At 42.7% G+C, this 57,671-nt stretch carries 57 protein-coding genes, 1 riboswitch and 1 other annotated feature (1 of these 59 only partly in view); of the genes, 33 read left to right on the plus strand and 24 right to left on the minus strand.

Features of this window, described 5'->3' with window-relative positions:
* On the minus strand, positions 1-154 hold the beginning of the coding sequence (locus ACSYSN_RS00620) for an alpha/beta hydrolase (protein WP_491712357.1). Its footprint begins 782 nt before the window's first position; the window shows 154 of its 936 coding nt (coding positions 1-154); its start codon is at positions 152-154; its stop codon lies beyond the left edge, outside the window.
* Positions 155-225: 71 nt separating this feature from the next.
* Between ACSYSN_RS00620 and ACSYSN_RS00625 the strand changes: the two genes are divergently transcribed.
* A complete protein-coding gene (locus ACSYSN_RS00625) occupies positions 226-1,011 on the plus strand; it encodes a ribonuclease H family protein (protein WP_491712358.1) in 786 nt (261 codons plus the stop codon).
* A 1-nt stretch (position 1,012) separates the two neighbouring features.
* On the opposite strand, the gene ACSYSN_RS00630 is transcribed toward ACSYSN_RS00625, so the two are convergent.
* On the minus strand, positions 1,013-1,978 hold the full coding sequence (locus ACSYSN_RS00630) for a DUF1002 domain-containing protein (RefSeq protein ID WP_491712359.1): 966 nt from the start codon (positions 1,976-1,978) through the stop codon (positions 1,013-1,015).
* A 145-nt stretch (positions 1,979-2,123) separates the two neighbouring features.
* On the opposite strand from ACSYSN_RS00630, the gene ACSYSN_RS00635 reads away from it, so the two are divergent.
* The 5 genes from ACSYSN_RS00635 (at position 2,124) to ACSYSN_RS00655 (ending at position 6,427) form a co-directional block, all read left to right on the plus strand.
* Positions 2,124-2,972, plus strand: a complete 849-nt coding sequence (locus ACSYSN_RS00635; protein ID WP_491712360.1) for a glycosyltransferase family A protein — start codon at positions 2,124-2,126, stop codon at positions 2,970-2,972.
* Positions 2,969-3,625: an alpha/beta fold hydrolase gene (locus ACSYSN_RS00640; protein ID WP_491712361.1), complete on the plus strand. Its 657-nt coding sequence runs from the start codon at positions 2,969-2,971 to the stop codon at positions 3,623-3,625. Before ACSYSN_RS00635 ends, ACSYSN_RS00640 begins: the two co-directional genes overlap by 4 nt.
* Before the next feature lie 158 nt (positions 3,626-3,783).
* Positions 3,784-4,764, plus strand: a complete 981-nt coding sequence (locus ACSYSN_RS00645; RefSeq protein WP_491712362.1) for a ribose-phosphate diphosphokinase — start codon at positions 3,784-3,786, stop codon at positions 4,762-4,764.
* A 137-nt stretch (positions 4,765-4,901) separates the two neighbouring features.
* Positions 4,902-5,585, plus strand: a complete 684-nt coding sequence (locus ACSYSN_RS00650; RefSeq protein WP_491712363.1) for a TetR/AcrR family transcriptional regulator — start codon at positions 4,902-4,904, stop codon at positions 5,583-5,585.
* A gap of 11 nt (positions 5,586-5,596) precedes the next feature.
* Entirely contained in the window at positions 5,597-6,427 is an 831-nt protein-coding gene (locus tag ACSYSN_RS00655) for a hypothetical protein (RefSeq protein WP_491712364.1), read from the plus strand.
* Positions 6,428-6,472: 45 nt separating this feature from the next.
* Here the strand turns inward: ACSYSN_RS00655 and ACSYSN_RS00660 are convergent, their stop codons facing one another.
* From ACSYSN_RS00660 to ACSYSN_RS00670, 3 genes are all read right to left on the minus strand, one after another.
* A complete protein-coding gene (locus tag ACSYSN_RS00660; protein ID WP_491712365.1) occupies positions 6,473-7,399 on the minus strand; it encodes a LysR family transcriptional regulator in 927 nt (308 codons plus the stop codon).
* A 130-nt stretch (positions 7,400-7,529) separates the two neighbouring features.
* On the minus strand, positions 7,530-8,018 hold the full coding sequence (locus ACSYSN_RS00665; protein WP_317637599.1) for a hypothetical protein: 489 nt from the start codon (positions 8,016-8,018) through the stop codon (positions 7,530-7,532).
* 21 nt (positions 8,019-8,039) lie between these two features.
* Complete coding sequence (locus ACSYSN_RS00670) at positions 8,040-9,926, minus strand: FAD-dependent oxidoreductase (RefSeq protein WP_491712366.1); 1,887 nt, start codon at positions 9,924-9,926, stop codon at positions 8,040-8,042.
* A gap of 340 nt (positions 9,927-10,266) precedes the next feature.
* Between ACSYSN_RS00670 and ACSYSN_RS00675 the strand changes: the two genes are divergently transcribed.
* From ACSYSN_RS00675 to ACSYSN_RS00695, 5 genes are all read left to right on the plus strand, one after another.
* Complete coding sequence (locus ACSYSN_RS00675; RefSeq protein ID WP_491712367.1) at positions 10,267-11,355, plus strand: D-alanine--D-alanine ligase family protein; 1,089 nt, start codon at positions 10,267-10,269, stop codon at positions 11,353-11,355.
* 24 nt (positions 11,356-11,379) lie between these two features.
* Positions 11,380-12,117 (plus strand): transcriptional regulator, encoded by a 738-nt coding sequence (locus ACSYSN_RS00680; protein WP_491712368.1) that lies wholly within the window; start codon positions 11,380-11,382, stop codon positions 12,115-12,117.
* A 109-nt stretch (positions 12,118-12,226) separates the two neighbouring features.
* Positions 12,227-13,336, plus strand: coding sequence for a YibE/F family protein (locus ACSYSN_RS00685; RefSeq protein WP_491712369.1), 1,110 nt, complete (start codon positions 12,227-12,229; stop codon positions 13,334-13,336).
* 1 nt (position 13,337) lies between these two features.
* The gene (locus tag ACSYSN_RS00690; protein WP_317637604.1) at positions 13,338-14,099 is read left to right on the plus strand and encodes a YibE/F family protein; all 762 of its coding nucleotides are present in this window, start codon (positions 13,338-13,340) and stop codon (positions 14,097-14,099) included.
* Complete coding sequence (locus ACSYSN_RS00695) at positions 14,096-14,911, plus strand: alpha/beta hydrolase (RefSeq protein ID WP_491712370.1); 816 nt, start codon at positions 14,096-14,098, stop codon at positions 14,909-14,911. Before ACSYSN_RS00690 ends, ACSYSN_RS00695 begins: the two co-directional genes overlap by 4 nt.
* Positions 14,912-15,056: 145 nt before the next feature.
* On the opposite strand, the gene ACSYSN_RS00700 is transcribed toward ACSYSN_RS00695, so the two are convergent.
* From ACSYSN_RS00700 to ACSYSN_RS00740, 9 genes are all read right to left on the minus strand, one after another.
* Positions 15,057-15,212 carry a hypothetical protein gene (locus tag ACSYSN_RS00700; RefSeq protein WP_317637606.1) on the minus strand — a complete coding sequence of 52 codons (156 nt, stop codon included), beginning with the start codon at positions 15,210-15,212 and terminating at the stop codon, positions 15,057-15,059.
* Positions 15,209-17,854, minus strand: coding sequence for a magnesium-translocating P-type ATPase (gene mgtA / locus ACSYSN_RS00705; RefSeq protein ID WP_491712371.1), 2,646 nt, complete (start codon positions 17,852-17,854; stop codon positions 15,209-15,211). The genes ACSYSN_RS00700 and mgtA overlap by 4 nt, the downstream gene beginning before the upstream one ends.
* Before the next feature lie 100 nt (positions 17,855-17,954).
* Positions 17,955-18,119: riboswitch (M-box (ykoK) riboswitch) on the minus strand.
* Positions 18,120-18,901: 782 nt separating this feature from the next.
* Positions 18,902-19,348 carry a hypothetical protein gene (locus tag ACSYSN_RS00710; RefSeq protein ID WP_491712372.1) on the minus strand — a complete coding sequence of 149 codons (447 nt, stop codon included), beginning with the start codon at positions 19,346-19,348 and terminating at the stop codon, positions 18,902-18,904.
* 13 nt (positions 19,349-19,361) lie between these two features.
* On the minus strand, positions 19,362-19,826 hold the full coding sequence (locus ACSYSN_RS00715) for a hypothetical protein (RefSeq protein WP_491712373.1): 465 nt from the start codon (positions 19,824-19,826) through the stop codon (positions 19,362-19,364).
* 394 nt (positions 19,827-20,220) lie between these two features.
* Entirely contained in the window at positions 20,221-21,036 is an 816-nt protein-coding gene (locus ACSYSN_RS00720; protein ID WP_491712374.1) for an amino acid ABC transporter substrate-binding protein, read from the minus strand.
* Positions 21,037-21,047: 11 nt separating this feature from the next.
* Positions 21,048-21,680, minus strand: a complete 633-nt coding sequence (locus ACSYSN_RS00725) for an amino acid ABC transporter ATP-binding protein (protein ID WP_491712375.1) — start codon at positions 21,678-21,680, stop codon at positions 21,048-21,050.
* An 11-nt stretch (positions 21,681-21,691) separates the two neighbouring features.
* Positions 21,692-22,333, minus strand: coding sequence for an amino acid ABC transporter permease (locus tag ACSYSN_RS00730; RefSeq protein ID WP_491712376.1), 642 nt, complete (start codon positions 22,331-22,333; stop codon positions 21,692-21,694).
* A 42-nt stretch (positions 22,334-22,375) separates the two neighbouring features.
* Positions 22,376-22,606 (minus strand) — a binding site (T-box leader).
* Positions 22,607-23,221: 615 nt separating this feature from the next.
* Positions 23,222-23,707, minus strand: coding sequence for a hypothetical protein (locus tag ACSYSN_RS00735; RefSeq protein ID WP_491712377.1), 486 nt, complete (start codon positions 23,705-23,707; stop codon positions 23,222-23,224).
* 10 nt (positions 23,708-23,717) lie between these two features.
* The gene (locus ACSYSN_RS00740; RefSeq protein ID WP_491712378.1) at positions 23,718-25,256 is read right to left on the minus strand and encodes an FAD-dependent oxidoreductase; all 1,539 of its coding nucleotides are present in this window, start codon (positions 25,254-25,256) and stop codon (positions 23,718-23,720) included.
* Positions 25,257-25,373: 117 nt separating this feature from the next.
* On the opposite strand from ACSYSN_RS00740, the gene ACSYSN_RS00745 reads away from it, so the two are divergent.
* A complete protein-coding gene (locus ACSYSN_RS00745) occupies positions 25,374-26,264 on the plus strand; it encodes a LysR family transcriptional regulator (RefSeq protein WP_491712379.1) in 891 nt (296 codons plus the stop codon).
* Between the two features lie 23 nt (positions 26,265-26,287).
* A complete protein-coding gene (locus ACSYSN_RS00750) occupies positions 26,288-26,824 on the plus strand; it encodes a hypothetical protein (RefSeq protein ID WP_491712380.1) in 537 nt (178 codons plus the stop codon).
* Between the two features lie 58 nt (positions 26,825-26,882).
* Here ACSYSN_RS00750 and ACSYSN_RS00755 read toward each other — a convergent pair whose 3' ends face one another.
* Positions 26,883-27,248, minus strand: a complete 366-nt coding sequence (locus ACSYSN_RS00755; RefSeq protein WP_491712381.1) for an aggregation-promoting factor C-terminal-like domain-containing protein — start codon at positions 27,246-27,248, stop codon at positions 26,883-26,885.
* Positions 27,249-27,405: 157 nt separating this feature from the next.
* On the opposite strand from ACSYSN_RS00755, the gene ACSYSN_RS00760 reads away from it, so the two are divergent.
* Positions 27,406-29,937 (plus strand): M1 family metallopeptidase, encoded by a 2,532-nt coding sequence (locus ACSYSN_RS00760; RefSeq protein WP_491712382.1) that lies wholly within the window; start codon positions 27,406-27,408, stop codon positions 29,935-29,937.
* A gap of 61 nt (positions 29,938-29,998) precedes the next feature.
* Here ACSYSN_RS00760 and ACSYSN_RS00765 read toward each other — a convergent pair whose 3' ends face one another.
* The gene (locus ACSYSN_RS00765) at positions 29,999-31,210 is read right to left on the minus strand and encodes a L,D-transpeptidase family protein (protein ID WP_491712383.1); all 1,212 of its coding nucleotides are present in this window, start codon (positions 31,208-31,210) and stop codon (positions 29,999-30,001) included.
* A 111-nt stretch (positions 31,211-31,321) separates the two neighbouring features.
* Here ACSYSN_RS00765 and ACSYSN_RS00770 point away from each other — a divergent pair, with 111 nt between their 5' ends.
* The 10 genes from ACSYSN_RS00770 (at position 31,322) to ACSYSN_RS00815 (ending at position 42,292) form a co-directional block, all read left to right on the plus strand.
* Positions 31,322-32,116, plus strand: a complete 795-nt coding sequence (locus ACSYSN_RS00770; RefSeq protein WP_491712384.1) for a DUF4931 domain-containing protein — start codon at positions 31,322-31,324, stop codon at positions 32,114-32,116.
* Positions 32,117-32,196: 80 nt separating this feature from the next.
* Positions 32,197-32,811, plus strand: a complete 615-nt coding sequence (locus tag ACSYSN_RS00775) for an ECF transporter S component (RefSeq protein WP_491712385.1) — start codon at positions 32,197-32,199, stop codon at positions 32,809-32,811.
* A gap of 177 nt (positions 32,812-32,988) precedes the next feature.
* Positions 32,989-33,738 carry an ABC transporter ATP-binding protein gene (locus ACSYSN_RS00780; RefSeq protein ID WP_491712872.1) on the plus strand — a complete coding sequence of 250 codons (750 nt, stop codon included), beginning with the start codon at positions 32,989-32,991 and terminating at the stop codon, positions 33,736-33,738.
* A 10-nt stretch (positions 33,739-33,748) separates the two neighbouring features.
* Positions 33,749-35,554, plus strand: coding sequence for an ABC transporter permease (locus ACSYSN_RS00785; RefSeq protein WP_491712386.1), 1,806 nt, complete (start codon positions 33,749-33,751; stop codon positions 35,552-35,554).
* Between the two features lie 38 nt (positions 35,555-35,592).
* The gene (locus ACSYSN_RS00790; protein WP_491712387.1) at positions 35,593-37,407 is read left to right on the plus strand and encodes an FtsX-like permease family protein; all 1,815 of its coding nucleotides are present in this window, start codon (positions 35,593-35,595) and stop codon (positions 37,405-37,407) included.
* Positions 37,408-37,724: 317 nt separating this feature from the next.
* Positions 37,725-38,921, plus strand: coding sequence for an ABC transporter substrate-binding protein (locus tag ACSYSN_RS00795; RefSeq protein WP_491712388.1), 1,197 nt, complete (start codon positions 37,725-37,727; stop codon positions 38,919-38,921).
* A 32-nt stretch (positions 38,922-38,953) separates the two neighbouring features.
* Complete coding sequence (locus ACSYSN_RS00800; protein WP_317637629.1) at positions 38,954-39,832, plus strand: branched-chain amino acid ABC transporter permease; 879 nt, start codon at positions 38,954-38,956, stop codon at positions 39,830-39,832.
* Between the two features lie 8 nt (positions 39,833-39,840).
* A complete protein-coding gene (locus ACSYSN_RS00805) occupies positions 39,841-40,794 on the plus strand; it encodes a branched-chain amino acid ABC transporter permease (RefSeq protein WP_491712389.1) in 954 nt (317 codons plus the stop codon).
* Positions 40,795-40,798: 4 nt separating this feature from the next.
* Positions 40,799-41,581 (plus strand): ABC transporter ATP-binding protein, encoded by a 783-nt coding sequence (locus ACSYSN_RS00810; RefSeq protein ID WP_491712390.1) that lies wholly within the window; start codon positions 40,799-40,801, stop codon positions 41,579-41,581.
* A complete protein-coding gene (locus ACSYSN_RS00815; RefSeq protein ID WP_491712391.1) occupies positions 41,582-42,292 on the plus strand; it encodes an ABC transporter ATP-binding protein in 711 nt (236 codons plus the stop codon). It begins immediately after the preceding gene.
* Positions 42,293-42,388: 96 nt separating this feature from the next.
* On the opposite strand, the gene ACSYSN_RS00820 is transcribed toward ACSYSN_RS00815, so the two are convergent.
* The 3 genes from ACSYSN_RS00820 to ACSYSN_RS00830 are packed head-to-tail and all read right to left on the minus strand — an operon-like array spanning position 42,389 to position 44,530.
* Complete coding sequence (locus ACSYSN_RS00820) at positions 42,389-43,240, minus strand: class I SAM-dependent methyltransferase (protein WP_491712392.1); 852 nt, start codon at positions 43,238-43,240, stop codon at positions 42,389-42,391.
* Positions 43,241-43,265: 25 nt separating this feature from the next.
* Complete coding sequence (locus ACSYSN_RS00825) at positions 43,266-43,910, minus strand: histidine phosphatase family protein (RefSeq protein ID WP_491712873.1); 645 nt, start codon at positions 43,908-43,910, stop codon at positions 43,266-43,268.
* A gap of 23 nt (positions 43,911-43,933) precedes the next feature.
* On the minus strand, positions 43,934-44,530 hold the full coding sequence (locus ACSYSN_RS00830; RefSeq protein ID WP_491712393.1) for a matrixin family metalloprotease: 597 nt from the start codon (positions 44,528-44,530) through the stop codon (positions 43,934-43,936).
* A 213-nt stretch (positions 44,531-44,743) separates the two neighbouring features.
* Here ACSYSN_RS00830 and helD point away from each other — a divergent pair, with 213 nt between their 5' ends.
* The 4 genes from helD (at position 44,744) to efp (ending at position 49,172) form a co-directional block, all read left to right on the plus strand.
* Positions 44,744-47,038, plus strand: coding sequence for an RNA polymerase recycling motor HelD (helD, locus tag ACSYSN_RS00835; RefSeq protein WP_491712394.1), 2,295 nt, complete (start codon positions 44,744-44,746; stop codon positions 47,036-47,038).
* Positions 47,039-47,046: 8 nt separating this feature from the next.
* On the plus strand, positions 47,047-47,520 hold the full coding sequence (locus tag ACSYSN_RS00840; protein ID WP_491712395.1) for a GNAT family N-acetyltransferase: 474 nt from the start codon (positions 47,047-47,049) through the stop codon (positions 47,518-47,520).
* A 43-nt stretch (positions 47,521-47,563) separates the two neighbouring features.
* Entirely contained in the window at positions 47,564-48,478 is a 915-nt protein-coding gene (gene coaA / locus ACSYSN_RS00845) for a type I pantothenate kinase (protein WP_491712396.1), read from the plus strand.
* A gap of 121 nt (positions 48,479-48,599) precedes the next feature.
* Positions 48,600-49,172: an elongation factor P gene (efp, locus tag ACSYSN_RS00850; RefSeq protein ID WP_491712397.1), complete on the plus strand. Its 573-nt coding sequence runs from the start codon at positions 48,600-48,602 to the stop codon at positions 49,170-49,172.
* A gap of 262 nt (positions 49,173-49,434) precedes the next feature.
* Here efp and ACSYSN_RS00855 read toward each other — a convergent pair whose 3' ends face one another.
* The 5 genes from ACSYSN_RS00855 to ACSYSN_RS00875 form a co-directional block, all read right to left on the minus strand.
* A complete protein-coding gene (locus tag ACSYSN_RS00855; RefSeq protein WP_491712398.1) occupies positions 49,435-50,712 on the minus strand; it encodes a glycosyltransferase family 2 protein in 1,278 nt (425 codons plus the stop codon).
* On the minus strand, positions 50,709-51,200 hold the full coding sequence (locus ACSYSN_RS00860) for a hypothetical protein (protein WP_491712399.1): 492 nt from the start codon (positions 51,198-51,200) through the stop codon (positions 50,709-50,711). The genes ACSYSN_RS00855 and ACSYSN_RS00860 overlap by 4 nt, the downstream gene beginning before the upstream one ends.
* Positions 51,201-51,619: 419 nt before the next feature.
* Positions 51,620-52,069 (minus strand): hypothetical protein, encoded by a 450-nt coding sequence (locus tag ACSYSN_RS00865; RefSeq protein WP_491712400.1) that lies wholly within the window; start codon positions 52,067-52,069, stop codon positions 51,620-51,622.
* Between the two features lie 16 nt (positions 52,070-52,085).
* Positions 52,086-52,643: a hypothetical protein gene (locus ACSYSN_RS00870; protein ID WP_491712401.1), complete on the minus strand. Its 558-nt coding sequence runs from the start codon at positions 52,641-52,643 to the stop codon at positions 52,086-52,088.
* A gap of 113 nt (positions 52,644-52,756) precedes the next feature.
* Positions 52,757-53,413, minus strand: coding sequence for a hypothetical protein (locus ACSYSN_RS00875; protein WP_317637658.1), 657 nt, complete (start codon positions 53,411-53,413; stop codon positions 52,757-52,759).
* 60 nt (positions 53,414-53,473) lie between these two features.
* Between ACSYSN_RS00875 and yaaA the strand changes: the two genes are divergently transcribed.
* From yaaA to ACSYSN_RS00900, 5 genes are all read left to right on the plus strand, one after another.
* On the plus strand, positions 53,474-54,241 hold the full coding sequence (gene yaaA, locus ACSYSN_RS00880; protein WP_491712402.1) for a peroxide stress protein YaaA: 768 nt from the start codon (positions 53,474-53,476) through the stop codon (positions 54,239-54,241).
* Between the two features lie 58 nt (positions 54,242-54,299).
* Complete coding sequence (locus ACSYSN_RS00885; protein WP_491712403.1) at positions 54,300-54,899, plus strand: histidine phosphatase family protein; 600 nt, start codon at positions 54,300-54,302, stop codon at positions 54,897-54,899.
* Positions 54,900-55,019: 120 nt separating this feature from the next.
* Complete coding sequence (locus ACSYSN_RS00890) at positions 55,020-55,562, plus strand: TetR/AcrR family transcriptional regulator (RefSeq protein ID WP_491712404.1); 543 nt, start codon at positions 55,020-55,022, stop codon at positions 55,560-55,562.
* A complete protein-coding gene (locus ACSYSN_RS00895) occupies positions 55,562-56,623 on the plus strand; it encodes an ABC transporter permease (RefSeq protein WP_491712405.1) in 1,062 nt (353 codons plus the stop codon). The genes ACSYSN_RS00890 and ACSYSN_RS00895 overlap by 1 nt, the downstream gene beginning before the upstream one ends.
* A 1-nt stretch (position 56,624) precedes the next feature.
* The gene (locus ACSYSN_RS00900; protein ID WP_491712406.1) at positions 56,625-57,299 is read left to right on the plus strand and encodes an ABC transporter ATP-binding protein; all 675 of its coding nucleotides are present in this window, start codon (positions 56,625-56,627) and stop codon (positions 57,297-57,299) included.
* The last annotated feature ends 372 nt before the right edge of the window (positions 57,300-57,671 follow it).

The raw sequence follows: 57,671 nt of genomic DNA on the forward strand, positions 1-57,671 counted from the left end.
TCTTCTTAGGATGGAAGCGAAGAAAAGCCCGAAGCGGAACAAAGGTAGCTAACGCAGCTAAAAAGAGCATGTTGAACTGGCTGGGTTCTTTTGATAAATTGTGTTTGCGGTTTTTTTCCGCTTCTTCCTTGTATTTTTTTGTATTGAAGAACATAATGGCCGCCTTAAAATTAAACTACTTGTATTTTAACATTGACGAGAACTTTTTAGGGAATAGAGGTACGGATGAAATTTTATGCAGTTAGAAAGGGCCGTAAACCAGGTGTTTATCGCACTTGGGCAGCGGCCAAAGAGCAAGTTGAGGGTTTTTCTGGAGCAGAGTATAAGTCATTTACCAAGGTAACCGATGCTACTGAATACCTGAATTGGAATCAGCGAAAAATCAACCAAGTTTTTCAAAAAGATGAAGAAGCATTAGCGCGAGCAATTGCCAAAATTCAGCAAACGAGCCGTACAGTTAACCAAGTTAGCCAAGGTCAGACAGGGCATTGCGAGCCAGCTGCTAAAAAAAGCAAACAAGGTGGTTATTTTGCTACGACTTATACCGATGGCGGCACCCGTAACACGGGGAATTACAAGGGCGGGCACGTCCGCACCACTGATAAAGCGGCCTGGGCCTATCTGATCGAATGGCAGGATCACGGGCAGCAGTCAGTCCATGATGCCAATGGTGAATTGGGTGCAACTAACAATAAGATGGAGTTGACTGCCCTAATTGAAGCACTAAAAAAATTACTGGAATTGGGTTTTAACCAAAAACCCTTACTGTTTGTGCTTGATTCGCAGTATGTGCTAAATCCGATTACTAAGGGTTGGCTTAAGGGTTGGAAAAAGCGGGGTTGGAAAAAAAACACTCCAGGTGAAATTGCAAACCTGGAGTGCTGGCAAAAATTAGATCAACTACTTGAGCAGTTTTCACAAAGTCGCTTTGAGTGGACCAAGGGCCACGCCAATAATCGTGGTAACGAGTATGTTGACCATGCCCTGAATGAGATTATGGATCAGATGTGAATCAACCGATACGAATGACTGCGGATCCACCAAAGAGGTGACTGAAAAAGTCGGTAATATTGTGCCAAGCTTGCTGGAACCAGTTACGGTTTTCCGTAGTATTGATTTTAGCAAAAATATCCTTGGCATGCTTTTCGATATTTTTAGAAAGCGTCGCGGCTTGGTCCTTAAAACGGTGGTCTTTCAAAGCGCCGGAATCACGGATTTCAATCATAAGGTTAACGATTTCTTGTTTTTGGTTAGTGGTAATCACATCACCGAGGTGATTGATGTTGATTTGGTTATTCACAATGGTTTGGATTTGACTATTGGAAATATTGTTGCCAATTTTACCCATATCTTGCTTGGCACCAGCCACTGCGTTATTCAATTGGGCGTCACTATATCCATCTTTGTCCTGGTTTTCCTTAGTGATTTTGCTCAAAGTACCCATTTCATCTTGAGCAGCATTTACCTGGTCTTGATTTAAGTGTTCGCCCGTTTTACCGTATGCTGCATAAACGCCGGCCAGAGCACCAGAACCATCAATCGGAACGGCACTGGTCACGTAGATATTGGCATCAGTAATGCCAGCAGTTAAGGCAGCATTTTTGTATTGGTTGGCAGTGATGGTGGTAATGTTGTTGCGGCCCTGGTAATTTAAAATTTGAACATTGATCCCGTTGTCAGCAGCGGTTTTTTGAATCATGGCACTGGACCAAACACCAGAAGTGGTGGTAAAGTTGGCGCCCGAAGGGTTGAGATATTTGACTAGATCCGCACCAGTGATAGTAGTAGTCTGGTAACTATCGCCATTCAGGGGTGCGGCTAGCGTCTTCACGGTGCCACTTTTTTGTTCTGCTGTTAGTGATGTGCCCAGGCAAACAATGGGCAGGTCGTCTGCCTTGCTGGTCTGCCCGGATAAAGTGAGCGTGGCTGCAAAGAGAAGGACTGTGAGTAGTACGATAATAAATTTGTTGTTTTTCATAAAAATGTTAAACTCCTTTACGATAATGCACAATTATACTAAAGATAGCTAGGATAAGTTCAGTAATAAAGTCTTTGGTTTTTGGTTTTATGTTATTTTTAAGAATTATGATGGTATAATATAGAATTAGCAGAGGAGAGATGAAATGATTCAACAACCTGAATTGACGGTTATCATGCCAGTTTATAACCTTGAAAAGTACTTGGGCCGAGCTTTGGACCACTTAGCTAAGCAAGATAATAGCAATTTTAAGTTATTAATTGTCAATGATGGCTCAACGGACAATACCAGAAAAGTAGCAGAAAGCTACCGTGATCAGTTCCGTTATTTCAAAATCATTAATAAAACAAATGGTGGTTTGTCTGATGCACGTAATATTGCGTTAGCAAATGTCGATACTCCATACTTTACTTTTCATGATGGTGATGATTGGGTTGCTCCCGGTTACACGGATTTCTTTGTGCGTGCCTTTCATGAACATCCAGACGCTGCCCTGGTTTCGTGTGGTTTTTGGATAGATTATGAGAATAATGCGAAATCAGTACATGTTGGGAAAAAGTTTGTAAGTGGAATGAAGCGCAAGGCGAGTGCGTATCGCTTAATTGTCAACTTTGTCGGCTCACTATTTAACAACCGGATTTGCCCTTCTCCTGTTAAAGGCTATACTTGGAATAAGGGTTATCGACTTTCAATTGTGCAGCAAAACCACCTATCTTTCATGAAAAATTTAGCTTTTATGGAAGATCAAATTTTCACTGTCCAATATTTGGCTGCAAGCAGCGGTTTTTATTGTGATAATCAGCCGCTGTATCACTATTGGCAGCGTAAGGACAGTATGGTCCATAACTATAGCCTAAAAATGATTCCAGATAATTTTAAAACCAATTACATCGTGGGTAAAGTTATCCTGAAAGATCTGTGGCAAGAGCGCAGAAAGAAGAAACCCATTTCAGAGCGAGAACTTGCTGAAGCCACTGAGAGGAACCAGCAATGATTGAAAAAGTTAATGGGAGCGAGCTGTATTATAGCAAACTAGGTAAGGGACAGCCACTGTTACTGTTGCATGGCCACCACTTGGATGGTGGCATGTTTGATAAGATTGTTGCGCCCTTGGCCCTGTATTACACAGTTTATGTGCTCGATATGCGAGGCCATGGACTTAGTCAGGGAGAGAGTGCCCAGCACTATCAGACCGAAGTTGCCGACCTGGCTGCTTTCGTTAAGCAGGTAGGGATTAGGGGCTGCTATTGTTTTGGTTTTGATGCTGGCGGCCTTGTTGCAATGATGCTAGCCAGTCAGGACCAGCAGATTTTCAAAAAGTTGATGGTTGCTGGTGTTTTTGTCAATGGAAATGGTATTCGACCGTACCACTACTTAACTGAAGGCTTTTTGCGCTTTCTGCAGATGAACCGTGATAGCCAGGTCGAATTAACCGAAAGTTTTATGTCAGTTGATAGTTTGAAGGCAATTGCAATTCCAACCTACTGTGTTGTCGGCGAAAAAGACTGGGTTAAGGTTGAGCATGTGCGCTGGTACAGCCAGATCATACCGCATGGCCAGCTGCTGATTATGCCCCGTCAAAAGCATGACAGCTATGTAGTCAATGGTTTTAAACTATTAGATTTAATGGAAGAATTTTTTAAATAAAAAAGTTTCAAAAACGCTGAACAAAAGCTAGATTAAAAATTATGATTTGACACAGGAATGGTTTTTCGGTTTTTAAGTGAATTTCCCACTTTTTTCAACATGGGAGGCTTTTTTTGTTTATAATAGACGAGAAAGAATTATTTTAATAAGAGGTAGCTATGAACAAAGAAGAAATTCTTCAATTGTTGCATCCAATGAAAGTGATTGGACTGGGCGGAAATCCCGCGTTAAACGAGAAAATCGCCACTATTTTGAAAAAACCACTAATTGAAACTGCGGTGCAACATTTTAGTGACGGTGAGATTCAAGTTAACATTGGTGAGAGCGTCAGGGGCTGTGACGCCTTTGTTATTCAATCAATTCAAGACCCAGTGAATGAAAACTTTATGGAACTAGAAATAGTACTGGATGCATTGCATCGGGCCTCAGCGCATCGGATTAATGTGGTGGTACCATATCTAGCCTATTCTCGTTCAGATACCAAAACCAGATCACGCGAGCCAATTACAGGTAAGTTGGTTGCTAACTTGTTGCAAATTACCGGCATGGACCACTTAATTGTACTCGACTTGCATGCTGCCCAAATACAGGGCTTTTACAATGTTCCAGTTGACCATTTGCATGCAATGCCGCTCTTAGCTCAATATTTTCTTGATAATGGAATTGCCACCAAAGAAGACGATAACATTGTCGTAGTTTCACCTGATCATTCTGGTGCCAAGCTAGCACGTAACTTTGGGCAGTTCTTTAATGCTCCGATTGCAATTGTGGATCAGCGTCATGCGCGTTATGATGCCGATGTTCATGACATGATTGGTAACGTCAAGGGCAAGAAATGTATCATTGTTGATGACTTAATTGATACAGGCTCACGCATTTCTTCTTCCACCAAGTCAGTTTTGGCTGCAGGCGCCGAAAAGGTTTACGTTGCGGCTACGCACGCCCTGTTATCACAAAATGCTACTGAGATTCTCAATGGTCTGCCCATTGAACAAATTGTGGTTACCGATACAATCAAGCATAACCGCTATCCTGATCGCATGGTCCGCATCTCAGTTGACTTACTTTTAGCGCGCGGCATTAACTATGTCTATAATGACCGTTCGATGCACTTACTGAGTGAAAGTGAACTAAAATAAGCAAATTACCAATAACCTATTAAAATTTAAAAGGATAAATGCTCCAATGAGTGAAATCTATTTGTTATTTTTCGTTGATTTATCCAGTGGCATTGGTATGATAAAATGGAATCGTATATAAAAACGGAGAAATAACTATGGCTCGACGGAAAAACTATAAAAGAAGACGAATTATCTTGGGTAACACGCTCTCGTTGATTAGAGAAAATGGGTTAGATAATGTCTCTTTCCAGATGATTGCGGAGAAATCGGGAATTTCAAAATCGTTGTTGCAATCATACTATCCATATAAAGCAAAATTAATTGATGATGTTGTGCGCAATATCCTCAACACTTTGGACGGAGAAGTTAAAAAGCTCAATTATCGTGATGGTGACAAAGTCTGCGCCCGGACTAAGGCTTTTATCTATACAATTGCGAAGCTCGGAATTTATGATCAGGGCTTGAAGCGGATCATCACCGAAGTTTTTAGCAGTAACGAAACTCTTGATATCTGGAGCGGGATGTTGAATGGTTGGATTAAGGAAAATCAGATTTTTGATAGCTCCTTCTTTGACCTCAATGATGTACAGCACGGTATTGCTTTTGTGGTTACTGGAGCAGGTCGCCTGTTTTATGATCGCAAAGAGTTTGATTTGAATGCGGAACAGCTGGCAGACTATGCTACTAGCTCTTTTATGTATAGTTTTCTGCATTCTGCCCCAAAGCAAATCGACCAAGCACTTAAAGACGGACATGAAATTATTTCTGTGATTGACATCAAAGATATTCATCATGCAATTGATACAATGTTTGATGAAGACAAGGAAATTGTCTGTTAGGAAGGAAGAATATGGTAAATGGCGTGCAGGATGGCTCACACAGAGTGAGTCAGGAGCAGAACAGCCAATACAAAACAACCCTAACTTTTCTTATTTACTTACTGGTTACTCTGCTGATGATAACGGCAACTTTTCTTAATCCGCCATTTATGAAGAGGCAACTTAGGACAAGTAATAACGAAGCTGTAGTTGTGAGACAAGTCAACAAGCATTTTAACACTTTGGCTAATACGATTGGTGCCAGTCAAAGTAGTAATGCTAACTTGCTGACTTCTAAGCAAACGCAGCCGATTGCCGATCATATTATTGACTATGCTTTGGGTTTTCCCTGGATAAAGGTTAATAACACTAAGCTGGCGAGTCAGATTTTGCATGATATTAACCTTTATATTGACCAGGGCTCGTCAAGTGACGCGCAATTAGTGCAGGAAAAATTGAAAAAGCAGGGAAGTAATGCCTTGTACGAGGTAGTTGATGCCTTTAGTTTAAATACTATGATGATTGGGGGTAATATTGCTTTTATCCTCCTGCTTGGCAACCTGACGATAATTGTGATGGTTGCCCTGAGCCTAAAATCGCTGCTGAGTGAAATGCGCATGATGATGAACGGTAAAAGATTGCTCCATAATATCACGGCGGCTGGGATGTGGGCTGGCTTTTGGGTGATTCTCATTGCGGGTCTGTTGGCCCTTTTTCCAGTTATCTTTAACATTACGGGCTTGGCGGTGCTAGGTTACGTATTGGAAATTGCCAGCAGCATTTTCTTAGACTTTGTCATTGTCGGTGTCATCTTATATATTGTAATGGCAATTCCATGGGAAATTAGCTCGCCAAATAATTAACTAAAAACCCCCTCTAGCATTAAGGCTAGGGGTTTTTAGTTCCCGCTAGGTGATTTTAGGTTGTAAATTTTTATGCTTGAAGATAGTGACCAAGTTCTGCAAGGCTGGTGAAGTCTCTGCGGAGTGCCTAGTTGCAATAAAGAAAATCAAGTTGAGGATACTACTGTCCAAAGGAAAAAGATTGATTGGAGTCTGGGCAATCCGCTTGATAATACTGGCTGAAGAAATAGTTAGCCCAATGCCATGGATGGCCAGATTAGTCGCTGTGATCACACTCTTGGATTCCATGACAATGTTGCCCTCAATTCTTAAGCGCTGAAAGAGACCATTAACCTGGTGTCTGACTGCCGAACCAGCTGCACTCAAGACCAGTGGTTCTTGTAACAAGTCTTTTAAATTGAGCTCGCCTGGATCAAGAATAAAGCGTCCCGCTTGATAATACGGGGAAGCGGGCGAGATTACGACGTAATAGCGTTCCCCGCCATTGATTACAACATCAAGACTGGAGTTAATGGCCTCTGGAGTTTGTCCAATGTAACAATCAATTTCCCCATTTAGTAACCTTTTTTCGCTTTCTCGCGGAAAATTCTCAACTAATTGGATGCTGACTTGCGGATTATTTTGCAGAAATTGGGGCAGGATTTCCGGTAGTAGGTAAGTACCCAAGCTTTCTAGGATACCGATGCGGATAACTTGTTGCTTCGGGTTAATGTATGAAGCAAGGCGACGATTTAGTTGTTGCTTGTCATAGGAGATGCTTTCGAGGTAGTGGTAATAGATTAAGCCGGCTGGAGTTAAGGTATAAGGCGGTTTACTACGCTCAATTATTTTGACGCCAAGATTGCGCTCAATCCGGCCAATTAGTTGGGTAAGATATGGTTGCGAGATAAAAAGCTCTTTAGCCGCTCTGGTAAAGCTGCTCTCTTTGAGCAAGATATCTAAGAAATGCTGCAATTCTTCTGGATTGTTCATAATAACTCCATTTCTAAGCTGATGTTATTGGTTCAAGGTTTAAATTTACTTTCTTAAATATACAAAAAAACTGATAATTCTGGCAAATATGATTGGCAAAAAATATCAGTTTTTAACTTCTAAAAGTGGTTTAGATTGACCGTGATGCTGGTTTACCTAAAATTACTGTAGCGGTTTTAGTACCAACCCAAACAGCAACAAAGGAAGCAAGATATGAAATAATAAAGAAAATTAGCCAATCATGTGTCCAACCGTTAATCCAGGTTTGCATCCGGATTGACTGGGGAATTTCAGCGTTATAGAAAATACTCTGGCCACTACAAATCAAGGTATTGAAAGTGTTCAAAATAGCGGAAGGGATGATAGCCTGGACCAGCTTAAAGCTCAAGGTTCCTGGTTTCAAGCCTAATAATTGGGCAAAGCGGTCACCCCAACTGTTATATGGAATGAAAAGACTAACAACGAAGACAATAAAGAAAATTTCTGCCCAGAGCTTGAATAAAACTGTCCAGGTCAAGCCAAGTTGGTCAACCAGGATAACAGCAATTGCCATGATGAAGCCCATCACTAGAGCTAAAATGGCGGTAATAATAGTGCCGAAGTGGCTTTTTAAAAACATGGTTTGTTCCTTTCTTAAAGCTTAATTTTGGGAAGCGGCGCTAGTTGCATCTAGGTCCTGGCTTTCTTCATAAGCGGTGTTAGCAGCAATCCGGCCGAAGGTGAAGATATCGGCAAGTGAGTTACCACCCAAACGGTTACCGGCATGAAGCCCGCCGGCATTTTCACCGGCTGAGTAGAGGCCGCTAATGATTTGTCCCGTTGGGTTCAAAACTCGGGCCTGGGGATCAATGGTCAGCCCGCCCATGGTGTGGTGGATGGCTGGCTTTCTTGGTGTGGCATAGAAAGGTGCAACTTCGCACTTAAGACCAAAGACGTTCTTGTGGAATTCGGGATCATTTTTTTGATCGACAGCGTGGTTGTAAGTTTTAATGGTTTTAACTAAAGTGTCTGGCTCCATACCTGCTTTTTGAGCTAGTTCTGTGAGTGTGTCTGCCTTGAGTAAGGAACCGGCCTTGACTTGGGCATCAATTGCTGCCTGACTAGTATTATAGGCAGTTTCCTTAATCTGATCGTCAGCAATCAGGTAGAATAAGCCCCCATTGTCAATCGCTGCCTTGGCCAAGATATCTCGTTCAGCAAACTCGTTGACGAAGCGTTGGCCCTTTTGGTTGACCATAATGAAGTTGGCTGGAGGTGTTTGTAGTCCGGTAAATAATTCCCCCGTCTGCGGATCAGAAACGGGCATTAACTGAATAAAGCCCATGCCGAACAAGTCAGCGCCAGCCTCAAGCCCTAGTTGAATACCATCGCCAGTGATTGCAGGGGAATTGGTGGTAGCAATGTCGTCAGCAATGCTGGTCCAGTACGTATTGAACTTTTGGACCATCTTGGTGTTAGCGCCAAAGCCGCCGGCCGTTAAAATCACTGCCTTGGCGTGGACAGTTAACTTACTACCGTCAGCGCGGGTGGCAATTACGCCGTAGACCTTGTCATGATCAATAATTAAGTGCTCAGCCCTAGTTTCCAGGTGTGGTTCGACGCCATGATTTTTCACCCAATCGCCCAAGATATGAATGTAGGCATAACCCATCGGTTCTACCGGTTTGTGCCCGCGCCGCCAGAGTCCGCCCACCGGCTCGGTAACCTCACTATTATCAAACTTAACGCCTAAATCCGTCAGCCACTTAACCGAGTTCAGGGCGTTGGTAACTAACTCATGGACCAAGTTATACTTACCGTGAATTTCATTACCTTTTAAGTCGGTACGCTTTCCGCCAAGATAGGTTTGGACTTCGTGCAAGAGGGTGGAATCAAATAAGTGGTCTGCCCCAGTTGACACATAATCCTTGATTTGTGCCTGCAACTGCTCAAAGTCTTCCTGGTATTCTGGGTCAATCTGCTCGAGCGGCAGTGCTGCTAGTTCCTCCAAAGTTTCTTTTTCACCAGGCAGAGCCGCGAACTTGCCCTGCCACTCTGGATCAGCTGCATTCAGAGGACCACCAGCCCGGCTTGTGTTGCCGCCAACTTGTGGGTATTTTTCAAGGATGACGACCTGTTCACCGTGCTGAATAGAGCGCACTGCTGCAGCCAGGCCCGCACCACCGGCACCAACAACAACCACATCAGTGGTTATCACTTCGTCTTGCTGTTGAGCAACGGCCGGTTTTGGCCGGTGCTTCCAAGCGGCAGCATCACCACCGGCTTGGGTAATTGCAGCGGCTACACCAGCGATTACGCCGTGGCTAGAAATGGTGGCACCGCTGACCGCATCAAGGTTGAGCGTTTGGTTGGCGACAATCTCTTGGGGGAGTCGGTGAAAAACCTCATCCGCCACGCCCTTAGTCTCGCTAGCTGAATCAACCGTGATTTTAGTAATTTGATTATCATTGATTTCCACCGTCATCGGCATGGCTTCAGATCCGTGTCCCATCGCCTTGACATTGTATTGACCATTTTTTAGTTCCATTTTTTTACTACCTCGCTAATGTTTGTTTTAAATCCTTTTGAAAATAGCATAGCGCTTACAGCTGGGACGAATCAAATAGTTTTTTTGCAATTTTTAAATAACGAAATTGCTATAACGAAATTTTTTATAACACTGTAGAGATTACTACTATCCTATATAGTTAGACTAAATTTAGCTTGTTTCTACATAACATAGCCATTAAGTTATTGGCGCTTTAAGGCTGGCTTGATGAGGTTTTAACCAGATCCGAAAATTATTTGCTAAAAATTAGTGAATTTGTAATTTTTCTGCTAGTAAATGCCGTATAATAAAAAAAGCTAAAACATATGAGGTAGAAACAATGACTAGGAAAACACAGGTTGGTCTTATTTTTGGTGGTAATTCATCTGAGTATGAAGTTTCAATTATGTCGGGCCACAACATTTATAGTGCGATCGATAAAAACAAGTTTGAAGTTCATCCGATTTGGATTACTAATTCAGGCTATATTGCTAACGAAGAGGATGCATTCAAGGTACTTGAAAATCCGCAGTACACGGTTAAAAATCCCCATCAGGCAGCTAATATCGCCAACTTGGTGGAGTTAGCCAACTTGGCTGAAATTGATGTTTTCTTTCCGATTGTTCACGGTAATCTAGGCGAAGATGGCAGTTTGCAAGGCCTTTTTCGCGTGCTGGACAAGGCCTTTGTCGGTGATGATGTATTGTCTGCCGCGGTGACGATGGATAAGGAATTCACTAAAATTCTGGCCCAACGAGTTGGTGTGCCCGTAGCGAATTGGATTGCGATTAAACGGTTTGAATATGAAGATCCAAGCAATGATCACGATGCGTATGCTAAAGTTAGTGCCAAATTAGGTAATGACCTCTTTGTTAAGCCTGCTAACCAAGGCTCGTCCGTTGGCGTACACCATGTGACTACTGCCAAGGAGTATGAAGCAGCTTTGGCTGATGCATTTAGATATGACGACAAGGTTTTGGTCGAAGAGACTATCCACGGCACTGAAGTTGAGACTGCGGTGTTGGGCAATGATCAACCGCAAGTTTCAGGGGTGGGTCAAATCATCAACGCTGAGGGTACTTTTTACAGTTATGAAAACAAGTACGATGAAAATTCAACTACAACTTTGCAGATTCCGGCTGCTATTCCGCCCGAGATCGCAGAGCAGGTTAGGACCAATGCCCTGAAAGTTTACCAGGTAACCGAGTGTAGTGGCTTTGCACGAATTGACTCGACGTTGCGTGCAAGCGACCAGAAGGTTATCTTGACCGAGGTCAATGCCCTGCCAGGATTTACTAATATCAGCATGTATCCTAAACTTTTTGAGCAAGTAGGTATTTCCTATACTGCTTTGATTACCAAACTGATTGAATTGGGATTAGAGCGATATGAGCATAAGCAGATCTTGTTGCACAAGATTGGTCAATAACAATGGGTGAGGGAGTATTGTTTTATGACTAGTGACAAGCATCATTTTGAAGAATTAACCGCGCCGGCGGCGACTGCCAAAGAGTTGCAGATTAGTGTTGCGACCTTGCGTAAGTATTCGCTCATCGTTGAGCGCGTTACCGGAAAAGCAGATTATTACGTCAGAACCAAGCAGAAAGCCCGGTTATACAGCAAGCAAGACTTGCAGGATTTAAAGGACTTTCATCAGTTGGCTCAAGAGCATGGTCTAACCTTGCAAGAGGCGGCCCAGCAAGTTTTTGCAGTTAGTGACCAGAATACAAAAACTGAAGCTGAAGACAAGGGTGTAAAACAGGAAGTAATGTCGACACCGCAAATGACCAAATTACTTAATGCCTTCCAACAAACAATTGAGCAGCAAAATACGGAACTGGCTAATTTGCACCAGCAGTTAGACCGGATTGAAAAGCAAAATCAAGAACTCCTTGAAAACCAGCAAACTGCCGTTGATTCAGAAAAGTTAGCTGCCCTGCCGGATATTTCGGGGATTGTGAGTGAAACCGACCTTGAGGCTGAAGTGCCAGTAGAGCGGCAGCTGACTGCAACCGAGAAGCGGGCTCAAGTTATGCAAGACGAACAAAAGCCTAGCGACCAAGTACACGAAGAAATTTTGTCCAAGGCCAAGGAAAATGCTGAAAAAAGTACTAATGACCACCGAACTTTAGCGGATATGCAGGTAGAACCAACAAAGCAGCATTGGTGGCATCGCTTTATTGATATGTAAATAAAGACGACTTTAATAAAAGTCGTCTTTTTGATGAAATTTAAGTAAATTTTTAAGGAAGTGGACCTACTTTTGGGGTACAGTAAACAGAAGAGATTGGACTGATGAAATGAACAAGATTAAGCAACGCCATTTGCTTGCGCTAGTTGTGGCCGTTATTGGACTGGTGTTAACAGCCGGGACTTACTTTGCCACTAATATTTATGTCAAAGATGATGTGGCGGTTATTACCGACAAGACAATCAAAGATACACTGGTGGAAAAAAGTACAGATGTCTATGGTAATAAGGATGAAACCAGAAAACAAGTCTTACACTTAAAGGTCTTATCAGGAGAACACCAAGGGCGGCACTTTACGACGCAAAACTTTTACTATCCGTCCCAGCTAGTAACGCAAAAATATCGAGCGGGTCAGCGGATTTTTGTTAATATCAAAAAAGGTGAACCTGCCATCCAAAACCCGAAACGAGACTGGGTATTGGTGCTGGCGCTGACCGTTACAGCGGCTTTATTAATTGCCGTTTCAGGCAAAAAAGCGATCGGTCTAATTGCTTCTATGACGCTGAGCTGGGTGCTCTTCTACCTGGTTATTATGCTGAACATTAAATTAAACGGTTCTTACATTGTCTTACTATTTGGCCTTGCCGATATGGTCTTCTCCTTCTTCAGTCTACTGCTGGTACAGGGCTTTAATCGCAAGATGTTGGCAACCTGGGCCGCGACCCTGCTGGGGGTGTCTGTTTCGTTTGTTTTGTGCTATGTGATTATGCGCCTGACGGGCGAGTCTGAAATTAAGTATGAGACAGGTGACTATGCTACCCAAGATCCGCGCGGGATCTTCTTAGCCCAAACGCTATTGGGCATACTGGGTGCGGTTATGGATGAGGCAACGGATATCGTTTCCAGTCTGTATGAGTTAGTCCAGACTAAGAAAGACCTGACTGTCAAACAATTAATTAATAGTGGGCGGACCATGGGCCAAGAGATCATGGGACCGCTAATCAATGTTCTAGTGCTGATTTTTATGTCAGAAGCTTTGCCGCAGACAATTATTTATTTGCGCGATAATAACAGTCTTAAATCGGCCTTTGGTTTTACGTTGTCATTAGGGGTTACCCAGAGTGTTATTTCTGCCATTGGGATTGTTTTGACCGTGGTTTTTGCGACGGGTTGCAGTCTCTGGTTTTTGGAAAATAAACCAGTAAAGGTGGGTGAATAAAATGAGCACGTTAACAGCCTTATTAATTGTCCTAGCCGTCTTGATGGCTGTGGTTGGTGGTGAAACTGGAATTCGCAGTTTTTTCAGTGTCTTGATTAACACCTTACTACTAATTTTATTGGCCGTTTTTATTTCTTGGGGAATCAGTATTCCCATTCTCATTCTAATTTTTATTCCGCTAAAGCTGGTGACGATAATCTTCTTAGGTACGCATGACTATCTAGTTGCCAAAAATTCCTTTTTTTCGGCATTGTGGATTTGTTTGACGGTCAGTGTACTGATTCTGGGCTTTGAGTGGTTGGCTCAAGCGGCCGGTTTGGGACCGGAGGCCGGTGAAATGCTGGTGGGCTTATCACAGATGCCAGGCCTTAGTTATCCCTTGATTGCAGTTGCAGTGGCAATTTTTTCAATGCTCGGTGCGGTTGCCGAGGCAGCCGTTGCAATGAGTTCGGGTTTGCTTGAAATCAAGAAGCACAAGCCAGAGATTTCGACTGCAGAATTACGGGCAAGTGGAGTTAAGATTGGCGATGACGTTTTGGGCACGGCCATGAATACGATTTTGTTTGGGATGTTTGGCAGCTTCTTATCGCTGTTTTTATGGTATATCCGCTTAAACTATACCTTGGGTGAAGTTTTGAACGAAAAAATGTTTGTTAATGAAGCGCTAATTATCTTGTATTCACTCATTGGTGTATTATTAACAGTACCATTATCAACTGCCTTGATTACAAGAGCAATGGCAAAAAATAAGGTGAAAAAATGAAAGTAACAGATTTAACATTAACTAACTTTAATGGACGTAAGTTCAAGGTTCATACCTACACTTTGGCGACAATTGGTGACTTGGTTACCCCCCAGCATCCACTGGCAATTGTGATTCCAGGTGGCAGCTTCGATCACCTCTCCAAGCGAGAGGGCGAACCCGTTGCACTTGCCTTTAACAATTATGGTTTCAATAGTGTGGTAATGGAATACAACTTGGTGCAGGAAGGAGACATTTACCCTGATGCGGGGCTTGATGTCTTGACGACGATCAAGTATTTCCGCGACCACGCCGCAGAATACCAGATTGATCCAGAAAAGATTGTGACCATTGGCTTCTCAGCTGGCGGCCATGTTGCAAGCTTTGCCAATAGCATGGCTAATGCCGCTGCTTATCAACAGCAGTTTGACTTTAAGCAAGTAGATGTGTTGCCCAATAAGACCATTTTAGGTTATCCCTTGATTAACTTGGCTAAGTTGGGCTTTGACGTTCCGGAAGGAGAAGTGGATCTGGTACCGGAGGATGAATTTATTAAAAACAGCTCGTTAGGGGTCACAAGTGACACACCGGCGACCTTTATCTTTCATGCTTGGGATGATCCAATTGTTTTAGTCACTAATACGTTGGAATATGTCACTGCTCTCCATGACCAAAACGTACCGTGCGAGGTTCATCTCTTTAACCGGGGTGGCCATGGTTTTTCGCTTGGCCGCACGGATATGGTCGTTAAGGGACAGGAGTGGCAAGATAATCCGCATGCCGCCCACTGGTTTGACCTGGCCCAAGAATGGCTGGCCAGCGAGTGGCAGTGAGAAAGGTGCACTGATAAATAGTTGAAATCGCAAAAGATAACCGCTGTCCGGTTATCTTTTGTTGCGTGACTAGTGCTAGTTTGAAAATCAATTGGATAAAATAAAACCCACCAGGAAGAATTGTCATTGCCTAGTGGGTTTTTGGTTAATTCATGATGGTATCAACCAGCATAAACGCACCTGAAGTGGTAAATAAAATTGCTGGTGCAAGCTGTTGATGCAATAACCAGGCGATTCCCAAGCCTATCCATGTTAGTGCAAGTGCGGTTTGGACAGGGTAAGTAATAGTTTTTCTTTTCATAATAATGCTCCTGTTTTGTTAATGTACCAGCGTTTGACGATGGTGACTAGGATAATGTAAGCAAGGCAGGTAACTGTCAGTAGGCACCAGAAACTAGCGGGTAAGGGAGACAACTGCAAGAACTGGCCAATTACTGTGAACGGCAGAACAGAACCGAAGACCAAGGCAAGTGAGGTTACCAAGGTGACGAGGCCAGCAGCGCGGCTTTGGATAAAGGGGATTTTTTCCGTGCGCAAAACGTGCAAGACCAGTGTCTGCGTCCAGAGCGACTCGACAAACCAACCGCTATTAAAGAGCTTGATGAAGTTTTGCTGCATAGTTCCTGAGGTTGCTCCGTAGCCATGTCCAATCACGGCTGGACAGATGATAAAATACATTGCTAAATAGGTGGTAATGTCAAAGACGGAACTAGTTGGACCAATATATTTCATGAAACTGGCAATGCTTTTAGCCTCCCATTTGCGCGGAACTTTTAGGTATTCGGGATCCATGTTGTCCCACGGAATCGAGAGACAGGATAGATCATAGACCAAGTTGAGAAATAGTAATTGCATTGGCTGCATGGGTAGAAAGGGGAGAAATGCGCTTGCACATAAAACCGAGAATACGTTACCAAAGTTAGAAGAGCAGGTTGCCTTGATGTATTTCATAATATTGCCAAAGGTTTGTCGTCCGACCACAACGCCCCGTTCTAAGATCATTAAATCTTTTTGGAGTAAGACAATCGATGCCGATTGCTTAGCAATATCGACAGCAGTATCAACTGAAATACCGACATCGGCAGCTTTCATCGATGGTGCATCATTAATTCCATCACCTAAGAAGCCAACCACGTGACCATTATCTCGGAGGGTCTTAACGATCAGTGCCTTCTGCTCTGGAGAGACTTTGACAAAAACGTTGCTGCTTTCGACTGCCTGACCTAATTCATGTGGACTGAAACTTTGGATGTCCCGTCCGGTGATAATGTTGGTGACGTCGAAGCCAATGTTGCGGCACACGGCCTCTGTAACTGGGAGACTATCGCCAGTGATGATTTTAACTTTGGTTCCGTGTTTAGCTAACGCCTTAATGGCTTTGGCCGCGGTGTTTTTGGGTGGATCCAGAAAAGCTAGATATCCTAAGAATATCATATTAGTTTCATCGGTTGTGGATAATTCATCACCTGCACTTGGCTGAGGATTATTTTTGATGGCCAGACCTAAAACTCGTAACCCGTCCTGATTTAAATCGGCTACCTGCTGCAAAATATTTTTCTTCCAGTCCTTGGTCAGGATTTCTTCTTGGCCGTGTGACAATACGCGATTAGACACTGCGAGCATTTCCTCGATTGCTCCTTTGGTGACCATTTGTACCAATCCATCAGCTGTTTCTACGATTGTGCTCATTCGGCGCCGGGAAAAATCGAAAGGCAATTCATCAATTTTTTCGTATTGCCGATCGTCAATTTTTAGTTCGCTTGCAGCCGCTTTAATAACTGCCTGGTCCATTAAATTTTTCAGGCCAGTTTGAAACCGACTATTTAAATACGCATATTTTAGAACCTGGTCTTCTTCCTGATGATTGACGTTATAATGATACTCTAATATGATCTTGTCTTGGGTTAAGGTACCAGTTTTATCGGTACACAATACGTCCATGGCTCCAAAATTTTGGATTGAATTAACATTTTTTACAATGGTGCCACCCTTTGACATGCGCAAAGCTCCCCGCACTAAGTTGGTCGTTACAATTACCGGGAGCATTTCGGGGGTCAAGCCTACTGCGGTTGAAAGTCCAAATAACAATGCTTGCCCCCAATCGCCTTTGGTTAGACCATTCAGAACACAGACAATCGGGGCCATCACTGCCATGAAGCGAATGAGTAGCCATGACGTCTTGCTGATTCCCAGGTCAAAGTTAGTGGGGGTGGGTTTATTATTGGTGATGCTTTGGGTGACTTGTCCGAAACGGGTATTTTGTCCAACCGCGATCACTAGACCGGTTGCTGTCCCACTGACGACGTTACTCCCCATAAAGGCGAGTGTCGGATAATCGGTTATGTCTTCATAGCTGCCCTGCTGGTGTTTAGCACGTTTTTCAACGGGGTAACTTTCTCCCGTCAGCGCAGCCTGAGAAATGAACAGGTCCCGAGTTTTGATCAGCCGGATATCAGCCGGAATCATATCACCCGCCGATAGCTTGACTAAGTCACCAACAACTAAGTCTTCGAGCAGAATTTCCTGGAGCTCGCCATCACGATATACATCGGCTTTCACTTTGACCAATGATTGAAGCTTGTCAGCGGCATTGTTCGATTTAACTGACTGAATTAAGGACATAACCCCGCTGGTCAAAACCATGATTGAAATAATGATTGTCCCCGTTAGATCACGATCGGCTGGAGCACTCCAGAGATAATCGGTACAGAATGAGATTATCCCTAACACGGTTAATACAAGCGTAAACGGGGTGACAAAGGCTTGTAAAAATTGGACGGATAAGGGCGTTTTGCGCCGGTAAGCAAGTTTGTTGCTGCCGTACTTTTGACGGTGTTCGGCTAGGTCTTGTCGTCTGAGCCCGCCAGGCCCAGAAGCAAATACCTTTAATGCCAACTGCGGGGCTTGTTGGGCGACCCTGTTGTAATCTTCTGTCTTATACATAATAAAAAACCTCCTGACAATTAAGTCAAAGAGGTTCCTACAAAAAGCCGCAATTATAAATGCAGCAACAAAAATGCCGCGAATAAATCGCGGCTCCCTAAAATAAATTTTGTTATTTTAGCACTACCCGGCGTAAAGACGTCAGTCATTAGCTACTTGGGAAATAACCTTCGTTCGGTTATTTCTGTCCTATACATTGGCGTTTCGCAACGTTTCTGTACAGTAGCTTATGTCCGTGTAGGAGCCTCGTATATTAAATTAATCAACGTTGAGAATTTACCATGCCAATTAGTTAATGTCAAGGAATAATTAAAACCAATTTTTTTCTTGTACAAAAAGAGGTCTTAAGCCCACCTGATCATAGAATCTATTGAAAAATATTCTTTAGATCTATTTTTAGAAGTTTGCTTATGACCTCTCATTGTAGCTATACTCTTTTGAACCAGTATCGAGGAGTCAAAAATCAACTTGTCTAATTTAAACAAATTTGATGCTAATAATTTATGATTTTTTCTATTAGTGTATGGCGGTAGTCTGTTTAACGACTATACCTGTTTTTTAGTTTAGGTTAGTACAGGTAGCTGTCCTTATTTGTGATGATTAAAAACCTACTAACTCCACTTTTAGGGTTTAATATATATGCGTTGCCACTTGATTTATTGTTGGTACCGTGATCAAATGTACTATCTTGAAAGCGAATCTGATAACAATATTTAAACGGTGTTAAGAAACTGATATTCACATTATTTGACATAGCCGCGTTATTAGAAAAGGCGCCAATAATACTCAGTGGTTTTTTGCGCATATTATTTCCAAGCAAACTGCTTTGACAAATGTATCATAAGACTTATAAGCTCTAACATAACCATAGTAGAAAAACTGTCGTGGTTCATTTGGCTGACCATATATAGCTAATTTTTTGATTTTAAAAGTTTTACGAATATATAATTTAAAATACTGTTTTTTATTAGGAGCATTAATGAAATATCCCGAATTTCTCACATTTCCTAAAAAAACTAAAAACTAAATCCTGCACCATAGTTCATATCACGGACGGGTTTTGGGTTTTCCTATTATCATTGGTACATCCGAAGTTTTCTCAACAACGATTACCTGGTCTCTTAATTTGGGGTAATACAAATATGATTTTTTATTCGTAATTATCAAAATTCCGCCGCGGCCCTTTTGGGGCTTTAAGACATATGCGTCATCCCTTGCACGCTTATCGGTCTCATGTTTGAATTTGCCATTGTTAGCTATTGCTCTCTTGTAGGTACCTCGGTCGAATTCAGCGCCATTAAAATAAAATCGATAGTGGTTTTTAGGTAGCCCCAAAGAAATATTTACATTATTAGGGGGGTTGACCTTATTATCAAAGTCCCCTCTAGGAGTCGGAGTAGCCGGATTTTTGCTGGCATTAATCAAGAAAAAGAGCGTAATGACCAGCAAACAGCCAAGAACATAAGTACTGATTTTGTAAGGGTTTTTGCTCATCTTCTTGCTCCGCTTATTGTGCTATCGCATATGGATCTTCGCTATAAAAAGCTCTGGCATAACCATAATATAAAAATTGTTTGGGACCGGTTTGATGGCCATACGGATGACCATACCAAGCTACTTTTTGAACTTTATATGTTTTTTTAATATAGAGTTTAAAATATTGGGTTTTGTTAGGGGCCTTCACATATTTTCCGGAACTTCCATTATTGCCAAGGTTAACTGAAAAGCTCACTCCGGCAAATCCAGAACTGACACTAATACTGGGCCCCCCACTGTTCGACCAATGAAATCCCCCACCGGACCGAAATCTAGTTCCCTTGGCTGGCTGATTGCCGGCATAACCCTTAGCAACAGGATATTTTGTATCGACTACTTTATAAGTAAGATTAACATAAGATGGTGTTCTCGTTCCGATTTTGTTTGAATTTTCTGAAGTTATTGCTGCTAATTGCTGGTTAATCTGTTGGTTCAATTCTTTTTCTACAACTTCTTCTGGAACTTGATAATAATTACCTGAACCGAATAATTCATTATTAAAATAAGATTTTTCAATATAGTTAGTATTGAGAGTGTCTGATGCTTCAAATTTACTTGCAGATACTTGCTGCGATACACCACCTATAGTAATCAGCGATAACAGTAATGTTACTTTTGATTTATTTAAAAAACTTTTTCATAATAGTTTCTCCTTTATTTATTAAAAATATTTTAATATATTTATAATAATAAATCAAGGTTTTATTTATCTTATTAAATATTGTTTCTTTGTTTTGCTATTTGTAAGATTTATCATAAATGATTTTTTAGTTCTTATTTCAATCCACTTGGATTGAAACTAGCAAAAGATAAATCGATAATTTTTTGACTTAGTTTGGGCGCTCTGTGCCAAACCACTTATGTTTAATTTTGGCTAGTTTACCGGACTTTTTTAAGGTTTTAAGGCCAGCGTTAAGCTTGCGCGTTAATTCGCGGTCGGACTTTCTGATCCCAACGACAAAACTTTCATGCTTAAAGTTACCAGCTACCAGTTTGTACCTGGCAGGATTGCGGTCATGGGACAAATAATAGTCGGCGTACGTCCGATCGATTAGTAAACCGTCAATTCTACCCGCGTTCAAGTCCATAAAGGCTTCGTTAAAGCCATCATATAGAACGGGGGTCCGGTTTTGGATGAAGTCTTTCAAGAGCTGGGGTTGTTGTTCGAAGCGATCATAACCGGAAGACCCGTTTTGCACGCCTAGTCTTTTCCCCTTCATGTCGTTAAACCGGCGAATGCCCCTTTTTTTGAGGGCGACGATAACTTGGTCATTTTTCATGTAGCTGTTGCTAAAGTTGACTTTTTTAGCTCTTTCGGCCGTCTTGGAATAACCGTTCCAAATCAGGTCAATGGTCTGATTTTGCAACTCGTTTTCCTTCATGGACCAGTCAATCGGCTGAAAGTCGACCTTAACCCCGTATAAGTTAAAGACAGCTTTGGCCAGGTCAACATCAAAGCCCACAATCTGCCCAGCCTTATTCTGGAAACCTAGTGGTACAAAGGTATCATCAAGGCCGACAATGACGCGCTTGGTGGCCTTAATGCGCGGCCACTGGTCAGTGTCGGTTTTAGCCCGGCCACAAGCAGTTAGCAGGGGGAAAAGCAAAAATAGCAGTAGCGGTAGCCAAATTCTTTTCTTCTTCATGGTGCCCTCCCTTAAATTGCTTCCACTTTCAACATCTTATCGGCGATGTGCTTGGCAAAGTCAAAATCATGGGTCACCACGATTTGCGTAATGCCTTGTTCTTTCAGGGTCAAGATTACCTTTTCCACTTGTTCACGCAGCTCGGGATCAAGGGCACTGGTCGGCTCATCATAACCGATTACCATAGGCTTCATGGCTAGGGCCCTAGCCAAGGCAACCCGCTGCTTCTGTCCGCCCGACAGCTGGTAAGGAAACAGTTCTTCCTTGCCAGCTAGCCCCAATTCCGTCAGCAAATTTTGGGCTTGAACAATACTGGCTTTTTTAGATTGCTGTAAAACCAGACGCGGGGCCAGAGTGATGTTTTCGATAACGGACAGGTGGGGGAATAACTGAAAGTCTTGAAAGACGATGCCCACTACTTGATCGGCATTGGCCATTTGCGCGGGGTCGAAGGGCACACCGTCCATCGTTAATTCGCCGGCATCAATCGTTTCCAGTCCGGCCAGGCAGCGCAGCAAAGTTGTTTTTCCGGCACCGGAAGGACCAACAATGGCAAGGATTTCGCCATCCGTAATTTCTAGGTTTAAATTGGCAATAATTTTGCGACCATTAAAGCTTTTAACTAAGTTTTTGATTTTAAGCATGGATCGTCCTCCTACTTGTAATACTGATAGTGCTTTTCTAGTTTTCTTGCTAGAAAGGTCAAACAAGCGGTTAATAGCAAGTAGATGAAACCGACTAAAAAGAGGGGGATTAGGGTAACATCGCGGCTCATGGCAATTTGGCCGGCCCGCAATAAGTCGCCCAAGCCTAAAACGTAAATTAGCGAGGTATCCTTGACGAGGTTAATAACCTCATTGCCGATTGAGGGCAGCACGATCTTGATTACTTGGGGTAGAATAATTTTCGTAATGGTCTGCTTTTTGGTCAAGCGGAGTACTTTGGCCGCTTCATACTGACCCTCGGGAATCGACTGGATGCCCCCACGGAAAATTTCGGCAAAGTAGGCCGCATAGTTGAGAATAAAGGCAAATATGGCTGCATCATACCGTTCAAAGACAATGCCCATTAACGGTAGACCATAAAAGACAAAAATCAATTGGAGCAATAAAGGGGTCCCGCGCATTAACCAAATATAAAAATTGATTAGCCAGCGTAGAGGCTTAACCCTTGTCAGTAGGGCAAAAGAAAGCAATATCCCGAGCGGAACGGAGCCTAATAAGGTAAAGCAAAATATTTTCAGGGTCATTCCAACACCATTAAACAAGGCTGGAAAAATTTCTAGAGCATAGTTCATTTAATTTCTCCTTAAAACAAAAAAGTCCTTTAGCTCTAAGAGCTAAAGGACGAATAACCGTGGTTCCACCTTTGTTCGCTATTGCCTCGCGACAATAACCTCAAGAAGTCTAGCAACTTCTACAGCGCTAACGGGCCAGCCCGTCCCCTCTTACTAACTTTCAAAGGAGATACTTCCAGATGTGATTCACTTTATTCTTCTGCCTTTTTCCATCAACCAAAGGTTCTCTGTTCTAGAATAAAATAAAGCTACTCTTCTGTTCAAAGTAGTTAATTTTTATCTATGTTACCTGATTATCCAATATTTTAAAAGACCTGTTTTTTTCATGGAGATTAATTGCCAAAAAAGCAACTTTTTTCAGCTCATGTCTTGCAATTTTTTTATAAAGGTATATAATACGCATATTTACATCGAAAGAAGGGACATGGTTTTGAAGTTGACCAAGATAAAAATTTTAACAGCGGTAAACGGTTTATTAACTTTGAGTAGTCTAATCATGTTATTCTTTGGATTATGCAATCAAGTTAATGAGCCCCATCGTCTGCTTAATGAAAGCCAGACGTTTACATTGAACGGCAACAGCATGATGATTATGGGTGCGGTAGTTGCATTTACCGTATTTGGCTTAGCCTTTTTTGCTACTTGGCTGCGATGTGGACGCGTGAAGGCCCACTTGTCTCACCACTAGTATTAAGTTAAGAAACTGTGCTTTAGGATAAAGCACAGTTTTTTGGTGGACAAAGTAGAGTCTGGGATAAAAATCAAAGCTAATCAAAAAGACTGATAAATCACGGCAATAAACGGTGATTTGTCAGTCTTTTTAAATTATGGAATTTTTTAGTTTAAGTTAAGGAGCATTTTTTCCAGATTTTGCATGATCGTATTCAGTTAACGCTCAAGTGCTGGTGTCGGTACGAATTTTTTGGCAATCGTATTACCCAGCCAAACACCAATAAATGAAGCAAAATAAGAAGCGATGAAACAGGGCAACCAGGCCTTGGCGCAACTTTGCAGATAGACCGTCATTCTAGCGGTTTTCGGAATAGCATCATGGTAAAAAATGCTGGTGCCGGTACAAATTAAGGTATTACAGCTGTTTAAAACGATAGAAGGGATAAGTGCTTGAAGCAACTTAAAAAGTGAGCTGTCCGTTTGGACGGGGAACAAGTTAGCAAACCAATCGCCCCAAGCGTTATAGGGCACGAATAAACTGACCACAAAAACAATTAAGTTTATTTCAGCTGTAAGTTCAAATAAGTTGACCCAGTTAAAGGGGAGGGCATTTAAAACAATGATAAACATGGCCATCACGAGTCCCATGAAGAGGGCTAAGACAGAGGTTAGAACGGTCCCAAAGTGACTTTTATAAAACATCAGTTGGCTCCTAATTATTGAGGTATTGAACAGCATGTTCTGCTGCCATCCGCCCTGAATTCCAGGCAAAAGCACAGGTTACGCCCTCAACGTCCGAGTATGAATTATCATACATCCCAGTAGCATTGGCGCCAACAACGTAGACACCCGGAATAACTTGCTCATTTTCTCCAATCGCCCGACAATTTTCATCAATTTCGATGCCACCAATTGTTCCTAGAACAGCTGAGCGGACTTTAATGGCATAAAATGGTCCGTGGTTAACTCCAAATTGCAAGAGGGCCTTGTCCTTGTTGAATTCTGGGTCATACTGATTGGCGATTGCTTCGTTGTAACGTGCTACCGTACTTTCCAAGTTACTTACGGGTACGCCCATTTGTTGGGCTAATTCCGTTAAGTCATTGGCTTTCAGTACATAGCCATCGGTCATTGCCTGCTGCCAGTCGCGGTCTAGAGTTGATAGCGGACCAGTAGTGGCATCACAACTCCATTGCCGCATTAACTGGGTCGGTTCGTTAACGTCTTCAGGTTTTAAGCTATCGATGAAGTTCTTGGCAGCGCCATAGCGCGTGTATGAATTCAACATCGGAACTTTTTCTTGGTTAAATTTATCAAGAGTTGCCTGGTCCAAAATTTCAAAATACTTACCGTTTTGTTTGGCCGTCACATTTCCCCACAGCACACTGTCGTAGACGACCCGTTCGTCGGTAAATCGCTCACCGCGGCGGTTAACCCAGAGCAATGGCAAAGAATATAGTTGATTAATCGAATAATTTCCCTCTTCGCCGCCGGTAGCCTCAAAAGTAGGGTAAACACAGGCATTGTGGTTTTGGAAGTTATAAAAGCCGCGCATCTGGCCCCCAACCGCATGAACCATTTGAATACCATCACCGGTAGCCTTAGTTTCTCCGGCAACATACCAGTCACTAATATCCTGGTCGACGTATTTTTTGACCATTTCTGTGTTACCAATGAAGCCGCCATCAGCGACGATTACTACCGGTGTATTAGCTAGCAGGCTTTGACCATGATACTCATATTTAACCCCAGTTAGTTTTCCCGCAGTCATAACTAATTCTTGACCACTTGCCTTAGTTAAGACGTCACCGCCATGCGCTTGAAAATAGCTGACCAAGTTGTCAAAAGCGTTAAGCTTATCAATAAACATATGGTAAGTTCCAGGCTTGCCCCAATGGTAGTCCTGCACATCTCCGACTAATAAAGTCTTCAAACCATGATCTTGGAGCCAGTCGATCGTGTCCGCTGACTTGTCAATAAACTTACGGACTAGTCGGCCATTATTACGCCAATGAGCCCAGCTCATGAGGTGATGGAACATGTCATCACGCGTGGTATAATCGCCAGCATTAATCTGTTGTTGCGACTCAATAGCAAAAATACCTTCAGCTGCCCACTTAGAAGCGCCACCCCAGTCTTGTCCTTTTTCTAACGCTAAGACGGACTTTCCTTGCTCAACTAACTCTACACCGGCAGCTAGTCCGGCGCCGCCTAATCCAATAATTACTGCATCATAATTTTGCTTAGCCATCTTTCAATTCCTCCATAGCTAAATTAATTAAATTTATCACAAGCTTATAATATAGCGTTTACAAACTTCATAATAGGCATTATTCTTTTGGATAGAGGAAAAAAGATTTCGGGTGGTATGATGGATTCAAACCAATTACAAAACTTTATTGCGGTAGTTGATGCTGGCAGTTTTCAAAAGGCAGCGAAGTTGAAATTTTTAACGCAACGAGCCATCTCAATTAGCATGGCTCAACTGGAAGCTGAATTAGGTTTTAAGTTGTTTTTGCGCGGAAAAAACAAAATCGTGGTGACACAGGCGGGACAACAATTTTATGCCCATGTGCGTGACATGATGCAAAACTTAGGCTCAACGATTGAAATTTTAAAAACAAACCAGCAGGCGGAGTATCAGGAGCTAAATATCGGCTATTTTTCTCCTTTTGATGGGCTCTTGTTAGCTCAGCATCTCAACGCAACGCAACTAAAAGGAAAGGTAAAAATCAATGTTAGTGAGGAAAGTGTCGAAAATCTGATTTCAGATGTGGTGCTGGGTGTTTTGGATGGAGCTTACGTGATGGATTACCATAGCCAGAATTCTTACTTAAAACACCCGCTGCAAACGACGACGATTTTCAACAATCAAATTATGATTGGGATTAGTCGGCAAAATCCCTTGAGCCAGATGCCATTTTTAGATGTCGAAATTTTAAGCCAGTACCCGCTACTTTATTATGCACCTGAAGATTCGAATTATATTAAGAATGGTTTTGTCAGCCATCTCCATCTTGAACTTAAGCAACTGGATATTAGGCGCGTGCCCAGTATTGAGCATATGCAGCTTCTTGTAGCTGCCAACCAAGCAATTGCCCACTATGCGGGTGGGCTAATTGATTTGCCCTTAAACCAGCGGGTCGCTTATCTTCCGTTGGACGGTGTGGATACCAGTTACTCAATCCAGTTTATCTATCAAAAGCAAGGGCCCAAAGCCGACTTAATTAAGAAGTATCTGTCGGGTATTCAGCAGTAAAAATCAGATATCATGAGGTAACGATGATGAATAAACTTAAAAGCACTATGTACGACCCATTTTTGCCCACCTTGTTAATCTCGATGCATGGCGAATATGTTCAGCAAATCATGCAAGGGCAGAAGATTATTGAATACCGCAAGCGTTTTTTTAAAGACAGTTTCCAGGCCTTTGTCTATACTACCGGGAGCAGGGGCGGAATTCAGCTTTTCCTGAAATGTAGTCCCGCGATTAGCAGTGATGCTGCTACTCTGGCCAAGATTGGGCAAGTCATCCAGGGCGATGAATATACGGAAATCTATGATTACTTCAAAGAAAAAGATGAGGGTTGCATTATTCCGATTGTCGAAACTTGTGAAATCGCCAAAGTTTCACTGGCCCAGTTACGTAGTCTTGAGCCCGCGATTACGATGCCACAAAATTATCTTTTTTTGGAGCGGCCAGAAAAGAAAAAAATTTTTGACTTTTTAATTAATCAAAGTTGTCAAAATAAGCAAGTCCACGATTGGGCTGAGCGCTTTAAGCAAATTCAGCAGGTGGTTCAGCCAAGAAACAGATAAAAACACAGCTTAGTAAGTAACTAAGCTGTGTTTTATGAGCACAAAATTATTGGAGTTTTTAGTACCAGCGGTTGGCCAGCCAAAACTTCTTAGCATTAACCCATGAACCATAACGGCTGTATACGTAGTTGTCAGCCGTTTGTTCTTGATTTTTCGGAGATAAATCACCACGGAGGTAAGCAACATTTAATTGGTATTTGCCGTAACAAACACCGTTTTTAGCATTATATTTGCCGCCTGATTCGTGTTGAGCGATCCATCTTTTGGCAGCTTGTTCTTTCTTTGATAACTTTCTTGCGGCTTGAACGGTTTGAACGCTTGCATCACTATTACTAGTTTCGATAACTGCAACCAAGCTAAACGTAAGCGCCAGCGCTGCGATTAACTTTAAAATCAAACTTTTACTTTTCTTCAATTTGTTCATTCCTCATAATTAATTCAAATCTTATTATCGTCCATGATACACAGCCAATGTTTCATTGCTGTTACAGAAAGAACACGCATCGCTTACAATCGGCTTTTAATGTTATCTTGGGGTAACTTTGGTAGAATTAAGACAATAACTATTTAGGAGGCAGAATATGTCAGAAAAACATTTTTATGAAACTTTTCACCCTGAACACTATGACCTGTTCATTGACGTTAATCGTAAGCAAAAGACCATTACTGGTACTACAACCATTACTGGTGAGGCAATGGAAGACACCATTTTGGTTAACCAAAAGTACATGACCATTACGGCGGTGAAGTGCGGTGGCCAAAGTCTGCCCTTCACTGTTGATGACGAGCGTGAAGCCATTAAGATCAGTCTTGGTAAGACGGGTCAAGTAACAGTTGAAATCGCTTATACGGCTCCCTTGACTGATACGATGATGGGCATTTACCCGTCATATTACACCCTTGATGGAGTAAAAAAGCAGATTATCGGTACGCAGTTTGAAACTACTGCAGCCCGCCAGGCCTTTCCTTGTGTCGATGAGCCAGAAGCAAAGGCGACTTTTTCACTTGCCCTGAAATATGATGAGCAAGCCGGCGAGACTACGATTGCCAACATGCCTGAAGTTAAGGTCGAAAACGGTGTTCACTATTTTGCTGAAACAGTCAGAATGTCTAGCTACTTAATTGCCTTTGCCTTTGGTGACTTACAGTCCAAGCTAACTGAAACTAAGGATGGGGTAAAGGTTGGAGTTTTTGCCACTAAGGCCCACCAGGCCAAGGAATTAGACTTTGCTCTGGACATTGCCAAGCGCGCAATCGAATTTTATGAGGATTTCTATGAAACAAAATACCCTCTGCCTCATTCCTGGCAACTAGCTCTGCCAGACTTTTCTGCTGGTGCAATGGAAAACTGGGGCTTAATTACTTACCGTGAGGCTGCTATCTTACTCGATCCAGATAACGCGACGGTTGAGCAAAAAATCTATGTAGCAACAGTCATCGCCCATGAGCTGGCCCACCAGTGGTTCGGCGACCTGGTTACGATGAAATGGTGGGACGACCTGTGGCTCAATGAAAGCTTTGCCAACATGATGGAGTATGTTTCAGTCGATGCATTAGAGCCAGAATGGCATGTTTGGGATAATACCTACCAGATATCTGAAGTTCCGGCAGCCTTGCGGCGAGATGCAACAGATGGTGTCCAATCCGTTCACGTGGAAGTTGAACATCCAGCTGATATCGATTCACTTTTTGATAGTGCCATTGTTTACGCTAAGGGGTCGCGGATGCTGGTCATGGTGCGGGCCCTGATGGGTGATGACGCCTTGCGTCAGGGGCTCAAATACTATTTCAACCAGCACAGCTACGGTAATGCAACGGGTGACGACTTGTGGAATGCCTTATCTACCGCGACTGACCTCGACATTGGTAAAATCATGCACACTTGGCTGGATCAGCCGGGCTACCCAGTAGTTAGGGTCAAGGTTAATGACCAGGGACACCTGGTTCTGCACCAGCAACAATTCTTTACTGGCGCTGGCCAGGATATAGGGCGCAAGTGGGCAATTCCTCTGAACGCTAACTTTACCGCACCACAGATTATGGAGGATCCCGATCTTGATTTGGGTGACTACCAGGAACTGCGCGCAGCAGCAGGGCATGCGCTGCGCCTTAACGTGGGCAATAGTTCACACTTCATTGTTAATTATGATGAAACCCTGATGGCAGATATCATGGCTAGCCTTGACGTCCTCCAGCCAGTTGACCAATTGCAGCTACTTCAAGACCTGGGGCTGCTGGCTGAAGGCAAGCAGATTTCCTTTGCTGAACTGGTACCGCTTTTGCCTAAGTTTGCCGATTCTCGTTCAAACATTGTCATCAACGCGATGTTTAATGCAGCTGAAAAATTACGGATGTTCACTAAACCAGATTCAGCGGCAGCGAAGAATTTGCAGTCCTTTACCCACAAGCTGGCGCACCAGCAAATGGCTCGCCTTGGGTGGCAACCTAAAGCAGCAGACAATGCTGATGACCGATTAATCAGACCAATGGCCTTGTCAGCTGAACTGTACGCTGAAGACCAGGCAACGATTGAAGCAGGCCACCAACTTTTTATCGCCAATGAGCAAAATCTGGCAGCCATTGATGCGGCGATTCGGCCCTATGTGTTGATTAATGAGGTCAAGAACTATCATAAGTCAGGCTTGATTGATCATCTGCTAGAGGAATACCAAACGACTGTTGACCCATATTACAAGGGTGACTTGCTGGCTGCAATCCGGTCAGCTAAAGATGCCAATGATCTTAAGCAAGTCGTTGCCAACTTTAAAAATGCCGATATCATTAAGCCGCAAGACTTACGCAGTTGGTACTTCGGTGTCTTGGCTAATGCTAAAGGTGAGCAAGCCGCTTGGGATTGGTTACGGCGTGAATGGTCCTGGCTGGAGCAGACAATTGGTGGTGATATGGAATTTACTACCTACATCACGATCACGGCGCGGGCGTTCCATACGGCTAACCGACTCAAAGAATTCCAGGAATTCTTTGAGCCGAAGGTTGATCAACCTGGCTTAGGCCGTGAAATCAAGATGGATACCAAGGTGATTGCGACCAAGGTAGACTTGGTTGAAAACGAGCAGGATGCAGTTAATAAGGCAGTTCAAGCCGCAATCTGATGGAATTAAAGACAAAGAAAAAGCATTACCAAAGCAGGTAATGCTTTTTTCTATTATTAAGTTAGTCATAAATAATAACGGCCTCGTGCTTGCTGACATTTTGCCAAACCCGTTTAATTTCGTTTGGCTTGATGTTAATACAACCGTGCGAGCCACCACGTAAGTAGGCGGTCTTAGACCAGTCACCACGCCAAGCAGCATCATGTAATCCGCAGCCACTTAGCGTAAACGGCATCCAGTACTTAACCGGTGAGGCGTACTTGGAGCCATCGTTATTGAGGCCGCGTAAGACAGTGTGTTTTTTCTTATAGTGGATGTACCAGACACCTTGCGGAGTGCGGTTATCCTTGTTGCCGTCCTTAGTGCCAGTTACCACGTCAGTTAAGTGCACGGCTAGTTTACCATTTCTAACAATCCAAAGTTCTTGCCTTTTTAGGGAAACTACAATGTAATTATCGCCAATACCATGGTTACTCTTGCCGTAGCCTAGGCCGTAGGTGCTGTAACCTAGGCCATAAATGTAATTCTTCCCGTCAAGGCTCTTGGTCCCATTCAAAAAGGCTTGTTCAACGGCTCCTTGGGCTTTTTTAACATTGACCGCCCACCCGTAACTCTGATTCTTAACCGTGATTTGCTGTTGGTTCAACTTGTTTTTGACCGGGACGGCAAACTGATAGCTCTTGTGGAAGGTCGAGACGGTCTGGTCAATAGCACTTAATTTGGCAGTTAGGCTTTCAGAATTAATGAAAGTGTATTTGCCGTTTTTGTAGATGGCCTTGTCAATTAAGGTCCGTGCTTTTAAGGTGTAGGTCTTGCCTGCAATGTGATAGTCAACGGTGGCGCGGCTAACATTTTGCATCTTGTTGCGAGCAGTATCTAGTTCCGAATAGTTGTAAGTGTAGTCCTGTTTGTTGGGCATGGCGGTGTGTTGTTGGTTAAAATAGTTGGCCACGGTCTGGTGGTCAATAATATTAATACCAGGGTCGCGCTCAATTGTGACCTTACCCTTTTCCAGAACCACAATGTTATTGGCCCGCTGATTAATCTTCTTAGTTGCTTTAGCGACCGTCAGATTACCGACGTCTACCCCATAGATACTGACGTTAGGATTAAAATGGTTAGTAGCAAATTCTCTGGCTTGCTTTTGAGTAGCAGTGTGATGGTTGTATAAAACGACGCCAAAGACGACTGCCAAAATCAAGACGACAGCAATGATAATCAAGTATAGATTACTGCGATTATGATATTTCTTAAAGTTTTTTCTAGATTGCATAACTTACCTACCGTAAATGTAACTATAAAATAATTGCGGTTTAAGTTTATCATCTATCACGAAGCTAGTAAAATACAATGGTTAGGAAAAGTATTTTTAAGGAGACGGGTAATGGATGACGAACCGCTAATTTTCGATGTTAATATTGCTAAAGACAAGCCTAATTCCTATCATAAGACCAGGGAAGATTTGGGGTGCCCTTTTTGTCAAGTTGCTACTTTAACCGACATTTATGAGCGTCAAGGGGAAATGATCTGGCTACGTAATAAGTTTCCTACCTTACAAGCAACCGTCCAGACGGTGTTAATTGAGTCAAGTGACCACAACGGTGACATTACCACTTATACGGCCAGCCATAACCGTGAACTAATGCACTTTGCACTCAAGTGTTACAGGCAGATGGTCGCTAGTGAACAATTTAAGTCGGTGCTGTGGTACAAAAACTTCGGCCCTAATTCTAGTGGTTCGCTGACCCATCCCCACATGCAGCTCGTGGGCTTAAAAAAGCAGGATGGTTATCGCCATCTGCAGCCGGATAACTATAAAGGAATTAGTCTGTTTAATAATCACAGGGTAGAAGTAAACGTTGCGACCCATCCGGTGCATGGCTATGTGGAGTTGAACTTTAACTTGCTAGCAACATCTGGCGTTGATTGCTGGGCCGACTGGATTCAGAGCGGTGCCAAATACCTGCTTAATGTCCTGTCTAGTGGTCGCTGTGATTCTTATAACTTGTTTTTTTATCCATTAGAGCAGGGCGGTACCTGCGCCAAGTTGATTGCTCGTTTTCCTGCTTCGGCCTACTTTGTTGGTTATAAGTTGTCTCAGGTTGATGATGAAAAGAAGCTTAATGAAGAAGCAAAACGATTTAAGCATTTTTTTGCTAACGGCTCCAAGCTAGTTTGAACAAGTTTTGGGCTAGCAGGATAATTGCGGGCCCGTACATTTAGCACTATAATTAATCAAGTGATCTTAAGGAGGAAACCATGCAAAAAACCCAAACCCGCAACCTGGCGATTACGGCCCTCTTTGTTGCATTATTTTTATTACAGACTTTTGTTCCTAATATTGGCTACATCAGGATATTGCCAGCTTTGCCGGCTATCACCACCGTACCCTTGACAGTTACCGTCTATTCGTTATTAATGGGGCCTAAGGCGGGCACCCTATTTGGCTTGTTTTGGGGCTTAATGCGGTTGTTTCAAGCGTACACGCAACCGGGCGATATGGTTAGTTTAATGTTGTTTCAGAATGTTTTCATTGCGATTGTTCCTAGTGTTTTTGCTGGTTTGCTACCGGGGCTTATTGGACGTATCTTTGCCAAAAAATCAACCCAGGCCCGTGAAGTTAGCTATGTGTTAGCTGGTGCCGCTACTTCTTTAGCTAATACCATCTTCGTTATTCTGCTCACTAGCCTGTTTTTTATGGACAGGTCAACCCAACTACTTGGTTATATGGGTAACTTCAACCAGGGCACTCCGCTGATCCTGGCACTTGTAATTGCGCTAGGAATGAACGGCTTGATTGAAGCTGTTTTTACTGCAGTACTAACCCCGTTGATTGTCACTCCGTTAAAAAAGATGTTAAGGCGTTTGCAGTAAGTTTTACAGTAAAAGTATCAAGCTAACTAGCTGGTCTGTACTAATCATCAAAAGATAAGGCTCTTTTAAAAGAGCCTTATCTTTTTTTAATAAATAAATTGACAAATCCCAGTCATTGAATTAGTGTATTAGATATATAATACAAAACAATAGCAGAAAGGAATACTTATGACTGAGATGACAGAAATTTTACGGGTCGACCAAGCCACTAAAACCTACGGAAAACGCGGAGAAAAACAGTATCAGGCGCTCAAAGGTATTAACTTTGCAGTTGTAGCGGGTGAATTTGTAGCCATTATGGGCGCCTCAGGATCCGGTAAAACGACCTTACTAAATATTTTATCAACTTTGGATAAACCGACCACGGGTCATGTTTTTATCAATCATGAAGACAATAGTACACTAAATGCTAACCAGTTGGCTGACTTTCGGAGTAGGCAGATTGGTTTTATCTTTCAAGATTTTAACTTGTTAGAGAGCCTAACTAATCGCGAAAATATTGCCTTGCCGTTGACCTTGCAGGGCATGGCAAGTAACCGGATTGATCCACTAGTTGACAAGATTGCTACTAGATTAGGAATTGAAGCAATTTTGGCTAAGTATCCGGTTGAGGTATCAGGTGGCCAAAAGCAACGGGTGGCTGCGGCCAGGGCCCTAGTACATGAACCAGCCATCTTACTAGCAGATGAACCAACTGGGGCTTTAGACTCAAGGAGTGCGCGTGAGTTGCTTGATACGATGGCTGACTTAAATCAGCATGATGGCATTACAACCCTGATGGTAACGCACGACCCCTTTGCTGCCAGTTTTGCCAGTCGCATTTTGTTCATTAAGGATGGAAAAATTGGTACGCAATTGCTCAAAGACGGATTGCCGCGGCAGCAATTTTATCATCTGTTGATTGATCACCTCGGAACGGCGGAATAAGGAGCTAGCAATGGTTTGGAAACTAGCTATGACAGGGGTTAAAAGCCGCCTTAAAGATTACTTGGTTTTGTTTTCGGGCTTAGCTGTTGCGAGCATGACCTTTTATATGTTTCTGACAATCGCCATTAACCCAGCTTTTATTACTCAGGATGTTGAGGCACCGAGCAACTATTTGAACTTTATCTTTACTTTTGGCATTGTCTTGTTGGTGATAATTGCCTTGGTATATCTGATTTATGCAAATTCATTCTTGCTCAGCCTGCGGCAGCATGATTATGGTATGTTCATGATGCTAGGCGCTAAAAGCAGCCGAATAGGCTTTTTGATTTTTGGCGAGACGCTGATTATCGGTCTTGTTGCAACGGTAATCGGAATTGTTTTAGGTTTTGGCTTGACGGGCTTGGTTTCGCAGTTACTAATCAAGAAGTTGGAGTTACCCATTAGCCATTTTCAGGTGATTTTACCGCAGGCCGTGCTCTGGACAATCATCTTCTTTATTATCATGTTTAGCTTGGGAGCGCTGCGAAACGCGCGCAAGTTAATGCATACCGCGATGATTAAGCTGCTGCGTAAAGACCAAGAACCGGTTAAAATCAAGTCGTGCCCGCTGGCCCAGGCCGTTGAGGCCGTTCTTGGCCTTACTTTACTAGCAGCCGGCTACTTCATTCTGAGTCTACCCGGTGGTCAGATTTTCTTTATTATTCCAACGGCTCTAATTACGATTGTGGTTGGTTCTTACTTAACTTTTAAGGCCTTTTTCAGTGCATTGATCAATTTTTTGCTGCGGAAGAACAGTTTTTCTTATCACGGCTTGCGGATGTTTACACTAGGGCAGTTAAAGTTTCGCCTGCGTGAATATACCCGGATGTTGACGATGATCTCGCTACTTTTTGCGCTTGCCCTTGGTGCTATTACGGTTGGTCTGAACTTTGATACGCTCAAGGAACAGGCCAAGGTTAGCACCTACTATGACACAACTTTGGTCAGCAATTCGGCCCTAGTGCAAAAAGAAGTGGCTAAATTAACCCTGAAGAGTCAGCAAACTTATCATTACAAAGAGACTAGCCGCTTCCTTTACTTTGAGCAGACCGAATTTACCGGCAAGCCGATCAAAAACGCCCATTTTTACCTAAAAAACGGGCAACCTGGCTATCGCATTGAAAGCTTGCCCGTAGCCAAATTAGCTGTAGCAGGTACTAGGGCTAATAATGTTTTTTCAACAATGATTCCTAACGGTCTACAGAAAAAAATCCGCTTAGTTCCAGCAGCTAAGTGGCGGGAACTGAAGGGCCAGAATAAATTCATCTCCTTGCTGAAGGTGAAAGACTTTGCCCGTGATTACACTACTTTATTAAAAATTCAAAAAGCGCAATTGCAGGAAAATCGCCATTATTCCTACCTCTATGACAATAGTAAACCAAGTAACTATAGCTTTATTGTTCATTTCAGCGCTGGCTTTGAATTTATGGGCTTTTTCCTCGGGTTTGCCTTTTTGACGATGCTTGCTTCGACTTTGATGTTTAAGGTCTTAAGTGGGGCAGCAGCTGATCGTAGTCGTTACCAGATGCTCCACCAGCTGGGCGCCCGCAATCAGCTACTTGGCCGGTCAATTACCCAAGAATTGGGGACGCTGTTTCTTTTGCCCGGGCTCTTAGGCGTGGTTGATGTGCTCTTCGGACTCAAGCTGTTTAGGGTTTTCTTGCCGGATCCATACAACAATATCTGGATTCCCTTTACCGTCTTTTTCATTCTGTATCTTTTTTACTACCTCATAACAGTGAAACTCTATAAAAAAATCGTTTTGAACTACAGGTGAAATTATCCCCGTTATCAGTGCTTAATAAGGAGAAAACAATGATTTGGAAATTATCTCTAACCGGAATAAGAAAAAGACGTAAAGATTACATGGTGTTGTTTTCCGGTTTAGTTGTTGCCAGTATGATTTTTTACATGTTCTTGACAATTGCAACTAATCCAGCCTTTATTTCTCAGGATATTCGGGCGAAGACCAGTTTTTTAAACTATATCTTTATTTTTGGTCTGGTCTTGCTGATGATTATTTCATTTGTCTATCTGCTATATGCTAATTCCTTCTTACTGAGTATGCGTCAGCATGACTATGGGATGTTCATGATGTTAGGTGCAAAAAACAGTAGAATCGGTCTCTTGATTTTTGGTGAGACACTGTTGACGGACCTTTTGGCGGTCTTTGTTGGAATTGTGTTGGGTTTTGGACTGACTGCCGCCGTGGCCAAAATGCTGATTGATCAGCTAAGCTTGACCATTGGCCACTTTCAGGTAGTCTTGCCGACAGCTATTTTGGGTACTCTGGCCTTTTTTGTTGTAATTTTCTTTCTAGTTGCTCTGCACAACGTCTACAAGTTAACCCACAGCCAGGTAATTGACCTCTTACATGAAGACCAAGCTCCAGTTAAGTTCAACCGTCATCCAATATTGCACGGACTTGAGGCCATCCTTGGTATCGTCTTGCTGGGGGCGGGCTACTACTTTATGGGAATGAAACGTAATGAAATTTTTATTCTCATTCCGGCGGCCTTGGTTACGATTGTGACTGGTTCTTACTTTATCTTCAATGCTTTTTTCAGTGCGCTTACCAGTGCTTTGCTCAAACGCAGGAGCTTTTCTTATCGGGGCATCAGGATGTTTACGCTGGGTCAACTGAAGTTTCGCTTGCACGACTATACCCGTGTGCTAACGATGATCTCCTTGCTGTTTGCCCTGGCTTTAGGTGCTATCACGGTAGGACTTAACTTTAGTACTCTGAAAGATGAGGTGATAAAGAGTAGTTATTACGATACCACTCTTGTTAGTGATGCACCTGCCGTGAAAAAAGAAGTGGCCAAGCTGACCGTTAAAAGCAGAGATACATATTATTATAAGGAAAATAAGAAATACCTATACTTTAACCGGGCCGACTTTGTTAACCATCCAATCAAAAATAAGACCATGATTGATCAAGCAGATAATCGTAGTTTTCCCGCTTACCGGGTTCAGACGCTACCAACGGCTAAGCTGGCTGTTCCGGAGACTGAGGCCAATAATACCTTTAGTTTTATGGTTCCTAACGGTGTATCCAAGAAGATTCGCCTATTGTCAAAGGAAAAGTGGCAGCACCTTAAGGGTCAAAGTAAATTTATTTCCTTCCTCACGGTGCAGGACTTTAAACATGATTATGCAACGATAATGCAGATTCAAAAGTTACAGTTAAAGGAGCAAGCATCTTTAGCCAGCATATACTATACGTCCCTAAATAAAGTGAATGCTTATTCAGAAATGAATGCCTATAGCAGTGGTTTTGAATTCATGGGTTTCTTCTTGGGCCTGGCTTTTTTGACCATGCTCGCTTCTACTTTAATGTTTAAAGTGCTAAGTGGGGCAAGAAATGACCGCATTCGTTATCAGATGTTGTCCAAAATGGGGACGCGAGTTCAGGTGCTGCGGCGATCAATCAACTGGGAGATTGGTACGTTGTTTTTGCTACCAGCTCTTTTGGGCGTGATTGATGTGCTTTTCGGTCTTAAGCTATTTTATTACTTTTTGCCTTATCCTTACAGCAATATTTGGATACCATTTACGCTGTTTGCAGTCTTATACTTGTTCTACTACATATTAACGGTTAAGCTCTACGAAAAAATTGTGCTACAGTAAAAACTTTTTTAGAATAAGCTTGACAGATAAAAATGTTTTGCTTATAATTCTAAGCATTAGATTAAATTTTGAGGAGGAATTCTTAATGAAAAATGTAAATATGACAAAAAAATATATCAGAAAGATTTCTGCCCAAGATTTAATTACCTTGTTGTTGCGGCATAGGACTTAGCGAGCAAAACACTTTAGTGATTTGACCAGGTTAAGCCCTTGTTTGCATTCTTGATGATTGGGGCTTAAGTAACAGCTAATTTAAACCTCATTCATCGAGTTGAATGAGGTTTTTTGTAACCACGTTAGTTTGAAATAGGAGAAAGATGATGAATAAAATCATAAAGGGAGTAATGAGTACTGCTATTGCAGGAATGGCGGCCATGATGATGACTGGTTGTGGCGTTGCGAAGAATAGTAGTAACGGCACTCACCAAGATAGTAAGGTGATCAAGCTGGGGGTCAATATGGAGTTGTCCGGTGCAGTAGCGGGTTATGGAAATGCTGAGAAGCTGGGGATTCAACTGGCCGCTGACGAAATTAATAAGAATGGTGGAATTGATGTTAACGGCCACAAAAAGAAAGTTAAACTGATTATTCGAGATAATAAGAGCTCGCTTGCAACTTCTTCATCGGTTGCAGCGCAACTTACAACCAAAGACAAGGTTGCAGCGGTTGTGGGACCTGCGACTACTAATATGGGTACGGCTGAAATTCCTAATATTACTAAGGCAGCTGTTCCTTTCGTTAGTCCTTCTGCAACTGATCCTAAATTTACCTTACAGAAAAATGGTCAAGTTCATAAGTATGTTTTCCGAGCTTGCTTCCAAAACAACTTCCAGGGCAAGAGCGCGGCCAAGTTTGTTACCAATAAGTTAAAAGCTAAGCGAGTAGCCATTTATGCTGATAATTCAAGTGACTATGGGACCGGATTAGCTAAGGCCTTTAAAGATGTCTATCAAGGAAAGGTCGTTGACAGCCAGACATACGCAGCGGGAGACAAGGATTTCAACGCGGTTTTAACTTCATTTAAGGCCAAAAAGCTTGATGCTATTTACATTCCAGGCTATTACACTGAAGTTGGTTTAATTGTTAAGCAGGCTCGTCAAATGGGTATCAAAATTCCTATTGTTGGTGGTGATGGCTTAGCCGATCCGAAATTTGCTCAAATTGCTGGTAGTCAAAATGCCACTAATGTGTATTACACTACGCCATTTTCAAGACAGGTTGCAGCTAAAAATAAGCGTGCAACTGAGTTTATGAAAGCTTTCAAAGACCGCTACAATGAGGAAGCGCCGACTTTTTCAGCTTTAGCTTATGATGCGGTTTACATGGTTAAAGCTGCAATTGAAAGTGAAAAATCTGATGATTCCACGAAGATTAGGGCTGGTTTAGCGAAGATCAAGGATTTCGATGGAATTACTGGCCGGATCACGATCAATAAAACGCATGATCCGGAAAAACCAATTGCAGTCGAAAAAATGACTAATGGAAAAATAAGCAACGCATTTAGTGTGGAATAAACGTAATTGTTTAACGTAAAGGAGCAATCAATTTGCAAACAATTTTACAGCAAATCATTAATGCCCTCTCATTAGGTTCGATTTATGCTCTTTTAGCCCTTGGCTATAGCATGGTCTATGGAATCATCAAGTTAATTAACTTTGCTCACGGTGATATTTATATGCTTGGCGCATTTTTTGCCTATTTTGCAATTAACGCCTGGCACTTTAACTTTTTACTAGCCTTATTGTCAGCTATGGTAATTAGTGCCATCAGTGGCGTTGTAATTGAATATTTAGCCTATCGGCCGCTACGCAAGTCTCCTAGAATTGCAGTTTTGATTACTGCAATTGGGGTATCATTCTTGCTTGAGAATGGGATGTCCTACTTTGTTGGTTCTAATGCGCGTAGTTTTCCTCAAGTCATTGAACAGGTTAACTATGAATTTGCTGGAGTGCAGATATCTAATATTCAACTGCTTATTTTAGCTACTGCATTAACCTTGATGGTACTGTTACAAATGATTATTAAAAAAACTAAAATGGGTCGAGCAATGCGGGCTGTGTCAGTTGATCCAGAAGCAGCTGAACTGGTTGGCGTAAACGTTAATCATACGATTTCCTTTACTTTTGCATTAGGTTCGGCTTTGGCTGGTGCAGCTGGGGTCCTGATTGGGATGTATTATAACCAGATTGATCCGTTAATGGGTATGACGCCAGGAATTAAGGCTTTTGTAGCTGCAGTGTTGGGTGGAATTGGTTCCGTTCCGGGCGCAGCCTTAGGTGGTTTCTTAATTGGAACGCTGGAAACCTTTTTCCAATCAATCGGTTTGTCAGCATACAAGGATGCAGTAGTTTACCTGACTTTAATCGTCATTTTGCTCTTTTTACCGGCTGGCATTTTTGGCAAGAATACTAAAGAGAAGGTTTAGGTGGCAGAATGAAAAAGAACTGGAAATACAGACTGTGTTGGTTAGTCTTGCTAATAGCTGGTTTTTACTTGATAAATTCCTTGATAATGTTCGGCGTGATTGATGATTTTATTGAAAACATGTTAGTCACAATTGGTATTAATATTATTTTGGCGACGGGCTTAAACCTGATTATTGGTTTCAGTGGTCAATTTTCGCTCGGACATGCCGGTTTTATGGCCATTGGTGCATATACAACGGCAGTTATCACGCAACATATAACCAGCGAACTAGGCTTCATACTTTCCGTATTGGTTGGCATGGTTTTAGCAAGTGTGATTGCGGCAGTAATTGGGACTGCCACCTTTACCCGATTAAAAGGTGACTATTTAGCAATCGCTACCTTAGGTGCAGCAGAAATCATTCGTAATGTAATTAATAATTTAAAAATTACGGGTGGTTCTGCTGGAATGTTTAATATTCCGCAATTATGTTCATGGCCAACAGTTTATCTTTTGGTCTGCCTGACGACGATTGTTCTGACTAACTTTATCCGCTCGCTCGATGGTCGAGCAATTAAAGCCGTCAGAGAAGACGAGTTGGCAGCAGAAGCAATGGGCATTAACACGACTAAATGGAAATTAGCGGCCTTTGTCATAGGTGGCGCTACGGCTGCCATTGCTGGTAGCTTATCTGCTTCTTATGTGCAAACAATTTCACCTTCAAACTTTGGTATTATGGAATCTATTTCAATCTTGGTGATTGTGGTTCTAGGGGGCGTTGGCAGTATGACGGGAACAATACTGGCAGCAATCGTTCTAGGAGTTTTGGATACAATCTTGCAAAACTTTGGTGCCCTAAGAATGGTGATATACGCTATTGTTTTAATTGTCATGATGATTTTCAAGCCATCCGGATTATTAGGAAATTGGGAGTTTTCATTAAAAAACATCGGTCACTTTGGCAGGCAGGAAAGGGGCTAAATTCATGGAACACTTATTACAAGTTGAGCATGTTGTGCGTAAGTTTGGTGGCTTGACTGCCGTTAATGACGTATCGCTGCACTTAGATCAGCATGAACTTGTTGCCCTAATCGGTCCTAATGGTGCTGGGAAAACCACCTTATTTAACCTATTAACCGGCATGATACCGGTAACTAGTGGCAAAATTGACTTAACAACAAAGCAGTCGCGTTACGATTTAACGCGTAAGAGCCCAGTCCAGATTGCTGAATTAGGCCTATCCCGGACTTTTCAGAACATTCGCTTGTTCAAAAGCCTGACGGTAATGGATAATGTGCTTGCTGCAATGACCAACCAGTACAAGGAAAACTTCGTGACTACCATTATGCGCCTACCTGGATTTTATCGAACCGAAGAGGAAATGAGGGTAGCTGCTAAGCAACTCCTAGATTTGTTTGACTTAACGAATTATGCGACCACGCCGGCAGATAAGCTGCCTTATGGTACACAGCGGCGTTTGGAAATTGTGCGAGCCTTGGCCACCCATCCCCAAATCTTGTTTTTAGATGAACCGGCAGCGGGGATGAATCCAGAGGAAACAGCTGATCTGACCAATCTAATTAAGCATGTTCAGGAAGAATTCCAGATTACGGTTCTCTTAATTGAGCATGATATGTCCTTAGTAATGAATCTGGCTGAGCGGATATATGTGCTTGACCAAGGTCAGATTCTGACTGCGGGCCCACCGGAAGAAGTTAAGTCAAATCCAAAAGTGATTGAGGCCTACCTAGGCGAGGGGGAAAATTAGATGGCGATGCTCGAGGTACAAAATCTATCGGTTAGTTATGGGGTTATCCAGGCCGTTAAGGATGTTAGCTTTGACATCAATGAGGGCGAGATTGTTACGCTAATTGGAGCCAATGGTGCGGGTAAGTCAACTATTGTTAAGACTATTTCAGGCTTACTTAAACCCCAGAACGGTCAGATCACTTATCAGGGGCAGGATATCGTTCACCGAAAAGCCCCGCAGGTTGTGCAGACTGGTATTTCTCAAGTTGCTGAAGGACGTCATATTTTTGCTGGAATGACCGTTAAGGAAAACCTGCAACTAGGTGCTTTTTTGCAAAAAGATCACGATCAGACGGATAAGACTTACAAGGAGATCTTCGAACGCTTTCCGATTTTACAAAAACGACAAAATCAAGATGCGGCTACCCTGTCAGGTGGTGAGCAGCAGATGCTGGCTATTGGCCGCGCGTTGATGGCTAAACCTAAGCTGCTTCTACTCGATGAACCTTCGATGGGGCTATCACCGCTTTTTATCAAGGAAATCTTTACAATCATCAAGGAGTTAAATGAACGAGGCACAACTATTCTGTTGATTGAGCAGAATGCCAAGCAGGCGCTAGCAATTGCAGACCGGGGTTACGTCTTGGCGACGGGCAACGTGCAGTTAACCGGAACGGGTAAGGAGTTGCTGGCTAATCCAGAGGTACAACGAGTATACTTTGGTGGCTAAATAACAGTGCGATAAAGCATCAAAAAGGGGGCTAAGACCGCGTTTCTTGCGAGTCTAGCCCCCTTTTGTCCTAATAATAACTGCTGATCATTGAAGTTATAGCTTTTGGGCAACAACCGAAAAGGTCAGCGGAATTTGCGGCGAAGTGGCCGGTAATTCCCAGCCCTCATGATCTTTGCTGTAAATTAAAGATGGCAAGGCTTGCCAGTCAGTGATCCGGTGTTCTCCGACGTTTTTAATGGTCAGACCAGCTCCAATCAATGAATTAATAATTTCTTGAAAGTCATGGGCCCAGTTGTGGTTAACTTGATGGTTAATCTTGCCAGCTGAGTTTGAAGTATAAGAGGAATCTGACTCATATGTGTCTTCCGTGCCGTTGAAATAATCCTGTCTTATTTCTAAGCCGGCATTCTCCAGCGCAAATAGCAGCGGGTGGTTGTCGCGAATCATGAACACACCGCCAGGAGCCAGTAACTGCGCAATTGATTCTGCCCAAGACTTTAATTCAGGTAACCAAGTAATTGTTCCGGCGCTGGTCACAATTGCATTAAACTGGGCTAACTGTTCCGGCATAGCCTGTGCTGCTGAGCCGGCATCTCCTTCTACATAAGTGATGGGAATTTGGGCTACTGTTGCTAATTTGCGAGCAGCCGTTAGGGCAACCGGTGAAAAATCCAATCCGTAGACGTCACTAGCCCCAAGGCGGGCCCAACTGATGGTGTCATCACCAATGTGGCACTGCAGGTGCAAGAGATGTTGGCCAGTTAGTTTTTGGTCAGGTAAAAAGGGTCGAATGACGGCCAAGTCCCGCTTAACTGTTGCAGTGATTGCCTGTTTGTCGCTTGCAAAAGCGGCCAGATCACCATAGCCGCCGTTAGCATGGACTACTGCTCGATCATTCCAGTTATTAAGGTTGTCGGTTAGGTCGATTTTAGTATGATGGTTCATTTTTGCTCCTCAGTGAGTCAAGGAATCACAGTTTCAACTTGTTATAAGCAACGACTTTTTTCTCCTTGTCAGTCATGGTCATAATGGTTACGGAAGAATTCCTTGGTCCCTGACTAATGTCAAAGTTGCCATAACGTGCCGCTATGCTACGAATGGTAAAGCCGTGGGTAACTAGCAGAATGTTTTCAGCGCCATCAAGTTGATCGATTAAGTTGAAGCCTTGGTCGAGCCGGGTCCAATATTCTTCGGCGTTTTCGGCATCACGGAAGGGGTCGGCTGCTTTGATCCAGTCTTTCACTGTGTCAAGGGGCTCATTTTTAAATAAGTCATAATGATTTTGATAGCCATGAGGTCCTGCGATCATCCGCCAGGCCATGTCAGTATCCATGCCCTCGAAGTAACCGTAAAAGTGTTCGCGAAAAAGGGGCGAGGCGATATGTTGGAGTTCATCGTGGTTTGTATTATGGTTAATGATTAAAGCGCAAGTGTCGCTGGCACGTTTCAGGTCACTGGACAAGGCGATGTCAAAAGGAACTTCCCTTAGCATTTCACCGGCTTGGTCGGCCCCAGCAATCCCTTCCGCGGTGAGTGGGGTGTCACACCAGCCTTGCATCTTGTTGTAGCGGTTAATATAGGTTTGACCGTGGCGCACCAAATAAATTCTCTTCATCATGTCATTCCCTGAATTAATGCTTATTTTTTATGGTAAAGTTTTTTGACGTGTTTAATATCAATTGGCTGAATCGGATAAGTAGACCCCTTGTAGTACATTACAGAATGCCCCTTGGTGTGTTTTAGTCCGATAGCGTGTCCTAGTTCATGTTCTACTGTATTAACAACGCGGTCATAGCTATAATCGTATGGTGAGAAGTTTTGTAAAAAGTAAGTGTTTAATTCAACTTTAGCAAAGTATAGAATATGATTTCGAATATAATAATTAAACCAAGTATAGCCAGCGTATGTAGAATATGGACTATATGTTGGTGAAATAATAATATTAGCTTTCTTCTTGTTTTTAGTCTTTTTAAAGGTAAATGCGCCAGTATCGTTCCAAGTAGTGATAGCTTCATTAGTGGCAGAAATCAGGTCAGTGTTATGGTTTAAATCCAGATAAACTGTAGCTTTAGGCTTGGCCCATCGAATTTTTTTGCTCTTCTTTTTTGCCAAGACTACTTGTGATGGTTTGTTTACTAGTAATTCATTAGTTAGAGGTTCAATGCTGCCGCCTATGGCTATGGCTGCCATAACTGCGCAAACTAGTTTTAATGAAAAACGACGAAATATCTTCATAGTTTAAATAACTCCAGTATAAAATTATAAATAATTAAAGTTCGTTAAGGTATGAATAAAATAAATGATAATTTAACCTTAATACAATGAATTATAAACGAAAATGCATAAATTGTCATGAATTATTGAAATCTACAGTAATTGACCCGTGAATTATATATAAATCTGATTTCATGTTAAAATAGTAGGCAAGTTTTGAAATTAGGTGACTTTATGACAAAAGCGATGGACGATAAACAATTTGAACAAAAGCATCTCGACCAAATCTTAAAAATGATTAGGGCCAAGCTGGCCGAGCTATCCGCGTCAATTCAGTCTGCTGAAGGAGAAGCTAAGAACCTTAATTCACATTTTTTTGATGATGTAAAATTGGATTATGATGGTTATTCAACTTCGATGGAAACTGCCCTCTCCATTCACCAGCAGCAGCAACTGCTTGATGAGCGCGAGCACGCTTGGCAACATGCGGCTAGACAATTGAGTACGGTCAAAAAATTAGCCCAAAAACCTTATTTTGCCCGAGTTGACTTCCAAGAGGGTAGTGCGGAACCAGAGACCATATATATTGGCTTAGGTTCTTTTGCTGACCAGAATGACCATTTCTTAATTTATGACTGGCGCGCACCTATTTCGTCAATTTATTATGATGGCAAACTAGGGCAAGTCTCCTACATGTCGCCTGAAGGTGAAATTACCGTAGAGATGACTAAGAAGCGGCAATTTGTCATTGAAGACGGCAAGATTGTTAACCTGTTTGACACCAATGAGTCGATTGGTGATCAGATGCTGCTGGAGGTTTTAGGGGAAAAGTCCAGTACGCAGATGAAGTCAATTGTGACGACTATCCAGCGTGAACAAAATAAAATTATCAGAAATACTAGTGCTGACTTGCTCTTCGTTCAGGGGGCAGCCGGTTCAGGCAAGACATCGGCAATCTTGCAACGCATTGCCTACCTGCTTTACCGTTACCGGGGTAACCTAACTAGTAGCGATGTAATCATGTTTAGTCCCAATCAACTCTTTAATGACTACATTAAAAATGTGCTGCCTGAGATGGGTGAGCAAAACATGGTACAAATGACCTATTGGCAGTTTGTTGCACGCCGTTTGCCGGGGATGCAGGTCGAAAATCTGTTTGATCAGTTTGAAGATGATGGTGTCAATTCGGCTATTAGCCAGTTCAAGGATTCTACCAGTTTCTTCAAGTTGCTGGATCACTATACCAAGCGGCTAAACCAGCGCGGAGTGATTTTTAAGAACATTTATTTTCGCGACCATAAGCGGCCATTTTTCACTAAAGAAAAGATTAGTGAGCTGTATTATTCATTCAATGACAATTACAACTTAAGTAACCGAATTGACGCAACGCGGGAAGCGTTAATTAAAGCACTTAACCGCAAGATTAACGCTGAGACGAAGAAGAACTGGGTGATGGATACAATCCAAAGTTTGAGTCAGGAGCAACTAAATGAGTTGTATGACCGGCCTGACCAGGAATTTGATTCTGAAGAGAAAGAAGAAAAGTTTCTGAGCCGCAAGATTGTCGTTAAGGCACTAGACAAGGTCTTCCAACAAATTAGGCGTAATAACTTTGTTAATATGCGCGCGCAATATTTGCACTTCTTACGCACCGTGCCAAAGATGACAGCTCTCTCCAAGTGGCATATTAGTTCAACTGATTGGGCGGAGCACGTTGAGGAGGTCAAGCAGAGTTTCGTTGACCACGACATTCATATGAATGATGTTTCGGCCTACCTTTACCTGTATGACTTAATTACTGGCCGCCAAGTTGACTATGAGATGCGTTACGCCTTCATTGATGAGATTCAGGATTACACGCCGTTTCAGTTGTGCTACCTTAAGTATAACTTCCCTCGGGCAAAGTTTACGATGCTGGGCGATTTGAACCAGGCCATTTTTACCAAGGACGAGAGCCGCAACCTGCTCAAGCAGATCAGCGGGTTGTTTGACCCCGAAAAAACCGACGTGGTTCAGCTAACTAAGTCCTACCGGTCAACCAGGCAATTAACGGACTTCACTAAGCAGATTTTGCGGCAGGGTGAAAAGATTGAGTCCTTTGACCGTCAGGGACCCAAGCCGGTATTTTGGGGCCGTCAGACCAATACTGCAGCCATTGATGTCATCGACCAGTTGCTAAAAGAAAACCAGCAGGCTAACTTAACAACGGCAATTATCGCCAAGGATTTGGCCACCGCGAAGAAAGTTGCTCAGAAGTTAAAGGATCTAGGCACTAAAGTTACGTTAATTGCTACGGCTAATCAGCGGTTGGCCGTAGGTACGCTGGTTATTCCGTCTTACTTGGCTAAGGGATTGGAATTTGATGCCGTTATTATGTGGGAGGCTTCTGCAGCGAACTACCACCGCCTCGATGAAACCCAGCTCGTATATACGATTACCTCGCGTGCGATGTACAAGCTTGACCTCGTGTACACAGGAGCGCGAAGCCCGCTGCTTGAAGTTGATCAAGGAACCTTTGAAGAAAAGTAGGTATAATAATGCAAAAAGCTCCCACTAATTTTACTTTTAAAAAAATTTCTGAGATGTCCGGTCGTGAAGTCTTTTGTCTCGCCCGTCTGCGGGTTGACACCTTTGTGTGTGAGCAAAAAATCACGGACCCCGAGTTGGATGACCAGGACCTAGAGGCCATTCAAATTTTTGCACTGAATCGAGCTCAATCTAAGGCACTGGCAGTTTGTCGGGTGTTCCAAGAAGATGGTAAGTGGATGCTTGGTCGGGTCGCAGTTGCTCGTGCAGCCCGGGGACAGGGACTAGGAAGAAAGATGATGGAGCAAGTGCACGAGTATTTGAAGCAGCACGGCGTTGAACGGCTGTACTGTCATGCTCAATTACAGGCTAAACCATTTTATGATTTTCTAGGTTACAAAACGACGGGCGCTAACTTCTTCGAAGCTGGCGTCGAGCACGTCATGATGTATAAAGATTTAAAAGACTACAAAGCGCGTGAGTAGGTGATTTTAATAGTCACTGCTGAAAATATGAAGGACGAGGTTGATGAAGAATTACTTACAATTCAGTCGTGATGACTGGGCTCAACTTGCTACTAGTGACCAGGTCAAAATTTCGCCAGCGGAATTGGCCAAGCTTAAATCGCTGGGAGATGTCATCAATCTAACGGATGTACAGCAAATTTATGCTAGTTTAATTGCCTACATTGACTTGGCCTACCAGGAGAAGCGCGAGTTGCAGCAAAAGCAGCGCGTCTTTTTGCGGCAAAAAGTTGCAGGTGCGCCCTTCATCATCGGTATTTCTGGGTCGGTGGCCGTAGGCAAGTCAACCACTGCCCGCTTGCTGCAGGTGCTATTGAGCCGGACTGAGGCAGATTTGCAGGTGCATTTGATGACCACAGACGGCTTCCTTTATCCAAACCAGGAGTTAAAGCGGCGCGGTCTGTTTGATCGTAAGGGTTTTCCCGAGAGCTATAACATGGCCATGCTTAGTGATTTTTTAAAAGATGTGCTTAGTGGCAAGGAAGACATTGCCTACCCGTTATACTCGCAAGAGTTAAGTGACATTGTGCCGGGAAAATATGGTCATGTAAAGCGGCCCGATATTCTAATCATTGAAGGAATTAACACGCTGCAACTACCAACCAACGGGCAGATTGTTACCAGTGATTTTTTTGACTTTTCCATTTATATTGATGCGGCTGAAGACTTGATTGAAAAATGGTTTATGCAGCGCTTTGTACGGGTACTTGAACTAAATAAGCATAATCCCCAGAATTTCTATTATGAAATGGCCAATGGACCTCGCGGAGCTGCCCTGCAACTGGCTCAGGACACCTGGCAGATGGTCAACCTAGTCAACTTGCGTGAATACATTGCACCGACCAAGCAGCGTGCCAGTCTGATTTTGCACAAAACTAGGGGACATTTGATCGATCGGATCTACCTGAGACAATTTTAATTTGTTATAATTAGTGCTATGAAGACGATTTATTTACTATTAATCAAAAAATTCGCATTGCCGCCCGCGTGACTCTTTTTTGTTTTGGTTATTTTTAAGTAAAATTAAGGGAGAATAAACAATGGTACAGGCAATTAACTTAAAAAAGGGTATGGTTTTTAGTCAAGACGGCAAGATGATTCGAGTACTGAAGGCTAACCATCACAAGCCTGGCAAAGGCAACACTGTTATGCAGATGGACTTGCGTAATATTGAAAGCGGAGCGGTTGTGCATAAGACGATGCGACCAACGGAAAAGGTTGAATTAGTTGACATGACCAAGAAAAAAGCCCAGTTTTTATATAATGAAGGCGAAGTTTATACCTTCATGGATACAGAAACTTATGAACAATATGAAGTTACTAGTGAGCAACTCGGTGATGACCGCTTATATTTAATGCCTAATATTGACGTCCAGTTAGAATTTGCCAATGGTAGCAAACTACTTGGAGTTGAGCTGCCAGCTACGGTTACGATGAAGGTCGTCCATACTGAACCAAGTATTAAAGGCGCAACGGTTACCGGTTCGGGCAAGCCAGCTACAATGGAGACTGGCCTGGTGGTTCAGGTACCTGACTTTGTTAAAGACGGCGAAGAACTGATTATCAATACCAGCGAAGGTGCTTACAAGGCACGTGCCGAGAGCGGAAGATAAAACAAAATTTAAACACAAAAGAGCTACAATTTAAAATTGTAGCTTTTTTGTGTTGAGGCTGTTTAGATTAGGTTTTCAATGTGTACCTGATAATTAGTTTACTTTTTTGCCAGGTGGTGATTTAAATTGGAGCGCTGCCAGAACATGTCTCTTCTGGTATCAGCCTTTAATTTAGAAATGAGAGATTAACTAGTCATTACCAACTATAAAATGGCCCAGTGTTTGGGTTAGTTAGCTATTGGAGTTGAAGTCATCAAATATATCATACCCGATTTGGACTATTCCAAGTTCCTGATCCTTCATGTCGGATGGTATAAACAGCCGGTATAAAGCTAACTACAACGGTCAATGAATTAATTATCCACCACCAGATGATATAGAGGGGCGCAAATAGTAAATAACGGAGCTTGCTGGCTTGATTATCGACAATTAAGGCAACAGCTAATTGGATTACGGCTGAGATTATTCCAAAACTGAGAAATACAGTTGCTTGCGAAAGGATGTAGGGTAGATTTCCCGTACTAATGTTTAGAATAATTAAGACAATAGAGGCAATTATTGATATCCAGAAGAAAACCGCCCATAGAATACTGAAAGTTTGATCAAAAAACATGAGGGTTTGTCCGATATTAGCAAAGGGATGACACAGTACTTTCTTGAAGTTGGTCAGCCAAACTTCAATTCCTCCTTTAGCCCAACGCTTACGTTGAGCATAGAGGGCCCCTGCCGTTTCGGGAACCGAAGTGTAAAAGGCAATATCAGGAGCAAATTTTGCAAACCAACCATTCAACTGTTGGTCCCACGCTGCACTGATATCTTCGGTAGCCCGGTCTTGTCGAAATAATCCGACATCCATGACGGCGCTTTTACGGTACATCGTGTTAGCGCCGCTGTATGCGTAGACACCGCCGAACACTCCTTGTTCTACACGCTTAATGATTCCCACAATACTCGAGAATTCAACCGTTTGTGACTTGGTAATCAGTTTAGTCCGGTTTAAAACATTCATGTTGGCGGTAATTGCAGCAATATTGTCGGCACCTTTTTGAGTAAAGTAACGGAGATATTTTTGCAATGCGTCTGGTTCAGGGACAGTGTCCGCGTCATTACTTAAGATAAATTCTCCCCGTACAAAGGCTAAGGCCACATTAAGGGCGTGAGCTTTGCCTTTGTTACTTTTGATGCGAATGACACGCAAGTTTGGATACTTTTCTTGCAGCTTTTGCAGGATGAAGGGTGTGCGATCAGTTGAATAATCATCAACTACTAAAACTTCATAATTACTATAGGTTAATTCGGTTAGCATATAGGTAACAGTAGCTTCGATGCAAACTTCTTCATTATGTGCAGGAATGACAATTGAAACCAGGGGCTCGTCCTGGTGCGCAAATTCTGGATACTTCTGCTTGTTCCCCTTGTAAAGATACTTATAGCATACGGTACCGACTAACCAGGCGATTGAACCGAGAATAGGATAAGAAATTAATATCCAGAAAAGAATGTTAAGAATAATACTGCAGATTTGCCATAATTGGCTCATTGGTCGACCTCATTTAATTCAAATAAGTTTTGAATATAGTTATTGTCAAAATTTTGGTTACCTTCAACTTGATAAAAGTGTGCTGCTTGCCTCTGGGCCGTGTCGCCAAAATGTTGCTGGCAAGCTAATTCAACCACGTGTCCGCGCCGGCTACGCATCATTGACCGATTTGTTTCTTTTTGCGCAACTGCATGTTTGAAATGGAGGTTATTCCAAATGGTAACAATAATGAAAAAAAACGTGATAAAAACAAAAAATGTTCCAAAAAACAGCGCTAAAAATTTCACCAGCTTAAACTCGTCACTGAAATAGGCAATACCCAATTTATGGGCTAGTTGCTGGTTACATAAAGGTAAAAATACCCAAAAAACAGGAAAGAAAATGATCATCCAACTAACTAATGCAAGGATAGTTTGTCGTATTTTTAAGGCTTGATGGCCACTTTGAAAATATTTGTCTGAAGTCAATGGTGATACGCTATGCTTCATTATTATTCTTTCACTTCTCTCTTAAATTTAAGTATTAGCAACCCTTTTGGCTGCTAGTGTTTCCTAATCAGTCATCATTTAGGAAAAATTCGCAGTCAACGCTATTTGATTATTACTGAATCTTAAATAGCTTGAACATTATTGCAATTTTAAATGAAAACAGATAACTACCTAACTTAATGTACTCTGTTAAACCTTTATTCTATTAAAATTTTCTAACTATTGCAATGATAATTTAGGGCGATTGGGACTTAATAAAGATAGTGCCAGTAGAACTATCTGAAATGAGCTTAGGACTGCTGAAGTAGGTTAGCGCAATATTTGCTATTCCTTATTTTGGGACTGTGGTTTTTTAAGCTTGCTGGGAGCGATAGGCTCGCCAAAAGGCAGTGTGGGTAGTTTAAGCAAAAGCCAGGTGACTAGGGGATAAATGCCGGTTTTAAGCTGGCCCAAGACAGAAACCAGAGCAAGCAGGAACGGACAACTTTGGTGTAATAGAGAATACGGTTGGTTTGCACATCTTTGGCTGTTTTTACCTTGAAGTAGCGAATTTCTGCAGTAGACGAGAGCGACGAAGCTTCAGATATATTATTGCCAGGTTGATTTTTAGGCGGAGTAAAAAGACTAGTCATAGCTGCAGTCGTAGTTGGCCGCTTAGCCGAAGTACTTGCAGAAAATAATTTACGAGCATCGCTGGTAGTTTTGTGGTGAATTGCATGATGAATTTTGCGCTGGGGATGAGCCCAGCCCATTCCCCGTTTCTCATAATTTGGGATAAGTGCTTTTTTAATCGTTCTAGTAGTGCGTCCTTTGGTTTTGGACGCGATTGTTTTTTTGAGACTGGGCTTGCGTAAACCAACCTTAACCATGGTGTGTTCCTCCCGCCTAGTTTTCCCACTTGCAAGGGGTGTAGCCCTGTGCAAGTGCTTGTCCTAGTGTCATTTTGCTGATGTTTCCGTGAGCCCGACTTAAACCGCGACAAGATGGGGTATAATGGTACCTGCTACCAGAGGTCGGAGCAACATAAACTGTTCGACTATTCCGGTCATTAGCAGCTATCTGTTGCTTTTTTTGTTTTGGTTGCCTCTGCTGTTGTCTTTGGGATTTTTTTCGGACTTTTTGGTTAGCAACTAGATGTCTTTGCGTGGCGCGAATTTTGCTTTCTTGTGCTTTTTTCTGTGCTAGCTTCTTTTGAGCTGCTTTTTTTGGTGTTTTCTCTAGCAGCTGCTCTTGCTGGGCTTTTTTGGTTGGCTTTTTTTCGGTTAGGTCCTTAGTATGCGCTTTTTTGGCTTGCTCGCTGCGTGCTATCTTGCTAGAGCGCGGCGCCGCAGCTTGGGAACCCTCAGCGTTTGACGTAAATTGGCCCCGATTATTCACTGCGATAATGACGGTGGTAATTAACCAGAACCACCACTTTTTATAGAACGGTTTCTTATACTTCATCTTATTGCTCCTTCAGTTTTTTCTTATCTTATTGTAATTACAGGACATCGGAGTGTCAATGCCTTTATCCTGGTTTCAGTAGCAATAAAAAAGCGGGGACAAGCCCCGTTTTCTTAATATTTTGTTGCAATAAGATCATCTTCCTGGCGGTGCTCCTGGATACGCACAATCTGCCAGATTAGATTGTCAGGCGGCATGGCACCTAAGTTGATGGTTAAGCTGCCATCCTGATAGTCAAAGTCTAGTTCTGTCCGGTTGTCAACCAGTTCAATGCGATTAGGCGCTTGTGCCATACCGGTAACTATAACTTGGGCAGGCACTGGACGATTAACAAATAGATACTTTTGATAGTGCATATGTCGATTCTGTAAGACAAAACCATGGTTGGCAACAAGTGAGCTGGGCTCACTCTCATTAAAGGCATGACCAAAGCGATGCATCCAGCGGTTAACTTGGTCGAGCAGAGCCTGTGCGCTTTCAGACAAGGTCCCATCTTCACTAACGGATAAGTTAATAATTGTTTTTTGGCCGTCCTTGCGCTGGTGCACCATGTGGTCAATGACTTTGTCGGCAGTTAGTTCTTCTCCTTGGTCTTCATCTACGAGTGCAATGACGTACTTATTGCAAGCTTGTTTGAAGTCGGCTCGTCGGTCATTTGTTGCAACAGCTCGGGCCCCGATATTCCGGGCCGTTTTGACCAAAAGATCGACATCTACATCTTTTCCGGTTTTTAGTTTAAAATTTAGAATGACAGCAAAGTCAGGATTCATTAGTTCTCTCCTTAGTACGTTTAGTATTAAGTTTAACGCAAAAGGTGGAAATTACGAAAGATGAAAATTATTATCTCACCCGCAATGAAAATGAAGGTTGACCGCGAATCTTTTCCGGTTAGGACTAAGCCGCAATTTATCACGCAAGCAAGCGCATTGGCAAGTTTTCTTAAGCAGTGTAATTTGGCTGAACTGCAACAGATTTGGCAGTCCAGTGAACGCATGACTAAGGAAGGGCAAAAGCAAATTAGTGCGCTTAAGCTGGCCCAAACCACCGGGCTTACGCCCGCAATTATTTCTTATTCGGGTATTCAGTACCAGTATATGGCGCCAGATCTGTTAACCAGTCCGGCCCTTGATTATTTGCAGCAAAATGTCCGCATTCTGTCTGGCTTATACGGACTTTTGCGGCCCTTTGATGGCGTCTGGCCGTACCGGTTAGAAATGAAGAACAAGGTACAAGGATTTAGTCAGCCTAACCTGTACAAGTTTTGGGGCAGCAGCCTAGCCGACACTTTATTTAGTCAGGATGATGTGGTCATTAACCTGGCTTCTAAGGAATATTCACGGAATATCACGCCTTTTTTGACGGATGCTCGCCAAATGATTAAGATTGATTTTCAGGAAGAACACACCGGCAAATGGAAGACAGTTGGCGTCCACGCCAAGATGGCTCGCGGTGAAATGGTCCGCTTTATTGCGGCAAACCAACTAACCAGACCGCAACAGTTACGCGACTTTAATGACTTTGGTTTCGCATATAATGAGGAACATAGTACATCAGATACTTATGTCTTCCGAACGAAGTTTGACTTTAAGCGTCATTAATAAGCAATAAAGTAAAATGGTTATTAACAGTAAAAAAATTAGCTAAAGTGAGGTTAAGATGGAAATTGTGTTTGTTCGCCATGGCCAGACAGATTTGAATAAGACGGGTCGTATCCAGGGATCATTGTTTGACCATGACTTGGATGCAGAAGGGCGTGTCGAGGCAGAAAAGGCGGCAGCCAAGTTCGATCCGTCCAGTTTCGAAGTGGTTTTTTCTAGTCCGATGACTAGGGCACTGACGACGGCCCGGCTTTTTGTTAAGGGTCAAAAGGAGATCATTGAGGATCAGCGACTAATTGAGTTTAACTTCGGTGAATGGGACGGGGAGTTTTTGCCAGAACTGGGCAAGCAGTATCCCGATGCAGTTGACCCGTGGGGTAAGGCAGCAGCCAATTACGTTAAGTATGCGCCCAGTGGTGAGACCTTTGAGGATTTGCATGAGCGGTGTGGCAGTTTTCTAAATGAGCTGCAAGCAAAGTATCCCAAACAAAAAATCTTAGTGGTCTGTCATGGCACTTTGATCCGAATGATGTTCGCTCATTATTTTACCAATGGTAATATGGATTACTTTGACACGATTAATAATTGTGCTTTGGCCAAGCTTTCATATCTTGATGGCTGGCCGCGAATTAATTATTATAATCGGGTGTTAAGTTGATCCGATTGCAAGGCTCTACAGGAGCCTTTTTATTTTACACTGATATTTTAAGAATACTTTTTGTTTGACGATTTTTTCAAGCAGACGTATTCTTGTCTAGGTGACACGGTGTCACTTTTTATGAAAGAAGGTGTCAACAAAATGGTAAAAGCAACTTTTACTAACTTGCCCGCGACAAAGAAAGCGTTAGTCCAGTCGGCCTTACTTAGAGAATTTAGCAACTATCCTTTGCAAAAGGCGCAGGTTGCTCGGATCGTCAAGGACGCCGGCATTGCTCGCGGGGCTTTTTACAAGTACTTTGATGATTTGCCGGATAGTTACCAATACCTCTATCAGTGCGCTCTTAAGGAGATTCATGCTCATTTAAAAATCGGGCCAATTTTTGATCCAAAACTGTTCTACCAAAGTGTAGTGCAATTTATTGAGCACACACAATCCAGTAAGTATGCCGAGCTGATTAAGATGCATGTCCTCTACAATGAAAGTGTAGTTGCCAAGCCATTTTCTAATGACGCCTCGATTGAATTGAGTCCGCAAAATTGGAGCGCGATGGTGCTCAGTCATGCGACAATCCACATGGTGCTTGAAAATCCAAGGCAAAAAAAGGCAGTGTTGTCACGGTTTAAAGCAGGACTCGAATTGTTAGAAAAGGGAGCAAATTAGTGTTTTTAGCAATTAAAGAAATAAAACGAGAAAAACTGCGTTACGGATTAATCATCCTGATGATTTTTTTAATCAGTTACTTGATTTTCGTCTTGTCATCACTTGCGGTTGGCCTAGGCAGCGAAAACACCCAAGCAATCGAATCATGGCAAGCTAAGCAGGTGGTTTTAAACAAGAATGCTAATGTCAGCATGAGTCAATCAGTCCTTTCTAAAGACGATCTCAAAGCTGCCAAGCTTACTAAGGATGAGGCGCTAGTCGGCCAGACTCCAGTCGTGGTTAAGGATAAGCAGCGGCCCCAAATTTCAGCCCAATTTATTGGTATCAAGCGCAGTCAGTTTATTTATCAAGAGCAAGAAGTAATTGCCGGGCGAAAAGCCAAGGGTGGCAATGAAGTGGTAGTTGACCAGGCCTTTCAGACCAAGGGTTATCACTTGGGCGACAAACTTGAATTGAGTGGTTCGAAGCAAAAGTACCGGATTACCGGTTTTGTTAAGAATGCTAAGATCAATATTGCTCCAATTATTTACGGGACACTTACCAGGTGGAAGAAGTTGCGGCAGGGAATGCCAGATTTGCTGGCTTCAGCAATTATTTCGCGCCAGCCAGCGTACCACTACAATCACGAAAACAGCAAGACCTATCCCATTAAGCAATTTATTAACAAATTACCAGGTTATACTGCTCAAAACATGACTTTTCAACTGATGATTGGCTTTCTCTTCGTCATTTCATTAATTGTTATTGCGGTCTTTTTGTACATCTTGACCATGCAAAAACTGCACAACTATGCGGTAATGCGTGCGCAGGGAATTCCCAGTTCAACCCTCGTCAAAGCGACGGTCAGCCAGTCGCTTATTCTGGTTGTGTGCGGAGTTGTGATTGGGCTGTTAGCAATGTGGGTTACAGCCCGAGTGCTTCCGGCAGCGGTGCCGCTGAGTTTTACTCCGCAAATCATCGTTAGTGGTACGGCTGGCATGCTTTTAACAGGGTTTATCGGTAGTTTGATTCCGATTAGGTCAATTTTGAAAGTAGACCCGGCAAAAGCGATAGGAGAATAAAATGGCAGTGCTCGAATTAAAAAATGTGCAAAAAAAATATGGTACTGGTGCGGCTGAGGTTGTAGCACTTGACCAGATCAACTTTAAAGCTAATGAAGGCGAAGTGGTTCTAATCATGGGACCGTCTGGAGCGGGTAAAAGCACCTTCTTAACGGTTGCCGGCTCGTTACAAAAACCATCCTCCGGTCAGGTTAAAGTTGATGGCAAGAATATTGCTGAAATTTCGCCAGCAGAAAGTAATAATCTACGGCTACAAGAAATCGGTTTTGTGCTGCAAACATATAATCTGGTGCCTTTTTTGACTGTAGAAGAACAGTTTGAACTGGTGCGACGCGTCAAAAAGACTGGTAATCTTAATGATGCAGCCCTAAAGAAATTGCTTGCGCAGCTCGGCATCACTAACTTGGTTGACAAGTATCCAAGCGCATTATCAGGTGGCCAGCAGCAACGTGCAGCAATTGCCCGGGCGCTCTATGCTAATCCGGAAATTCTACTTGCAGATGAGCCTACGGCCTCGCTGGATAGTAAAAATGTCGATGAGGTGGGGCAGTTATTTAAAGACGTGGCCAAGGACTATAATAAGGTCGTTATCCTAGTAACCCATGATCCGCGGCTGGAACAATATGCAGATCACATCTATGAAATGATGGATGGTAAAATGACTAAAAAGCGATAATTATTGAATGGATAAAAAAGCGATAATTATTGAATGGATATATAATAAATTAGAAATAAAAAAACAGTAGGGTCTATTTTTGTCTTAGCAAGATTAAATAAGAACTGCTGTTTTTTCTTGCTAAGTGTTATTTTAAGAGTGGCTTAAAAATTGATACAAGCATTGACAGTCGCACTTTAAAGGCAAAACTAATAATGATTTTCAGGGGATGAAAAGTGTTTGGGTCTTGACAAAGGGACTTAAAATTTACTATCCTAACACTAGATAATAATTGTTATTTTTTGATTTAATAACCGGGGTCTTGGCCACATTTGTGGTTTAAGTCTGGTCTAGTTAAAGTGATAAAAATAACCGTTAGTGTAATGCGGATTT

It is taken from the genome of Lactobacillus sp. ESL1191 (genome assembly GCF_058504435.1).

Coding starts and splice junctions, on each gene's coding strand:
- ACSYSN_RS00695 (WP_491712370.1), top strand. CDS start 14,096: ATGAAAGTAACAGATTTAACATTAACTAACTTTAATGGACGTAAGTTC.
- ACSYSN_RS00860 (WP_491712399.1), bottom strand. CDS start 51,200: ATGAAGCATAGCGTATCACCATTGACTTCAGACAAATATTTTCAAAGT.
- ACSYSN_RS00780 (WP_491712872.1), top strand. CDS start 32,989: ATGACAGAAATTTTACGGGTCGACCAAGCCACTAAAACCTACGGAAAA.
- ACSYSN_RS00890 (WP_491712404.1), top strand. CDS start 55,020: ATGAAAGAAGGTGTCAACAAAATGGTAAAAGCAACTTTTACTAACTTG.
- ACSYSN_RS00830 (WP_491712393.1), bottom strand. CDS start 44,530: ATGAAGATATTTCGTCGTTTTTCATTAAAACTAGTTTGCGCAGTTATG.
- ACSYSN_RS00815 (WP_491712391.1), top strand. CDS start 41,582: ATGGCGATGCTCGAGGTACAAAATCTATCGGTTAGTTATGGGGTTATC.
- ACSYSN_RS00900 (WP_491712406.1), top strand. CDS start 56,625: ATGGCAGTGCTCGAATTAAAAAATGTGCAAAAAAAATATGGTACTGGT.
- ACSYSN_RS00700 (WP_317637606.1), bottom strand. CDS start 15,212: ATGAAAAGAAAAACTATTACTTACCCTGTCCAAACCGCACTTGCACTA.
- ACSYSN_RS00760 (WP_491712382.1), top strand. CDS start 27,406: ATGTCAGAAAAACATTTTTATGAAACTTTTCACCCTGAACACTATGAC.
- ACSYSN_RS00885 (WP_491712403.1), top strand. CDS start 54,300: ATGGAAATTGTGTTTGTTCGCCATGGCCAGACAGATTTGAATAAGACG.
- ACSYSN_RS00765 (WP_491712383.1), bottom strand. CDS start 31,210: ATGCAATCTAGAAAAAACTTTAAGAAATATCATAATCGCAGTAATCTA.
- ACSYSN_RS00785 (WP_491712386.1), top strand. CDS start 33,749: ATGGTTTGGAAACTAGCTATGACAGGGGTTAAAAGCCGCCTTAAAGAT.
- ACSYSN_RS00660 (WP_491712365.1), bottom strand. CDS start 7,399: ATGAACAATCCAGAAGAATTGCAGCATTTCTTAGATATCTTGCTCAAA.
- ACSYSN_RS00745 (WP_491712379.1), top strand. CDS start 25,374: ATGATGGATTCAAACCAATTACAAAACTTTATTGCGGTAGTTGATGCT.
- ACSYSN_RS00790 (WP_491712387.1), top strand. CDS start 35,593: ATGATTTGGAAATTATCTCTAACCGGAATAAGAAAAAGACGTAAAGAT.
- coaA (WP_491712396.1), top strand. CDS start 47,564: ATGAAGAATTACTTACAATTCAGTCGTGATGACTGGGCTCAACTTGCT.
- ACSYSN_RS00755 (WP_491712381.1), bottom strand. CDS start 27,248: ATGAACAAATTGAAGAAAAGTAAAAGTTTGATTTTAAAGTTAATCGCA.
- ACSYSN_RS00770 (WP_491712384.1), top strand. CDS start 31,322: ATGGATGACGAACCGCTAATTTTCGATGTTAATATTGCTAAAGACAAG.
- ACSYSN_RS00855 (WP_491712398.1), bottom strand. CDS start 50,712: ATGAGCCAATTATGGCAAATCTGCAGTATTATTCTTAACATTCTTTTC.
- ACSYSN_RS00775 (WP_491712385.1), top strand. CDS start 32,197: ATGCAAAAAACCCAAACCCGCAACCTGGCGATTACGGCCCTCTTTGTT.
- ACSYSN_RS00870 (WP_491712401.1), bottom strand. CDS start 52,643: ATGAAGTATAAGAAACCGTTCTATAAAAAGTGGTGGTTCTGGTTAATT.
- ACSYSN_RS00680 (WP_491712368.1), top strand. CDS start 11,380: ATGACTAGTGACAAGCATCATTTTGAAGAATTAACCGCGCCGGCGGCG.
- ACSYSN_RS00725 (WP_491712375.1), bottom strand. CDS start 21,680: ATGCTTAAAATCAAAAACTTAGTTAAAAGCTTTAATGGTCGCAAAATT.
- efp (WP_491712397.1), top strand. CDS start 48,600: ATGGTACAGGCAATTAACTTAAAAAAGGGTATGGTTTTTAGTCAAGAC.
- ACSYSN_RS00640 (WP_491712361.1), top strand. CDS start 2,969: ATGATTGAAAAAGTTAATGGGAGCGAGCTGTATTATAGCAAACTAGGT.
- ACSYSN_RS00650 (WP_491712363.1), top strand. CDS start 4,902: ATGGCTCGACGGAAAAACTATAAAAGAAGACGAATTATCTTGGGTAAC.
- ACSYSN_RS00630 (WP_491712359.1), bottom strand. CDS start 1,978: ATGAAAAACAACAAATTTATTATCGTACTACTCACAGTCCTTCTCTTT.
- ACSYSN_RS00840 (WP_491712395.1), top strand. CDS start 47,047: ATGCAAAAAGCTCCCACTAATTTTACTTTTAAAAAAATTTCTGAGATG.
- ACSYSN_RS00710 (WP_491712372.1), bottom strand. CDS start 19,348: ATGAGCAAAAACCCTTACAAAATCAGTACTTATGTTCTTGGCTGTTTG.
- ACSYSN_RS00795 (WP_491712388.1), top strand. CDS start 37,725: ATGATGAATAAAATCATAAAGGGAGTAATGAGTACTGCTATTGCAGGA.
- ACSYSN_RS00865 (WP_491712400.1), bottom strand. CDS start 52,069: ATGGTTAAGGTTGGTTTACGCAAGCCCAGTCTCAAAAAAACAATCGCG.
- ACSYSN_RS00820 (WP_491712392.1), bottom strand. CDS start 43,240: ATGAACCATCATACTAAAATCGACCTAACCGACAACCTTAATAACTGG.
- ACSYSN_RS00625 (WP_491712358.1), top strand. CDS start 226: ATGAAATTTTATGCAGTTAGAAAGGGCCGTAAACCAGGTGTTTATCGC.
- ACSYSN_RS00750 (WP_491712380.1), top strand. CDS start 26,288: ATGATGAATAAACTTAAAAGCACTATGTACGACCCATTTTTGCCCACC.
- helD (WP_491712394.1), top strand. CDS start 44,744: ATGACAAAAGCGATGGACGATAAACAATTTGAACAAAAGCATCTCGAC.
- ACSYSN_RS00635 (WP_491712360.1), top strand. CDS start 2,124: ATGATTCAACAACCTGAATTGACGGTTATCATGCCAGTTTATAACCTT.
- ACSYSN_RS00875 (WP_317637658.1), bottom strand. CDS start 53,413: ATGAATCCTGACTTTGCTGTCATTCTAAATTTTAAACTAAAAACCGGA.
- ACSYSN_RS00720 (WP_491712374.1), bottom strand. CDS start 21,036: ATGAAGAAGAAAAGAATTTGGCTACCGCTACTGCTATTTTTGCTTTTC.
- yaaA (WP_491712402.1), top strand. CDS start 53,474: ATGAAAATTATTATCTCACCCGCAATGAAAATGAAGGTTGACCGCGAA.
- ACSYSN_RS00665 (WP_317637599.1), bottom strand. CDS start 8,018: ATGTTTTTAAAAAGCCACTTCGGCACTATTATTACCGCCATTTTAGCT.
- mgtA (WP_491712371.1), bottom strand. CDS start 17,854: ATGTATAAGACAGAAGATTACAACAGGGTCGCCCAACAAGCCCCGCAG.
- ACSYSN_RS00730 (WP_491712376.1), bottom strand. CDS start 22,333: ATGAACTATGCTCTAGAAATTTTTCCAGCCTTGTTTAATGGTGTTGGA.
- ACSYSN_RS00655 (WP_491712364.1), top strand. CDS start 5,597: ATGGTAAATGGCGTGCAGGATGGCTCACACAGAGTGAGTCAGGAGCAG.
- ACSYSN_RS00735 (WP_491712377.1), bottom strand. CDS start 23,707: ATGTTTTATAAAAGTCACTTTGGGACCGTTCTAACCTCTGTCTTAGCC.
- ACSYSN_RS00645 (WP_491712362.1), top strand. CDS start 3,784: ATGAACAAAGAAGAAATTCTTCAATTGTTGCATCCAATGAAAGTGATT.
- ACSYSN_RS00670 (WP_491712366.1), bottom strand. CDS start 9,926: ATGGAACTAAAAAATGGTCAATACAATGTCAAGGCGATGGGACACGGA.
- ACSYSN_RS00825 (WP_491712873.1), bottom strand. CDS start 43,910: ATGAAGAGAATTTATTTGGTGCGCCACGGTCAAACCTATATTAACCGC.
- ACSYSN_RS00805 (WP_491712389.1), top strand. CDS start 39,841: ATGAAAAAGAACTGGAAATACAGACTGTGTTGGTTAGTCTTGCTAATA.
- ACSYSN_RS00810 (WP_491712390.1), top strand. CDS start 40,799: ATGGAACACTTATTACAAGTTGAGCATGTTGTGCGTAAGTTTGGTGGC.
- ACSYSN_RS00740 (WP_491712378.1), bottom strand. CDS start 25,256: ATGGCTAAGCAAAATTATGATGCAGTAATTATTGGATTAGGCGGCGCC.
- ACSYSN_RS00685 (WP_491712369.1), top strand. CDS start 12,227: ATGAACAAGATTAAGCAACGCCATTTGCTTGCGCTAGTTGTGGCCGTT.
- ACSYSN_RS00690 (WP_317637604.1), top strand. CDS start 13,338: ATGAGCACGTTAACAGCCTTATTAATTGTCCTAGCCGTCTTGATGGCT.
- ACSYSN_RS00675 (WP_491712367.1), top strand. CDS start 10,267: ATGACTAGGAAAACACAGGTTGGTCTTATTTTTGGTGGTAATTCATCT.